The organism is Aureibaculum luteum, assembly GCF_003449015.1.
GTDB lineage: Bacteria > Bacteroidota > Bacteroidia > Flavobacteriales > Flavobacteriaceae > Aureibaculum > Aureibaculum luteum.
This window is the reverse complement of sequence record NZ_QRGD01000006.1, coordinates 57,672-115,342: the sequence shown is the minus strand read 5'-3', so window position 1 is coordinate 115,342 and position 57,671 is coordinate 57,672. Positions and strand designations below refer to the sequence as shown.

Sequence of the window (57,671 nt, the reverse complement as noted above, 5' to 3'; positions counted from 1 at the left end):
ATTAAGGTTTTAATTGTTTTAAATATAAAGAGAGTCCCATAATGTAATCGTCAAGAATCAAATCGTCAACGTAAAGTTTTCTAAGTCCTCTAATGCCTTCAAAAGCACTTATTAAATAAACAGCAACCGCTTTACTAGAAATAGTATTGTTAATTGAATTTTCCTTTTTTCCTCTTTCTATTAATGCTACAAGAGCATTTTTCCAGTTTTCAACGATACTTTTTAGTGCATTTTGATAGGCCAATTCATAATCGCCAATTTCATTAATAAAATTATTCATTGGACATCCGTGTTTCTTATCATAAAAAGGAAATGATTTTATTCTATTTAAAAAAGTTGATTCTATTATTTTAAAGGCATCTCCAGATTCACTTAAAGGGAATATCATACCATCATAAACTCTTTTTTGTATTTTCAACCCAATAACTTCTAGTCCTAATTCTTTTTTGTTTTTATAATGATGATAAAATGCACCTTTTGAAAGCGTTGTCGCTTTCATTATTTTTTCAATACTCGTCGTTTTAAAACCCTTTTCGTAAAATAGGTTAAAAGCTTTGTCTATTATTAATTGTTTGGTCAGCTCTGACTTTAAATCTTGTTGCATGATGCAAATGTACATTAAAACATACCTATACGAATGTTTTTAACTATTATTTAACTTTGATTAACTCTTATAATCACAAAATTAAAATTTATGCAATTTAATTATTTAACAAACAGGTTGTTAGGATTGTTTGGGTCTGGGCTCTATTTCATAGAAATTTCATCCATAAATACCCAAGCATCTCCTTTACGGATATGCCATTCAGGCAATTTCCCTCTGTTTTTCGCAGTAATTTTAACAAAAGAAACATTTTGTGCAGTAAATTTGGCTTCTATTCTTTTTATAATTGGAGCTCTGGACTTAATGGATATCAACGCTTGGTTAAAAACAGTTTCATAAGTAATACCATCTTCAGAAACAGCTATTGTTACCTCAGTTGGTAACATTACAGATGTAGCATCAATATGTTGAAAAAAGTTCAAACCAATATATGATAGGTTATTCGATTCGCCTAAATCGATGGTTACCTCAAAATCTTTTTTAGGAAGGCCCTGCCAATTAGGGTCATCGCCACGTGCGTTGGCAAATTTATTGTTAAATAAGGCCTGATCACCCCCGCCGTTGTAACTTTCATTATATGGGTTGGTGTAGGTAACTTTACATTTTTCACTGAAACCAGTTGAGAACATTTTTATCAATGGAAATCCAATAGGTTCATCTTTACGAAACGCTTGTGCATACAATTCAATAGGAGCAGAAAAACGAATTGGTTTTGAATAAATTTCTGTACTTGTTGTTGGAGCAATTCCATCTAAAGTATATTTTAAATCATAGATGCCCAATTCATTTTTTAATTCTAACACAAATTCCTTACTGGTTTTGTCATAAGTAACTTTATAATCTGGTGAAACGGCACTGCCTGCAAAATTATAATTTAATGCTGTGAGCCTATCAAAATGAATATCTATTCTCTTAATGAAATCTTGTTCATTTTTTTGATTCGGGTTAGTCCAAAGAGCTTCTGATAATGCAGCTATTCTTGGCAACATCATATATTCAATATGGCTTAAAGTTTTAATTTGTTCAGTCCAAAGATTGGCCTGTGCACCAAGGATATGATGCTTTTTATCTGCTGTAATATCTTCAGGTACAGGATAGAAATTATAAACACTAAGCAGATCGTTATAACCGCCCCACGAAGGTGGCTCATATTCACTTTTACCTTGGTTATGGTCAAAATACAACGGAAAACCTGGTGACATAACTACATCATGACCTGCATTGGCAGCTTCAATACCGCCTTCAAATCCTCTCCAAGACATTACAGTAGCTCTTTCAGGTAATCCGCCTTCTAGAATTTCATCCCATCCAATTAACTTTTTGCCTTGAGCATGTACAAATTTTTCCATACGTTTTACAAAATAGCTTTGTAATTCTTCGCCATCATGTAAGTTTTCGTTTTTCATTCTTTTTTTACATTTTTCGCAACTCAACCAAGTGTCTTTACCTACTTCATCACCACCAATATGTAAATATTCGTATGGGAAAAGCGGTACAACCTCGCTGATAATGTTTTGTAAAAATTCAAAAGATTTATCGTTTCCTGCACAATAAACGCCTGATGTTCCAAGACCATCACAACTCAATTCTGGATAACATTGTAATGCTGCTTCAGAATGCCCAGGCATTTCAATTTCAGGAATTATATCAATATAACGTTGGGCAGCATAGGCAACTATTTCTTTTATATCGTCTTTTGTATAGAACCCTCCATATACTTCACCTTCGCTATCTTTATAAGTAGTCTCAAAATTTTCCCATGGTGTACTATTTTCTTTAACTTTTCTCCATGCTCCCTTTTTGGTTAATTCTGGATACTTATCAATCTGAATTCTCCAACCAATACCATCTACCAAATGCCAATGAAACTTATTCATTTTATGCATTGCCAAAATATCAATTACTTTTTTAACGGAGTCTTTTCTTAAGAAATGACGAGAAACATCTAACATCATACCTCTCCAACCAAATTCTGGAGCATCTTTTATATTTACAAAATTTAGTGTAGGTTTTGTTATCAATGTTTTCGGAGTAAGCATCTGTTTTAAGGTTTGAAGACCATAAAACAAACCTTGGTAAGAGTTTCCTGTTATTACAATACCAGTTTTGGTTATATCTAATTGATATCCTTCTGTTTTGGTTTCTTTTCTAGTTACCAATAATTGGATAGCATTTGTTTGAGGTTCTGTTGAGGTTTTAAGATTTAGATGAAAGTTTTTAGCTAAAAAGGCATTCAGTTTTGAAGCAATTAATAGACTCTGTTTTGAGTTTTCTACTACAATTGTCGTTTTTTCTGCGATTGTAAAAGTCCCTTCTTGGTAGTTTATTTCGTTTGGTTGTGGAATTATTCCTGTTTTTTCGATAGGTTGCGTTTTACACGAAATTGCTATGACTAAAGTGCACAATATAAGTAGGTTGAGAAGTTTCATAGATTTGGAATTCGATTTTTTATTTTAGTTTACTACCAATTGTAAAATATATTATTGTTTCAATGAAGTTGAAAAGTAAAACTACAAATACCCAAACCACTTTTTCATTTTCATTAAACTTTCTTTTTGAAATATCTACCTAGAGTCAAATTTAAAAACAATATTTACCTTCCATATTTCTCATACAATTCTTTATAATTATTCATAGTATCAGCATCCACAGTAATTCCATTAGTATCAACTAAAAGCACATCATCCATGTTTTTCTTGATTACCGCCTTCGCTCCTTTATCTTCATTTAAGGAAACTAATTGTTTAACATGTTTACGACTAAAAATTGCAGGAACACCAATCGTAGTATCTTGCTTGGTAGCTATTATTTTAGTGCTGTTTTCTGTAAATTTACCAATCATTTTGTTGTAATGACTTGCCATTAATAACGGTTGATCTGCTAAAGTAATTAGAATACCGTCAAACTGAGTAGGGGAGTTGTTTATAAAATTCATAGCACAAGCAATGGATTTTCCCATACCTAATTCCCAACTCTCATTTTCTATAATTTCGATATTAAAATCTTTTATTTCTGGCCGAATTACTTCACTATTAGCTCCTAAAACGACATAAACGGTAATAACATTCGCTAATAAACCTTGTTGAATAGCATTGCCTAATAATGTAGTTTTTTTCCATGGTAATAGTTGCTTTATGCTTTTCATACGAGATGAAGCTCCGGCAGCCAAAATAACAATGGCTATATTTTGTGGTTTTACAATTGATTTCACGGTCTAAGATAGGTAATTATCAGTATGAATTCCTTGTTGTACATTTTTCAGTGAAGTTGGATTTGCACCGCGAGTTACGGCAAGTATTTCAGCACAAATAGATAATGCAATTTCTTGTGGTGTTATCGCTCCTATATTTAATCCTGCTGGGCTGTGAATTTTTTCGATAAATAGATCATCAACAAGAGGATTGTGTTCCATATAATCGTTAAGTAAAGTTTCTCTTCGTTTTACAGAACCTAATACACCAATATAATCAGGTATTATTTCTTTCATCGCCATTAAATATTGAAAATCTTTGGCGTAATTGTGAGTCATTAAAACAATCGCAGTTTGCTCTTTAATAATAGAGTTGTCAAACAAACCAGGAGCTTCATGAAGTATTTTGTGAGCACCAGGAAAATCTTCAATGGATTTTGGGTCAGTAGGGGAAGTGATAATAATGACATCCCAACCTAATGAAGAAGCAAAGATACAAAGTTCAACAGCATCATGTTCCGCACCAATAATGACCAATCTAAAACATGGTTTCAAGGTCTGATTAAAAAGATTGTTGGAGGGGTTTTCACTTTTATTTACAAATTGGTTAAAAGTAAACTCTAGAGAATCATCAAATAAAATTGTAGAACCGTAATTTTTATCAGCATCAATCTTTTTTGAAAAATAACTATTGACAGTAAAACTTTTGTGCTGATCTAAACTAGAATTAAATGCATCAATAAAACTAGGTTCGGGATTAAATAATTCTAGCAAAATATATAATGTACCTTCACATCCCAGTCTATAGCGACCATCGTATGTCATTACTTTCGGAGTTCCTGTTTTAAAAACAGAAAACGATTGTTTTAATATTTCCTTTTCCACACAACCACCGCTAACAGCACCAATCATAGTACCATTTTCGATAATGAGCATCCGTACACCCGGCTTTCTGTATGATGAGCCTTCCAAGGCTACAACAGTGGCAATAACGCATTGTAATCGACTTTCTATTGCTTTTTGAAAGCTTTTTATTATTTTTTTAAATTCGTGAGTCACTAAATTCAGTATTAAGGACGAAGGTTATCGAGACACCGCAGTACTAGCGTGGTAATCAAACTAACATTTCAATTTGTTTTTTCTCAACCAAAAATTTTTTCACTAGCATTAATAAAAGGCTGTTTCGTAATACGAATACCCGTTGCAGCTTTAATAGCATTTGCTACAGCTGCACTTGCTGGTGGTAAAGCAGGTTCGCCTAGACCCGTTGGTGCTATTTCATTTTTAATAAAATGAACTTCAACTTTCGGTGTTTCTTTCATTCTTACCAAACGATAATTATGAAAGTTTGTAGACTGCGGTACACCCTGTTTAAATTCTAAATTGCCATACATAGCGTGGCCAATTCCATCAAGTACACCACCTTCCACTTGGTTTCTTGCTCCTAATGGATTTACAACAATACCACAATCTAATACACAAGTAACTTTTTTTACTACAGGTACGCCAGCTTCCATAACCACATCAGCCACTTCGGCAACATGCGTATTATGGCAATAATATGCCGCAAATCCTTGATATGTGTTTTTGTCTACTTTTCCCCAATTTGATTTTTCTACAGCCTCGTTTATTACGGCTTCTAAACGTTCTGGCGAATATTCAATGCGTTCATCTGTTGTACCTTTTACATTTTGTAGTAAATCTAAACGTAATTGAATTTTATCAACATCCATAGTTTCAGCCAATTCATCAAAGAAACTTTGTTCTGCAAAGGCTAAGAAATTAGTATAAGGTGCTCGCCATGCTCCTGTAGTAATATTACTTTTATAATTAGCTATATCTACTTGGTAGTTTTCTATAGCACCTGCAGGAAAAAAGTTGGAAATTAATCCATACATATTACTATTTATAGCCGCTTCTTTTAAATGATATCCAGTAACTTTACTATCTTTTATGGCAGCACTTATGTTGTACTTAATGGCGGGTTTATAAATACCATCAGCCATATCATCTTCTCTTGAAAAAAGTACTTGTATAGGTTTTTTTGCAATATTTGATATTAAAGCCGCTTCTATGGCAAAATCACCATATAATCTTCTTCCAAATCCACCACCCATACGTGTCATTTCTAAAGAAACATCTTTAATATCTCTTTCTAATTCTTTAGCAATTCTATTGGCAGTACCTGCTGGAGTTTGAATGGGACCTACTAATTCCACTTTTTTATCTGTGACGTCAGCGAAAAAATTCATAGGTTCTAAACAATTATGAGGTAGGAATGGAGATTCATAAGTACGTTCCAAAACAGAATCTGCTTCCTTAAAAGCTTTATTAATATCACCATCTTTTCGGAGGGTTTCAAATGTGTTTCCCGCTAATAAATCAAACAATATTTTGTCATGATCTTCGGTGCTTTCTAGAGTTGTATCTTCTTTCCAAGTAGCTTTTAAATTTTTTTTGGCTTGCATGGCAATCCATGTACTAGTTGCTAAAACAGCTATTTTATCCCCAAATTGAAAAACGTCAACCACACCTTCTTTGGATTTAGCTTCGGCATCATCAAAAGAAACTAATTTTTGCCCAAATGCTGGTGGTCTCATTACCGAGGCATATAACATACCCTCACGTTTAAAATCGATTCCAAATAAAGATTTACCAGTTATAATTTCATCAACGTCAACATTTTGAACATCTTGACCGATGATTTTAAAGTCTTTAGGATTTTTTAATTTGACATCTTTGGGTACTTCTAATTTTGCAGCATCGAGCACTACTTCACCATATCCTAGTTTTTCGCCTTTTTTGTTAGAAATAACCCCGTTTTCCACACTACATTCCTTAGCGTCAACTCCCCATTTTGCAGCTGCCGCATTGACTAACATTTGCTTGGCGGTTGCTCCTGTTTGCCGTAACGGTTCCCAACCATGTCTAATGGATTGACTTCCGCCTGCTACTTGTCTTTGAAATACATCCATATCTAATCCACCTTGGACTACATGAACATTATCCCAAGAAACATCTAATTCCTCAGCAATTAACATTGGCATTGACGTTTTTACACCTTGTCCAATTTCAGGATTGGGTGCAAAAATGGTGACCATTCCATTGTCTGCTATTTTAATGAATCCATTAAAATCATTAAAATTAAGTTTAGATATATCAATTGCAGGTTTTACCTTAGGTTTACATGCATTGAATAAATTAAACCCAATGATCATTCCTCCTCCAGCAAGAGCTGATGTTCGTAAAAACGATCTTCTATCTATGTTTTTCTTTTGTGATTTCATCTATCTCGGAATTAACTATTAGCAGTGGCTGCTTTAGCAACAGCTTTTTCAATACGGTTATAAGAGGCACATCTACAAATATTACTATGCATGGCATCTCTAATTTCATCGCTATTTGGTTTAGGGTTTTTCTCTAAAAAAGCAGTGGCTGTCATAATTTGTCCCGCTTGGCAGTAACCACATTGTGGAACATCAATTTCTTTCCAAGCCAATTGAACAGGATGATCTCCAGCTTCAGAAATACCTTCAATAGTAGTTATGGAATTATCAACAACTGATGAAATTGGTAAAGAGCAACTTCTAACAGGTTCGCCATTTAGGTGGATGGTACACGCACCACATTGGCCAATACCACATCCGTATTTTGTACCTAATAGGTTTAGATGATCTCGTAACACCCATAAAATAGGAGTATCTTCACTTACCTCTATGTCGTAAGATTTATTATTTACTTGTAGTTTGAATTTTGCCATTTGAAGATTGTTTAGTTAAAATAAACCAATTACTTGTGATAAGTTATAGAATTCTAGCAAGTTAATAAAAAAATAAATGCGGTTTGATGAATTTAACAATCTGCGATAATATATTATGAACAAAAAAACGCAATAAGAAATACTTATTGCGTTTTTAAAATAGAATTGATTAATCTATTTAGTTCATTTTTTGTAACCAATGCTTAACGTCAACTTCCTTTTTGATAATTTCTCGTAAATCTTCAATTTTAACACGTTTTTGTTCCATTGTATCTCTATGTCGAATGGTTACTGTATTATTTTCAAGGGTCTCATGATCAACGGTAATACAAAAAGGTGTTCCGTTAGCATCTTGACGTCTATAACGCTTACCAACGGCATCTTTTTCATCATAAAACACGTTAAAATCCCATTTTAAATCTTCTACAATTTGTTTCGCAACTTCTGGTAAACCATCTCTTTTAAGTAATGGTAAAATAGCCGCTTTTGTAGGTGCCAATACTGCTGGTAACTTTAAAACGGTTCTTGTGGTATTGTTATCTAATTCTTCTTCTACTAAAGCATTTGAGAATACTGCTAAAAACATTCTATCTAAGCCTATAGACGTTTCTAAAACGTAAGGTGTGTAGCTTGCATTTTCTTCATGATCGAAATACTGAAGTTTTTTACCAGAAAACTCCTCATGTTGTTTTAAATCAAAATCTGTACGCGAGTGTATTCCTTCTAATTCTTTAAATCCGAAAGGGAATTTAAACTCTATATCGGTTGCAGCATCTGCATAATGTGCTAATTTTTCATGATCGTGAAAACGATAATTTTCTTCGCCCATACCCAATGATAGATGCCATTTTAAACGGGCTTCTTTCCAGTGTTTAAACCATTCTTTTTGAGTTCCTGGTTTAATAAAAAATTGCATTTCCATTTGTTCAAACTCACGCATTCTAAATATGAATTGACGTGCAACAATTTCATTTCTAAAGGCTTTACCTGTTTGAGCTATCCCAAAAGGAATTTTCATTCGTCCTGTTTTTTGGACATTTAAAAAATTGACAAAAATACCTTGAGCCGTTTCTGGACGTAAATATAAATCCATTGCAGAATCGGCAGAAGCCCCAAGTTTGGTGCCAAACATTAGGTTAAACTGTTTCACTTCAGTCCAATTTCGAGAGCCAGATAAAGGATCTGCAATTTCTAATTCTTCAATTAGAGCTTTGACGTCTACGAGGTCTTCTTTTTCTAAAGATTTCCCCATCCTAGTTAAGATACTATTAATTTTTTCTTGATAACCTACAACACGAGGATTGGTGCTTACAAACTCTTCTTTGTTAAATGAATCTCCAAAACGTTTTTCAGCTTTAGCTACTTCTTTATTTATTTTGCCTTCTATTTTAGCACAATAATCTTCTATCAAAACATCAGCTCTGTAACGTTTTTTAGAATCTTTGTTATCTATTAATGGATCATTAAAAGCATCAACGTGACCTGAAGCTTTCCATGTAGTAGGATGCATAAAGATAGAAGCATCTAAACCCACAATATTATCATTTAATTGCACCATGGCTTTCCACCAATAGTCGCGTATGTTTTTTTTAAGTTCAACTCCGTTCTGAGCATAATCGTAAACGGCACTTAAGCCATCGTAAATCTCACTACTTTGAAATACATAACCGTATTCTTTAGCATGAGAGATAACTTTTTTAAATTGATCTTCTGGTTTTATCATGTTGCAAAAATAGAAAATTATACATGAATTGATTTAAACTTTTTGCGTTTAAACTAAAAATATTATTTTTTTTTTCAATGGACAGCTTTTTTGAGGTCTAGAGTAGAATTTCAAGAGGAAATAAAGGCGAAAATGGAGTTCTATAATATCGTTTAGTCAAAGAGATAAAGTTTAAAAAACTAGTTTATGCTCTAAAATAAAAAAGTGTAACTAGTTTACCTAGTTACACTTTAATTTTTTATGTTAGAATTTAAAATCTTACAAACCTAAAAAGGCATCTTTTAATTCTAATTTAGCAGCACCTACAATGTTGCCTTCTACATATACTTTTACAGTATAATTACCTTTTACAAATTTTTGAGGAATCTTTTCTACAAACATTACGACATCTTTATCAAGATTTTTATAATCAACAACATCAGTGTCAGTATATGGCATTTCCTTACCATCATTGGCGGTAAAAGTTCCTTTTTCGCTTAAAACTTTACCACTTGGGTTTTGAATAACAATATATGCCGTTTTATCACCAGGTGTAGCAATTTCGTTTCCTTCAATTCTAAAAGTTACACGAATAGCTTCTGCCTTTTGAGCTTTAGTAGTTTCTGCATACTTACCATTACCTCTTAATCTCATAGCCATTGCAGCTACAGAGTTAACCCTTAATGCACCACCAATTTTTACTTTTTCAGATAAATTTACGTTTTGAGCCATCAAAGTGTCATTTGCATTGGTTTGCTCAATTAACTTACCTGTTATGCTATCTCTTTGAATGGTTAAATCATTATTTACTAAAAATAATGAATCAGCTACACTCATTAATCTTTCATTAGTTTTTTCTAAATCTGAAATTTTCCCTCGGTAACGTCTAATTAATGACCAGTTGGTACTTTTTAGATTTTGAACAGAATCTTTAAAAGCGATAATTCTATCTCTTTCAATAGTTAATTCTTCAGACATTGAATTGTTTTGAGCAATAGCAGTGTCGTATTTTTCTTCCATAGCAGTTAAGTTACCTAAGATTTGTTCTTTTTCTTGATTCAAGAATTCTTCAGAGGCTTTAAACTTAGAAGTAGTACGCATAGTGTAAACACCTAACCCGACAAGCAATGCTAATAATATACCTATTATAATTTTTTTGTTTGAAGATGATTTTTGTTCTTCCATAGTGAAAATAATTAAAGTTTTAATTTAGAGTTTGTTAAATACTTATGTAAGCAAAACGTAAATTTAGAAAAATATTGTATTCAGCGTTATCTTTTTTTGCATTTATATATAAAGGCAGGAGGTATATTTCTTATTTCAAATTCTAAATCAACATTGCTATATATTTTTTTAAATTTCTTATAATAGGTTAAGCTATATTGATATTGTAAGAAGCAGCCATCATCTTTTAGTTGAGCATAACTTTCGTCAAGAATTTTCTTTGTAACGTTGTCAGGAATGTTAGTGAGTGGTAAGCTAGAAACGAAATAATCAATATTTGAAATGTTTAATTTTTCGCAAACCGATTTTATATTTTCACATGACTCGTTTAAAACAGTTAATCTGGAATCTTTAAATGTTTTTAAATGTTCATAGAATTTTTCATTAATTTCAAAAGAGATCAATTTACTGTCTTTATTTAATTTTTTAAGAAGTTCTTTTGTGAAATTACCATTACCTGATCCATATTCAACAATCACATTTGTTTTTGTGAAATCAACTTCTTTTAGCATTTTATTTATTAAATATTTTGAACTAGGAGCCACAGTACCAGAAACTTTAATATTTTTAATGGCTTCTTTTATAAATGCTTTTTTTGTTTTCAATATCGTATCTTTAGTGAAATATCAGTTAAATTCACGGAATAATTGTCAAAGATGCGATTTTTTAGAGATATTTATCACTTATTTTTTCCTAAAATTTGTGTATGTTGTAAAGAACAATTGTTACAAAATGAAGAGACCTTATGTTTAAAATGTAGATTTGAGCTCCCAATAACAGATTTTATTACTGAAATTGATAATAAAGTAGAGAAAGCCTTCTTCGGTCGTTTGCCTATAGAATTTGGAGCATCATTGTTTTATTATAAAACGAAAGGCGTATCTCAACAACTTATCTATCAATTAAAATATAGAGGTCAGCAAGATATAGGTAGTCTATTAGGAAATTGGATGGGAGCTCAATTGAAAGAGAGTCAAAGGTTTCCAAAAGTTGATTATATAGTTCCCGTTCCATTACATGCAAAAAAACTTAAGAAAAGAGGATATAACCAATTGACTATTTTTGGATTGAGTTTGTCTGAAATCATAAAAACACCTTATTTAGAAGATGTTTTAGTGCGAAAATCAAAAACGGAAACACAAACGTTAAAACAACGTTTTGACCGATGGAAAAACGTACAAGAAATATTTGATGTAAGTACTTCTAACTTTTTCGATAATACGCATGTGTTATTAATAGATGATGTTATTACAACGGGAGCAACCTTAGAAGCATGTGCTAATCAAATATTAAAATCAAATAATGTAAAAATAAGTATTGTTACAATGGCTTATACCGAATAGATTATTTCTTTACTTTTGCAACAAATTAAAACAATGAGGAAACAACTTTCTGTACTTTTTGGACTTTTACTTTTGGTGCTTTTTTTAACGGATTGTGCTAAAAGGGGAAGACCTACTGGTGGAGATAAGGATGAGGATGCTCCATTATTGGAAAAATCTTTTCCAGCAAATTATTCTACAAATTTTAAAGGGAAAGAGTTAAAGCTAATATTTGATGAATATGTGAAGCTGAAAGATGTAAACACTCAATTAATTATATCACCTCCTTTAAAGAACAGTCCTTTAATTACTCCAATAGGTACGGCTAGCAAAACAATTACTATAAAAATTTTAGATACGTTAAAAGAAAATACAACGTATTCCTTTAATTTCGGACAGAGTGTAACCGATAATAACGAAGGTAATATTTTTAATAATTTTAAATTTGTTTTTTCAACAGGACCTATCATAGATTCTCTTATAATAAATGGTAATATAAAAGATGCCTTTAATAAGAAAACTGATGAGAATGTGACCGTAATGCTGTATGAAATAAATGAGGCTTTTAAAGATTCAGTTATTTATAAGGAAAAACCCTATTATGTAGGTAATACCTTAGATTCTACTGTTTGGGAAATTACCAATATAAAAGCAGGTGAATATTTGCTAATGGCGTTAGGTGATAAATCTAAAAATTATACTTTTGATCCTAAAGAGGATAAAATTGGTTTTGAACAAAAGAATATTACAATACCAACAGATTCGAGTTATAGTATTAAATTATTTAAAGAAATACTTCCTTTTAGGTTTACAAGACCTTTTGAAGTGAGCAAAGGGCATATACAGTTTGGATATGAAGGCCTAGCAGACAGCATAAAAATAGAGCCTTTAAGCGTTATTCCTGATTTTAAAAGTGTATCTAGTTTTGAAAAAGATAAAGATACATTGAATTATTTTTTTAAAGGAAGTGTGGCTGATTCTATTCAATTTAAAGTGTCTAATAGAAGAGTTATAGATACCGTAATTGTGAAATTGCGTTCAAAAAAAGTAGATACACTCCGATTAACAAAGTTGAACTCTAGTGAATTTCAGTTAAAAAATCAATTAAAAATTTTAAGTAATTTACCATTAGCATCAGTAGATACAACTAAAATTGATTTTTTCGATCAAGATACTATTTCAGTAAAGTATGACATGAAAATTTCAGAGGATAAATCAGAACTTATTTTCGACTTTGAGAAAAAATACGATCAAAAATATTCGATGGAGATTTTACCTAATTCTATTTTTAACTTTTTTGAACAAAGCAATGATACTCTAAAATATAAATTTAGCACGAAAAAAGTAGAAGATTACGGTAAGTTATTTGTCACTTTAAAAGGTGTTCAAAAGTTTCCAATTATTGTTCAGTTACTATCAAGTAAAGAAAAAATTGTTCAGGAAATCTATGCTATTGAAGAGCAACAATACGATTTTATTGATTTATTGCCTGGTAAATATTTTCTAAGAGTTATTTATGACGAAAACGAAAATAAAATATGGGACACGGGTAATTTTCTGCGTAAAGAACAACCAGAAAAAGTAATATACCTTGAGTTTACTAATGATGTAAGGGCGAATTGGGAAATGCCAGAGTCGTTTATTTTGGAATAGAATTTAAAACGAAAATTTTACATTTTAAATAGCTGTAGTTTTACAACTTATTTAAGTAACATTTGTTCCATTAAATTCTTTTAATATGTTAAGTCTAAAGCCTATCTTTGTATTTAGAATGAATATAAAGAAGTGAGAAAATTATAGCAAAATGAAATTTAGTAAAGAAGATATATACAATGCGTTAGATAGCATTACGGCACCTGGTGAAGGTAAAAGTTTAGTTGAGAGTAAATCTATTGGTAATATCGTAATTTTTGGCAATGAAGTTGTTGTTGATGTGGTTATTAGCAATCCTACTTTACAGGCTAAGAAAAAAGTGGAAGTGGAAATAATGAAGGCAATTCACGACCGTGTTTATCAGAAAATTGATGTGAAAGTCAATGTGAAAGTGAATGCCCCTGCTCCTGAAAAAAAGCCAAGTAATTTAATAAAGGGTAAAAAAATTGAAGGAATTCAAAACATAATTGCCATTGCTTCTGGTAAAGGAGGAGTTGGTAAATCAACTATTACTGCTAATTTGGCCATTACTTTATCAAAAATGGGATTTAAAGTTGGTGTTTTAGATGCCGATGTTTATGGACCATCAATGCCTATAATGTTTGATGTTGCTGATGAAAAACCAATTGCCATTACTGTTGATGGACGCTCTAAAATGAAGCCTATTGAAAGCTATGGTGTAAAGTTATTATCTCTTGGGTTTTTTACACAACCTGATCAAGCAGTTATTTGGAGAGGACCAATGGCGTCAAAAGCTTTAAACCAGCTTATTTTTGATGCAGAATGGGGAGAACTTGACTTTATGTTGATTGACTTGCCTCCAGGAACTGGTGATATTCATTTATCCATCGTTCAGGCAGTTCCAATTTCTGGAGCAGTAATAGTGAGTACACCGCAAAAGATTGCTTTGGCAGATGCAAAAAAAGGAGTAGCGATGTTTGAACAGAAAAACATTAGCGTTCCGGTGTTAGGAATTGTTGAAAATATGAGCTACTTTACACCAGCAGAATTGCCTGATAATAAGTATTATATCTTTGGAAAGGATGGAGCTAGAAATTTGGCGGATGATTTAAAAACAGCATTTTTAGGAGAGGTACCACTAGTACAGAGTATAAGAGAAGCAGGAGATGTAGGACATCCAGTTGCGTTACAAAATGACACACCTTTGGAGGAGGCTTTTATAAATATCACTAAAAATTTGGTAACCCAACTAGTAAAAAGAAATGACGATTTACCACCAACTGAAGTTGTTAAAATAACAACTATGGCAGGTTGTAGTGCCGTAAATAAATAAGAGAATGACAGCAGAAAAATTAAAAAACGAAGTAGAAAAAGCATTGGCAGAAATTAGGCCTTTTTTAGAGTCTGATGGTGGAGATATTTCTCTTGTTTCAATTGATAAAAATATCGTAAAAGTTCAGCTATTAGGAGCGTGTATTGGCTGTTCTGTTAATCAAATGACCTTAAAGAATGGTGTAGAAGCCACAATTAAAAAATACGCTCCACAAATTAAAGAGGTGGTTAGCGTTAAATAATTTTGGCTTCCTAAAATTTTAGGACTCAAACCATTAAAAAAATAATCACTATCTTTGAGTTTGAACAATTGTATATACAATGCAAACTTCTTTTACAGAATTATTAGTACTTCTTAAGCTTCTGATGAAGCGAAATCCTGAATGACGTTTACTTTTTCGTAAGTAAACTTTTTACAGAACTCATATTGACTTTTTTTTCCAATTGAAAATGAGTTTTTTAACTTAAAACATTTTTAATTATGCCTAGATATCATAAATTGGGTAAAATACCTCCTAAAAGACACACCATTTTTAAGAACGATTCAGGTGATTTCTATTACGAAGAACTTTTCGGAACAATTGGTTTTGATGGAATGTCATCTTTGTTGTACCATACACATAGACCAACGCAAGTTAAAGCAGTATTGAAATCTTATGATGTTTCTCCAAAAATAGCTGTGGAAAAAAATATGAAATCATTGAGTTTAAATGGTTTTAATGTTAAAGCAACAGCCGATTTTTTAGAGAGTCGAAAAATAATGTTAGCTAATAGTGATTGCTATATTGCATTAGCCGCTCCACAAAAATCAGTAAGAGATTATTTTTATAAAAATACCGATTCAGATGAAGTATTGTTTATTCATAAGGGGTCTGGAAAATTACGAACATTTCTTGGGAATATTGATTTTGAATATGGCGATTACCTGGTAATTCCAAGAGGAATGATTTACCAAATTGAATTTGATACTGAAGATAATAGATTGTTTATTGTGGAGTCTAAGCATCCTATTTATACACCAAAACGTTATCGAAACTGGTTTGGACAACATTTAGAGCATTCTCCTTTTTGTGAACGAGATATGCATCCACCAAGTGAACTGGAAACTTTTTCGGATAAAGGAGAGTTTATCCTCAAAGTGAAAAAACAAGATATGATACACGAATATGTGTATGTAGGTCATCCCTTTAGTGTTGTGGGTTGGGATGGTTATAATTATCCTTATAAATTGTCAATCCATGATTTTGAGCCAATTACTGGGCGAATTCATCAGCCGCCACCTGTTCACCAAACTTTTGAAACTAGTGCTTTTGTAATCTGTTCGTTTGTGCCTAGATTGTATGATTATCATCCTCAATCTATTCCAGCTCCTTATAATCATAGTAATATTGATTCTGATGAGGTGCTGTATTATGTTGATGGCGATTTTATGAGTAGAAATAATATTGGCATTGGTCAAATTACGTTGCATCCGTCAGGAATTCCTCATGGTCCGCACCCAGGAGCAATGGAACGTAGTGTTGGTCAAACCAAAACAGAAGAATTGGCAGTTATGGTTGATACTTTTAAACCGCTCATGGTTACAGAAGAAGCATTAAAAATTGATACAGGAGATTATCACACCTCTTGGCTAGATGAAAATCATTAAAAAGAAAACATGGCAGATATAAAGAATTTAAAAGATTTACAAAATACAGAATATGGTATCAAAAAAATATTTGAAGATGCCGAAGATTTTTTGCCTTTACTGGGTACCGATTATGTAGAATTATATGTGGGGAATGCCAAGCAATCGGCACACTTCTATAAAACAGCATTCGGGTTTCAATCAGAAGCTTATGCGGGATTAGAAACAGGTGTAAAAGACCGTGTTTCATATGTGCTAAAACAAGATAAGATCAGGTTGGTGTTAACTACTTCGTTGGTTAAGGGTGGCGTAATTAATGAACATATAAATGAGCATGGTGATGGTGTGAAAGTAGTAGCTCTTTGGGTTGATGATGCGACTAAAGCTTTTGATGAAACTACCAAAAGAGGAGCGAAGCCATTTTTGAAACCCACTAAAGAAGAAGATAAAGATGGAGTTGTAATTCGGTCAGGGATTTATACCTATGGTGAAACGGTTCATGTATTTGTAGAACGTAAAGATTACAAGGGTCTATTTTTACCTGGCTATAAAAAATGGGAATCACATTACAACCCAGAACCTGTAGGATTAAAATTTATTGACCACATGGTAGGTAATGTGGGATGGGGAGAAATGAAGCAATGGTGTGATTTTTATGCTAAAACCATGGGCTTTGCACAAATCATCTCCTTTACGGATGATGATATTTCAACTGAATATACGGCATTAATGAGTAAAGTAATGTCAAACGGTAATGGTAGAATAAAATTCCCCATAAATGAACCAGCCAAAGGTCAAAAGAAATCGCAAATTGAAGAATATTTAGATTTTTACAATGGACCGGGGGTTCAGCATATTGCCGTAGCAACTAATGATATTGTAAAAACAGTAGGAGCAATGCGAGATAGAGGTGTGGAGTTTCTATATGTACCAGATACCTATTATGATGATTTGCTGGAACGTGTTGGTGAAATTGATGAAGATGTAGAAGTGCTAAAAGAGCATGGAATTTTAATTGATAGAGATGAGGAAGGTTATTTATTACAATTGTTTACAAAACCAGTAGTGGATAGACCTACTATGTTTTTTGAAGTAATACAGCGTAAAGGAGCACAATCTTTTGGTGTTGGTAATTTTAAAGCTTTGTTTGAAGCGATTGAAAGAGAACAAGCCAATCGAGGAACTTTATAAAATCATTACTCCGAAAGAAAGAGTTCAAACTTTTAATTCCCCTCCTTTTCAAGTAGGGGTGCCCGCGGGGTGGGGTGGTTATTGTTGTCTATAAATCACTCAGATAATCAATTTAAGTATCTCAAGTTGAAGTGTATCTCTGGATTTTTATTTCCTAATTTGTAAACATTATCGACAACCTTTTTTATATATTCCAAGATTAGGATTGAAGATGTATCGCTTTTGAAAAAATGTAAATAAATTAAATTTAGTTTCCCTTTATATTCTGTCATTTCTAAATTTTCAGATAACTTGTAATTTTGGTAGTAGATGTTTTTGCTTAATTTATTCTTGTTAAAGAAAATGAAAACTACATAGCCATTTTTATAATTTCCGATATCGACATTGCCTCTTTCAATCCATATAGGAACATGTTTTAGACTATCGACAGTTAGAATAATTCTTTCGTTATAGTAAAGTTCCATTTGAAGATGCCTTAATTTAGCATCTTTAATGAATTTTTCAATAAATGCCTCTGGCATTTTTGGTTTGTATGGAAAAAATTTTTTAAAGAAAGACATCTATTTTTTGAATAAATTAATTCAATATCCTCTTCACCAACTTATCTTTAGCCTCTTGATCATCTCCACACAACCATTGTATTACATTATCTTCCCACATAGCGTCCTTTTCTGCTTCACTAATAATATTTCTATCAATAGCCAAGTCTAAAATTTTACCGGGATAAGAAGATTGTTTAACACTTTCCATTTCGCCTAAAGGATATGGGTCGTCTAGGCCAATTAAAACTTGTTTGGCTCCTTGATTTTCTATAAGTAATTTCAGAGAACCTGTATCATGCACTAGGGTGTCAAAAAAGATGTTTTTATGTCCAACAGCAGCTCTAGGATGGTAATCACCTTCAAATAAATCAGGTCTACCATCAAAACCTTGAATCCGTCTTCCTAGGTTGATTTGTGCTAACTGTCCACCATGAGCAAAGCAAGTTCGCATATTTGGAAATCGTTCTTGATACCCTTTTATAGTAAAAAAGTGATACGCATCAGCACATTGAGCTAGCATCCAAATGAGATGAAAACGCCAAGATGTATTTTCTAATTTAATGAATTTTTCACCATCATAGGGGTGGATTTCCACCGCTAAATTCAATTTACTAGCCAATTCAAAAATAGGCTCATTTTCTTCATCAAAAATACAACGCCAAGTGCCAATAGTATCCATATAATGTGTGGGTAAGCAAAGCAATTGCATGCCTTGTTCAACGCAACGTTCAATTTCCCAACAGGCACCTTTTACAAAACCTGGATGTACTACAAATCCGCAAGTAAATTTACTAGGATGTTCTTGTTGAATTTTAGCGTTAAAATCATTTTGAAAACGCAATGCTTTTTTCATTTCTTCAACACGTAGTCCATTTCCGTATAACTGTGACAAATTAAGTACCACGGCATGGTCTATTTTGAAACGCTCCATCCAAGCTAATTTTTCGTGTAAGAAGAAACTAGAATCGGTTACAGGTCTGCTCCAATCTTTTTGAAGCATAAATTTCCGGTCTTTATCTACCCAAAAAATACCCTTATCTTTCATGTATTGAGGTATTTCCTCTGGATAAGGTAGTAAGTGTGAATGTCCGTTAATACGTAATTTGCGTTTTTTTTCCATCATGTCATTCCCGTGAATTCGGGAATCTTATTAATGTTAGTTAAATTATTTTATTAATACTGTCATTGCGAGAAGCATAAACGAATTATATCTATAAGTTGTAATTATGGATGCGACGCGGCAATCTCATTAATGTTACCACTACTCTATTTTTACTTTTTTTGGTGGCTCCATAACTTCACCACAATTTGGACACGAACGTTTCTTTTTGTCCGTATAATAAGTGTCAAAAATTACAGGCATATCGGTTTCAATATTTTTTACGGTAAAGTCTTCTTCGTATAATTTGGTAGTACAATTTTCGCAAAACCAAAGTAAGGCATCTCGCATCCCTTCAGGACGTTTGTATTCAATTACCAAGCCTACAGTATTGGCACCACGTTGAGGAGAATGTGGCACTTTTGGTGGTAATAAATAAATATCACCTTCTTTGATGTGGACATCTTTTGGAGTGCCATTGTCTATAATTTTTAGTACAATATCACCTTCTACTTGATAGAAAAATTCTGGTGTTTCATTGTAATGATAATCTTTTCTATTGTTTGGACCTCCTACAACCATCACTATAAAATCACCATCTTTCCAGACTACTTTATTGCCCACAGGTGGTTTTAATAAATGTCTGTTTTCTTCAATCCATTCTTTAAAATTTAAAGGAGAAACTAATTTGCTCATGATAAAAGCCCCTCTTAATCTCCCCGAAGGGGAGAAACTCAATACGGGAAAATTGAGTTGTTATTAAACAATGTTTTTCAAGTATAAATGTACAAAATTTTCGCATCGAAATTTCCCTTCCCTTAGGGAAGGCTAGGATGGGATATTACAATGATTTCGTTCTGCCACCATCTACAGGTAAATTAATACCATTGATATAACTAGCAGCTTCCGTAGCTAAAAAAGCGACGGCATTTGCTATTTCTCCTGGTTGTGCAAAACGTTTGGCAGGAATACCATTCTTCATAGCTTTTGAAATTTCTTCAGGTTTTCTGCCTGTTTTAGTCGCTTTATTATTGATTATTTCAGTCAATCTGGTGGTGGCCGTTGCTCCAGGTAAAACATTATTTACGGTAATACCATATTCTCCCAATTCATTAGCTAAGGTCTTACTCCAATTGGCAACAGCACCTCTAATGGTATTACTCACGCCCAACCCATCCAACGGTTGTTTTACTGAGGTTGAAATAATGTTAATAATTCTACCAAAATCAGCTTCTTTCATTTTTGGAACTACTGTTTGAACCAATATATGATTCGCTTTTAAATGTTGTGTAAAAGCACTTTCAAATTCTGATAACTCTGCGGATAAGGCAGCTCCTCCAGCTGGCCCCCCAGTGTTGTTAACTAATATGTGATAAGTGTCAACTTCAGCGAGTTTTCGAGCTACTTTTTGCCCTAATTCTACAGGGTTTTGAAAATCAGCCACGATATACGAATGATTTTGATAGGTGTTTGGTAATTCTGCTACTACCTGTTTTAATTTTTCTTCATTTCTGGCCACTAAGGTAATATTAGCACCCAATTCTGCCAATGCCATGGCACAGGCTTTACCAATTCCTTGTGTGCTACCACAAACCAATGCATTTTTGTTTTCTAATTTTAAGTTCATTCCCATCCCAACCTTCCCAAGGGGAAGGAGTTTTATTTTAGATTAATAATTTGATTTTTAGTTTCACCCAAGTTCCTTCCCTTCGGGAAGACGGAAGATGGGCTAATATTTTATACACACATTCTTCGCTTCTGTGAAAAAGCGTAAGGCTTCAAATCCGCCTTCTCGTCCCATTCCCGAGGCTTTTATGCCGCCAAAAGGTGTTCGTAAATCACGTAACATCCACGTATTTACCCAAACTATTCCAGCTTCGAGCTGATTGGTCATTCGCATGGTTCTAGACAAATCATTTGTCCATAAAGTTGCAGATAGCCCGTATTTAACATTATTTGCCATTTGTAAAGCTTCATCGTCACTTTTAAAAGGCATAATAGTAATCACAGGGCCAAATACTTCTTCTTGATTTATCCGACAATCGTTTGTTGTAATTTCAATAACTGTGGGGTCCAAATAATATCCATTTTCATAATCGGTGACGGTTACCTTTTCTCCACCACATAAAACATTTCCGTTTTCTGATTTTGAAATGTTGATATAATCTAAAACTTTTTCAAGATGCTCTTTAGAAATCAATGCTCCAATATTCGTATCAGAATTGGAAGGGTGTCCCACTTTTAATGCTTTTACTTTATTTATAAAATCCGTCTTGAATTTTTCATAAATAGATGCTTCTACAAAAATGCGACTACCGCATAAACATATTTGTCCTTGATTGGCAAATGAAGAGCGTACGGTAGTTTCTAACATTTCCGTATAATTACAATCGGCAAAGATGATGTTTGGGTTTTTCCCTCCTAATTCTAACGATAATTTTTTAAACATAGGAGCGGCTATTTTTGCAATTTCTGCTCCTGTTTTGGTACCTCCTGTAAATGAAATGGCTTTAATTTTAGGATGTTCTACAATAGCTTGCCCAGTTGTTGTTCCTAATCCGTGAACTATATTTAAAACCCCTTTTGGGAGTCCAGCCTCATTTAGTATCTCTCCAAGTAAAAAAGCGGTCATTGGCGTGACTTCGCTTGGTTTGGCAATTACACAGTTACCAGCAGCTAAAGCAGGGGCAATTTTCCATGTAAATAAATAGAGTGGAAGGTTCCACGGACTGATACAACCCACAACGCCAATTGGTTGGCGTAAGGTATAATTGATGGCGTTTTGTCCAACACTCTCGTGACTCTCACTTGCAAACTGCGTAATGGCATTTCCAAAAAAACGAAAATTACTCGCCGCTCTTGGAATATCTACTGTTTTTGCCAATGAGATAGGTTTGCCATTATCCTTACTCTCTGCTTCTGCAAATCGATCTAAATTGACTTCTATTAATTCTGAAATTTTAATGAGAATTCTACTACGTTCGTCCAATGTAGTTTGCGACCAAGAATCAAAAGCTGTTTTCGCAGCTTCAACAGCATTGTCTATATCTGCTTGAGTTGAATTGGGAATTTGTCCATAAACTTCACCATTGGCGGGACAATAATTATCTAGCCATCTATCTTTAATGGGAGGCGAAAATTTTCCGTTGATGTAGTTTAGGATTTTGGTCATTATTAACTTATTTCTTTTTTAAACTCACGTTTTACACCCCTATGAGCTTCGCTCGGTAGCTTCAAAACAAAACACATTTTGTTTCTCACTAATCCTCAAGGGGACAATCCTACCAATTGTAATTATTTCAAATCTCAAATCTTTTTATAAGCCATTACCTTAATCTCCACCACTAAATCTGGATGTGGTAATTGATGTACAGCAACAGTTGTTCTGGTTGGTCCCGTTTCTTTGTTAAAAAATTCAGCATAGGCTTTATTATAACCTGCAAAGTCATTCATGTTGACTAAGAAAGTAGTAACATCAACAATATCTTTTAAAGTAGCACCTTCATTGGCTAAATTTCGTTCAATGTTTTTTAGTACTTCACGGGTTTGAACTTCAATGTTGAGGTGTTTTGTACCCATTTCGTCAATAATATCAACACCAGCAATGGTATTGTCTGGTCTTCTTGAACTGGTACCAGATACGAATATAAAATCACCTACACGCTTGGTATGTGGGTATGCTCCTCGAGGTGTTACTTTGTTATCCATATAAAATCCCATCCTAGCCTTCCCGAAGGGAAGGAACTCCTAACTGGGTGGTTAAGAATGTTTTTATTGTTGAATTAATATTTTAAACATAAATATAGGGAAATTTTGCGTTTAAATCCCCCTCCCTTTGGGAGGGTCGGGGTGGGATTTTACATGTTTTTTGCAATCCTGTCTTCTTCTAAAATGTTTTCTGTTTCAGTTTGTACCTTTTTTAAAATTATTGCTAACTCTTCTTTAGAGGTTTTTTCGGATATTGAAATGTCATGATCTGCAATCATATTTAACATCGCCTTATCTTGTGCTCTTCCTTGGGTCATCGCTTTATAATATCCGATATTTTCATTAAAAGTAACTAATGAATATTTTGAAGAATATTCAGTTGGAAAGTTTTTTTCTAAGGCCATTTCTAAATTACGCTTTTCTCTAAAGATAGCGTTGTTTACGTGACCTTTCATTTCATGAAAATTATCTATGGCTAAATCAGCAATGGCATCGGTATCTATTTTTCGCGATTTTTCAAAGGCTTTAAAAATACTTTCCCAATCTTGTGCATCATCAAGGTATTTATCAAATTCAACCACATCCTCAAAAGAAGCATTCATTCCTTGACCGTAAAACGGAACAATCGCATGAGCAGAATCTCCCATTAATAAGGTATTTCCTTTATAATGCCAAGGAGAACATTTTACCGTACCTAAAGGTGATGTAGGATTTTCAAAGAAATCATCAATGAGATTTGGCATCAATTCCAAGGCGTCTTTAAAGTATGTTGTAAAGAATTCTAGTACTTTCTCTTTAGTTGTTAAGTTGTTAAAATTGTATTCGCCTTCCGAGTAACTTAAAAATAAGGTTACCGTAAAACTACCATCTAAATTGGGTAATGCAATAAGCATAAAATCGCCTCTTCCCCAAATGTGTAAGGCATTTTTAAAAGCTTTGTAGCCACCATTTTTGGCAGGTAGAATACTTAATTCTTTATAGCCGTGCGTCAAATAATCTTGGCTAAAACTGAATAAGAATTTTTTACCTAAATAGTAACTTTTTCGTAAAGAAGAACCTGCACCGTCCGTTCCAAAAATGATATCTGCTTTTTTCGAAACCTCAGATTTTGTTTCATATTGGTAAAAATGAGCTATGGAATTTTCAAAATCAACCTCAGTAGATTTATGATTAAAATAGATGGTTACGTTAGGTAATGCTTCAGCTTCATCGAGTAACAAGGCATTTAAATCACCCCGAGAAATGGAATTGATATATTCATGTTCTCTACCGCTATAGGGTGCTAAAACAGTATTTCCTGCTACATCGTGCAACATTCTACCATTCATTGGGATGCATAGCGGTTTAACCTTTTCTTCTAAACCCACCAATTTCATTGCTTTTATACCTCTATCTGAAAAAGCAAGATTGATGGAGCGTCCTGCACTGATATCAACTTTACGTAAATCGGGTCGTTTTTCATAAACACTAATGTTATAGCCGCGTTGTCCTAAGCGTAAGGCGAGTAATGAACCACAAAGTCCAGCACCTACTATGAGTATGTTATTTTTTTTAGTCATTTAGTATCTCTTTCAATTTTTCAACCATAGTATATACATCTAGATATGTATTGTATAACGGAACGGGGGCACAGCGTATAACATCTGGCTCTCTCCAGTCACTTACAACACCACTCTCTGTGAGTTTATGATGCAATTTTTTGTCTACATTTAATACCTGAATGGATAGTTGACACCCGCGTTCATAGGGATCTTTTGGTGTTATAATTTTTATATTTGGATTGTTTAATTGTTCAATTAAAAATTCAAAATAGCCTGTTAGTTTTTTCGATTTTTCAACCAATCTATCCATTCCTACTTCGGCAAACATATCTAAAGAGGCTCTAATAGCTGCCATAGATAAAATGGGAGGATTGCTTAATTGCCAACCTTCAGCTCCAGGTAATTGATCAAATTCATCACGCATATTAAAACGTGTTTCTTTGTTATGGCTCCACCAGCCTGTAAAACGGTTTAACTCTCTATCATTGGCATGACGTTCGTGTACAAAACAGCCAGCGAGACTTCCCGGGCCTGAGTTTAAATATTTGTAAGTACACCAAACGGCAAAATCAGCACCAGAATCATGTAGGTTTAATTTTACATTACCAGCACCATGGGCACAGTCAAAACCAACCATGGAATCGTGAAAATGAGCTAAGGATGTAATTCTTTTTAAATCAAAATACTGTCCTGTATAATAATTAACGCCACCAATTAATGTCAAAGCTATTTCATCACCATATAGGTCGAAAATAGCTTCTAAATCTTCATACCTAGCCAATTCATTTCCTTTGCGTGGCTTCCATAAAATTATACCATCTTTTTCATCAAATCCGTGATGTCGCAATTGCGATTCTACGGCAAACTTATCAGAGGGAAAAGCATCTGCTTCAATTACTATTTTATATTTCGTTTTTGTGGGTTTATAAAAGGAAACCATCATAAAATGCAGATTTGCTGTTAACGTATTCATCACGATAACTTCTATGGGTTTTGCACCTACAATATTTGCCATATTTTCAGTTAAAAATTCATGGTAATGTAACCATGGATGCTTACCTTCAGTATGCCCTTCAACACCTAGTTCAGCCCATGCTTTAAGTTCTTCTTCAACATAAGACATGGTTGATTTTGGTTGTAATCCTAAAGAGTTCCCTGTAAAATAAATGAGGTCGTTTCCGTTTGTGTCTTTTGGAATGTGAAATTGATTTCGATACGCAGATAAATCATCTGACTGATCTTGCGTTTTAGCATATTCTAATCCTAATTGATAATCTGACAAGGTTGTAGTTTTATGATTTAAACAAAAATAAGAATTTATAAACTAATTAGGCTTTCTAGATATATTTTATATCTTCGTTTTATGAAAAAAATAGTACTCTTATTTTACTTGTTTGGTTTTGTTTTGATTGCTCAAGAATCTAGAACGACCTTGCTTAAGGTTGAAAAACAGTTTCAACAAACTTATGTGTCAGATGTTTTAAAAGTAGAACAGATTCCCAATAATCCTTTTATAGCTTTTTCTATTCGCGTTTCAGGTAATGCTATTTCTAAAGCCATTGAAGCTGTTTATTATAAGGATATTAATAATGAATGGCAGTTGTTTCCTGTTGATGAAAACAATTTTGAAGTCAATAAGTATCATGCCATGGCCTATCTGGATGTTAAGAGTGAGCAAACGCAAGTAAAAATAATTTTGAAGGAGCAGGCAACGCTAGATGATATAAAATTCAATTTTTATTATCCCTATGAAACAGCGTTTTTAGAAACGAAAGCACAAAAGAAAAGTGGTAATTTAAATACTGTCAAAACGAAAACATTGGCCTCTTGTAATTGTGCCGCTCCAACAGTAATAACAAGAGCTTCTTGGTGTCCCAATAATGATTGTCCACCAAATTCGAACCCAAGTTCTACAGATGTTAAGTTTTTAATAGTACATCATACGGCAGGAGCAAATACCTCTTCAGATTGGGCTGCAGTGGTACGTTCTATCTGGAATTATCATGTAAATACTAACGGTTGGTCAGATGTGGGATATAATTTTTTACTGGATAAAGAAGGGAATGTTTATGAAGGGAGAGAAGATGATACGACAGGAGCTCATTTTTCAGGGCATAATGGTGGAACTTCAGGGATGTCTTTGATGGGAACCTACACTACGGTTACCCCAGAAACCGCAATGATTAATAGTCTTAAAAATTTGTTGGTATGGAAAGCCTGTGTAAAAGGTATAGATCCTATCGCAACAAAGTATCATGCTTCGTCAGGATCGTATATACAAACAATCTCTGGGCACAGAGATGGTGGTAGTACAGAATGTCCTGGGCAAAAGGTTTATGATATGTTACCAACTATTAGAACGGAAGTTGATGGTATTCTTAGCGGTTGTGTGGCATTAGGTATAGATGATGAGCTACTTAACAAAGTGAAAGTCTATCCTAATCCTTTTTTAGATAAAATTGCAATTGAGACTTCTTTTTTGGATAATGAGGTGTTAGTAATAAAATGTTTTGACGTAACAGGTAGAATGGTTTTTGAAGATGGTAATGCCACTAAGAAATCAAAAGCAGAAATTGATTTATCATTTTTATCATCAGGAGTGTATTGGTTGCAACTAAATATTGATAATAAAACAGCCCGTTTTAAACTGATAAAAACTTAAATTTGAACCGTATTAAAATTTTAAATATGAAAAAACAAGTATTAGTATTCGCATTGATCTTAGCAACCTTAACAATGTATGCTCAAAAACCTAAAACTATTGAAGGAAAGACCAAAAATTTAAAAGGTATTACTTCATATAATTTAGAGTTTGATTATTCGGATGTACAGATTCCTAAATACGATTCGGAAGAAGAATTTTTAGAAGATAAAATGGCGAAAAGGGAAGAAAAAGAAGCTGGTACAGGTGAAAAATTTAAAGAGTCTTGGTTTGCAGACCGCGAAAATAGATATGAACCAAAGTTTAAAGAATCTTTTGATAAGAGGTTTGATGAAGGTGAGTTTAACGTAAGCAAAGACAATACTGAAGCTAAGTATACTATTAAAATTCACACCACTAAACTTTTTGCAGGATATAATGTTGGTGTTTGGAGGCAAAATGCAGAGATAGATGCGGTTTTAACAATTTATGAAACTGAAAATCCTTCTACTATTTTATGGTCTGGTAAATATTCTAAAGTTCAAGGAGCTGGAGCTATGGGTTTTGATTATGATTCTGGTTATAGAATTTCAGAATGTTATGCAAAACTGGCTAAGGAATTTGCTAAAATGTTAAAAAAGGTTTCGAAATAATTTTATCTCCGCCTATTAGGTAACAATGGTGGCGGTTCTCCGGTAAAGGGATTCCATCTACTAATGCTTTTGGCTTCCATACCACTTGCACTAACCACGGAACGGTCACCATAGCGTTCACGCATTTTATCTATGGCGGTACTTAAATTTATTAATTTCTCATCATCTTCAAATAAGTTGATTTGATGTCCGCCTTCAACCAAATGACTAAACTTAACACCAATTAATCGTACTAATAACCGTCTGTTATACAGTTTTTTAAATAAGTCTAATACCACGGGTAAAATAGAACTGTCTAAAGAACTATAAGAAATTCTTTTTTGTTGGGTGTAAGTTTGAAAATCAGAATAGCGTATCTTAAAAGTAACACAAGCCGTTAATTTATGACCCCGTCTTAGCTGATATGCCAAATTTTCAGTCATAGCAATAATAATACTTCTTAATTTTTCAACATCAGTAGTGTCTTTGTTAAAAGTACGTTCGGTAGAAATTGATTTCCGTTCGTGGTATTGTATCACAGGGCTGTTGTCAATACCATTGGCTTTTTTCCAAATACTCAAACCATTTTTACCCAATACTTTATGCATCAATTGCATGGGCATTTCTTGTACAGTTATAATACGTTTGATACCTAAGTCGCATAACGATTTGTAAGTAACTTCGCCTACCATGGGTATTTTTCTAATAGATAACGGGGCTAAAAAAGGTTTTTCGGTTCCCTTTATAATCTGAATTTGATTATCGGGTTTGGCTTCGCCCGTAGCAATTTTTGATACGGTTTTATTAATGGACAGTCCAAAAGAAATAGGCAACCCTGTTTCTTTCATAATGCGTTGTCTTAATTCACTTGCTAATTGATGACATCCAAAAAATTTGTCCATTCCCGTAAGGTCAATATAAAACTCATCAATAGAGCTTTTTTCATATAAAGGCACACTTTCTTTAATGACTTCGGTTACATTTTGCGAAAATTTAGTGTAAATACCAGAGTTACCTCTTAGTACAATTGCTTCAGGGCATAACTGTTTTGCCATACGCATAGGCATAGCAGAATGGATGCCAAATTTTCTAGCTTCGTAACTGCACGATGCTACAACCCCTCGGTCAGAAGTACCGCCAATTAATACGGGTTTACCTTTTAATCGATTATCTAATAAGCGTTCACAAGACACAAAAAAGGTGTCTAAATCCATATGTACAATAGCTCTGTCTCTTTGTGTCATGTTGTAATTGATTTCGGTTTGTCTGAATACCTCGGGTCTTCAATAATAGCTAGCCTATGCATAGAACTAACTTCTATATTTATGCAATCAAACTCTTCTAATACTTTGCCAATAATAGCATAAATACCTTTTCCCCTAAAGGGATATTTTATTGCTGCGGGCGGAAAATGTACGGTGTCTATAAAATCGCCATCACGATCTAAAAACGTACCAAAATACATCGTCTTGTTATTCGATGTTGCTGTACGTTTTGTAGTTACTAAATAGCCTTCAATCGCTATCGTTTTGTTTTTATAATGCGGTAAATGTATAGCCCTTGAATTATTATATTGAGGCTTTGTCAATAATTTAAAAGGATTACACAATGGGAAGCCTAACAATTCAAATTCGTCAAAGGCATTCTCTAACTCAGTACTTTTCAGTTCTGGAGTTTTATAAGAAATACGCTCTGTTTTAAATAAAGTAATACTATCTTCTTGTAATGGTACTTTACTTATTTTTAAATGTGCTTGCCATAGTAATTCGCGTTTATTTATTCCTGTAAATCGAAAAGCATTAATTTTTATTAAGATGGAAATTTGTTCTACTGAAATAGAAACACGTTCTATAAAGTCATTTAAGCTTTTAAATAATCCATTTTTTTCTCGTTCTAAAAGGATTTTTTTAATGGTATTAGATTCAAAAGATTGCAAAAAACCATATCCCAAATAAATGGTTTTATCACGTACAATTGTTTGATTATAACTGGTGTTAATACACGGAGCTTCGATAATAGCTCCGTGCATTCTGGCTTCATGTACATAGAGTTCTACACTATAAAATCCACCACCATTATTTAAGGTAGCTACCATATATTCAATAGGGTAGTACGCTTTTAAAAAGAGGCTTTGGTAACTTTCAACAGCATATGAAGCGGAATGTCCCTTAGCAAAAGCATAGCCAGCAAAACTTTCAATTTGTCGCCAGATTTCACTGGTTAAAGTTTCTGGTTTATTATCTTTTTTACAATTGTCAAAAAACAATTGTTTTACTTTTAAAAATTCATCTCGAGAGCGGAACTTACCTGACATTCCACGGCGTAACATATCTGCTTCGCTTAGGGTTAATCCGCCAAAATAATGGGCAACTTTAATTACATCTTCTTGATAGACCATTACACCATAAGTTTCGGGCATAATGTTTAAAAGTACCGGATGTGCTTCTTTTCTACGTTCTGGATACCGATATCGTAAAATGTATTCTCGCATCATACCCGATTTTGCTACACCAGGACGTATTACAGAACTTGCAGCTACCAAGCCTAAATAATTGTCAACTTGTAATTTCTTCAGTAACATTCGCATGGCTGGAGATTCTACATAAAAACAACCAATAGCTTTGGCATTTTTAAGCAGGTACTTAATCTGTCTGTCTTCTTTAAATCGTTTGATATCATGAATGTCTATGGCTTCTTTTTCAGGATAATTATGGTTAACAATTTCAACAGTATCTTTTATTTTACCCAACCCACGTTGACTTAAAATATCGAATTTATACAAGCCAATATCTTCGGCAACTACCATATCAAATTGCGTGGTGGAAAATCCTTTAGGAGGAAAAAAGGTAGCACAGTAATAATGAATCGGTTTTTCAGAAATTAAAATTCCTCCCGCATGTATGCCTAAATAGTTGGGAAATCCTTGAATATATTTGCTGTAGGTAATTACCAATTGTGATAATTTATCTAACGTATTAAAATTATATTTTCCTCTGGTTAATATATCCATTTCTGATTTCGGTAACCCAAAAACCTTACCCAGTTCTCGTACAGAAGCCCTGAATTTAAAAGTGTTGTAAACAGCTATTAATGCTGTGTTTTTAAAACGTTTAAAAATAAATTGAGTAATATCATCACGGTCTGTCCATGAAAAATCAATATCAAAATCAGGTGGGTTTTTACGATAAAGATTGATAAAACGCTCAAAATACAAGTCTAACTCCACAGGGTCAACATCTGTAATTCGTAAAAGGTATGCTACAATACTATTGGCACCACTACCACGGCCTACATAGAAATAGCCTTTGCTACGGGCATATTTGAGGATTTTCCAATTGATTAAAAAATAAGAGACAAAGCCTTTTTGTTTGACAATATCTAATTCTTTTTTTATCCGATTATAAATTGTTTCATCGGGGTTTTGATAGCGATAATTCAATCCTTGATAGGTGAGTTTTTCTAATAAGCGATAATCTAAACTTTCACTATTGGTATATGATTTTTGGTTGTTAGGAACCTTTTGAGAGAAGTCAAAATCAATTGTGCAATTGCCTAATAACTTTTTGGTATTTTTAATTAATTCAGGATAATCAGCATAAATAAGTTTTAGTGTACTGAGCGATAATAATAGATCTGTTTCAGCTCCTTGTTCGCTTGAAGGGAGCTTGCTTAATAAGGTATTGTTGTCAATAGCTCGTAAGAGTCGGTGTGTGTTAAAGTCTTTTTTATCCTGAAAAGAAACGGTCTGTAATACCACCATTTTTTCACGACTGTTATTCCATTTTGAAAACTTTAAATGGTTGAGGTCTTTGGGTTTAATGCCTAAATATTCATTTTCTTTTAAAATGTAATCTTTATCTTTTTCAAAAGGATAAATAACAAAAGTATCATTGATGTATTTAGGTTGCTCTGGAATTTTCAAGGTTTTATCATGTAAAAAAGTAGAGAGATAAGTGTTGATTTTTTGAAAACCAGCATTGTTTTTTGCCAAGACTATAAATTTTTGTTCTACTCCATCTCTGAAATCAACACCTAAAACAGGTTTAATTTTTTTTTCTAATGATAAACGCACAAGATCTAAACATGCCGAAGTGCTGTTAATATCCGTCAGGGCAATGGTATGCAAGTTGTTTTTAACTGCTAAATCCAATAAGTTTTCTGGACTTATAGTGCCGTAACGAAGGCTATAATATGTATGACAATTGAGGTACACGTTTATTCTTTATAATTTTTTTACAAATTTAGTTTCATTATGAAACAATTATTGTTTAATTTTGAAACATTATGAAATAAACTATCTAAAATTCTAATATAATGCTCAGATTTTAAATAGTGAATTCCATTTGACAGATAAAAAAAACATAAAATAACAGATGAATTATATTGCAACAAACATTCGTCACCTAAGGGAATTAAAGACTTTTTCGCAAGAGTTTTTTGCTGAAGAATTAGAATGGTCAAGAGCCATGATTGCTTCTTTTGAGTCGGGTAGAACAGAACCTTCAATTGATAAATTAATTGATTTGTCTAAGTATATAAAGATTCCGATAGATACCTTGATTAAAGTCGATTTAAGAAAAACGAAAGATTTATCATTTATAGATATTGGGAATAAAAGAGTATTATTTCCTATAAGTGTTAATGAACATAATGAAGAGCTTATAGAAGTAGTAACCATAGAGGCTTCCGCGGGTTATTTAAACGGCTATTCTGACCCTGAATATATAGAGCATTTACAGAAATTTAACTTGCCTTTTCTGCCTACAGGCACGCACAGAGCATTTCCTATAAAAGGAGATTCTATGTTGCCCGTAAAAGATGGTTCTTTTATCGTAGCAAAGTATGTCTCAGATATTGAAGATGTAAAAGATGGTAGAACCTATATAGTACTTACCAAAGACGATGGGTTAGTTTATAAACGTGTTTATAATAGAATTAAAGATCGGAAAAGTTTGCTGTTATATTCTGATAATAAAAGATACGCTCCTTACGAAGTGAAAATAGAAGAAGTATTAGAAGTATGGAAATTTACATGTTGTATCAATACTCAAGAGTATAGTAAAGAAGAGTTGAAACTGAGTAGCATTGTAAATATGTTTCAAGAGTTAAAAGTAGAACTAAGAGCGATTGATAAAACAGTTGCGTTGTAATGAATAGGATTCATGATATAAAAAAACAATAATTTTATATGGGGCAATGTCGTTTAGTTAAAGTAAATTATGGTCAGTTCAATCGGAGTCAAGAACTTATCTCGCGTATATATAGGTTTCGACTTCGCTCAACCTGATAACTGTAACAACTTTTACTCTTAATTAATGATTTTGGGGTTAAGGGAGGCTTTTCCCCATATCAATTAAATGGGCCATAGAGCTTACTGCTCTATCGTGTTTTTTTACAAAAGGATTGGTTTCATCCCAAACATAGCCCGCTAAAACAGCACAAATTTTTTCTTTAACTTCAGGGTTTTCAGGCCTGTGAAAAAATAATGTTTGTAGGTTTTCTGTATACCATTCTTTCACATACGTAGAAAATACATTTACACCTTTTTTAATATAATTGGTATATTCATTTTCCCAATCTACACTTTCGCCTTTTAATTGTCGCTCTACTAATTTAGCTGCCAATAAAGAAGACTCGGTAGCAAACGCCACACCAGATGAAAATACAGGATCTAAAAATTCAGAACTATTTCCTGTTAATACATAGCCATCTCCATACAATTGTTTAACTGACTTTGAGTAGTTTTTGATACAAATAGGATCAAATTCAAAATCTACATCCTTAAACCGATTATAATAATGTGTAGATAGTTTAAGCATTTCAGAAAACATTTCTGAAGTATTTCCTTTATAAGATTCTATAAATTCTGTGGGGCCTACGATACCTAAACTTGTTTTTCCATTTGAAAAGGGGATAACCCATAACCAAACCTGTGGCTTTACAATGTCAAAAGTAATGAGCGTGCCTTCAGTTCCCTTAGGTCTATTTGTATCAATTACATGTGTGAAAATAGAAGAATGCTTTGGTAGGGTAGAGGGTTTGTCTAAATCTAACAATCTAGGTAAAACTCTACCATAACCGCTAGAATCTATAACATGTTTGGCATTGATTATTTTTTCTTCACCGTTGTTATTTTTAATAATAGTTTTTGAACTTGAACCTTCAAACTCAATATCAGTAACCGCCCACTCAAAAGCAATAGGCACACCTTTTCTTACAATTTCATCCGCCAAGGCTTTGTCAAAATCTGCTCTAGGTGCTTGCCAAGTCCAGTCCCAACCCTCAGTATATTTTTTACTAAAATCAAAAAGGCAAACTTCTTCTCCACGTATAAAACGTGCACCTCGTTTTTTTTCAAAATTCATGGCGTCTAAACACTCAAAAAGACCAACTTCTTTAAAGTGTTCCATTGACTTTGGTAATAAACTTTCACCTATTACAAATCTTGGGAATTTAGATTTTTCAACCACTAGAACTGATAATCCTTTTTTATGTAAATAGGCAGCGGAAACACATCCGGAAGGACCTGCTCCAATAATTAAAACATCTACATTTTCTGTATTCATTACTAATTTTGACTAAGTTCTGTGTAAAAATATTAAATTTGTCGCTTCAATATATCAAAAAAGTGAATTATTTACCAATAAACCCTGTAGTGAATGCTTAACATTAAAGGAGAATTAGATTTAAAAGATTTTTACGAAGTAATTTTTAATAAAAGTAAAATTGAACTTGATAAGACCTTACTAACGAGGGTAGAAAAGAGTTTTAATTTCTTAAAAGAGTTCTCCGAAAACAAAGTGATTTATGGTGTAAATACCGGATTTGGGCCCATGGCTCAATATAAAATCAAAGATGAAGATAGAATTCAACTTCAATATAACTTAATTAGAAGTCATGCCTCTGGTGTTGGTAATCCAATCCCTGAAATGTATGTAAAAGCAGCAATGTTAGCTAGGTTAAATACCTTAAGTTTAGGAAATTCTGGTGTACACCCATCGGTTGTTAAATTGATGAAAGAATTTATAAATAGAGATATTACACCTTTAATTTATGAGCATGGTGGTGTAGGAGCGAGTGGTGATTTAGTACAATTGGCACATTTAGCTTTGGTATTGATAGGTGAAGGAGAAGTTTTTTATAAAGGAGATCGTGTATCAACTGCTGAAGTTTTTAAAATTGAAGGATTAAAACCAATTACTGTTGAACTACGTGAGGGGTTAGGGTTAATTAACGGTACTTCAGTAATGACAGGTATTGGTATTGTAAATGTAATTTATACCAAACGATTATTAAACTGGGTTTTAAAATGTTCATCTGCTATTAATGAAGTGGTAGAGGCGTATAGTGATCATTTATCAGAAGAGTTAAACAGCACTAAAAAACATAAAGGGCAGCAAGAAGTTGCCAAAAGAATGCGAGAGCATTTAAAAGACAGCTCATTAATAAGAAATAGAGAAGAATATTTATACAATGCTAATGAAAATAGCACTGTATTTAAAGAGAAGGTACAAGAGTATTATTCGTTACGTTGTGTACCGCAAATATTAGGTCCTGTTTTAGACACTTTAAAAAGTGTACAAAAAGTATTAATTGAAGAGGTTAATTCAGCTAATGATAATCCTATAGTTGATGTTAACAAACAACAAGTATATCATGGTGGTAATTTCCATGGTGATTATGTTTCTCTAGAAATGGACAAATTAAAAATTGTTACTACAAAAATGACCATGTTGGCAGAACGTCAATTGAATTATTTATTAAATTCTAAATTGAACGATATTCTACCTCCATTTGTTAATTTAGGACAATTGGGATTAAATTTCGGAATGCAAGGTGTGCAATTCACAGCAACTTCTACAACAGCAGAAAGTCAAACCTTGTCTAATCCGATGTACGTGCATAGTATTCCAAATAATAACGACAATCAAGATATTGTCAGTATGGGGACAAATGCCGCACTAATGACTAAAAAAGTAATTGAAAATGGGTTTGAAGTAGTTGCAATTGAAATGATTACAATTATACAAGCTATTGAATATTTAGAATTTCAAGATAAAGTTTCGTCAACAACCAAAACGTTATTCGATGCGGTTAGAAACCTTGTACCTGCCTTTAAAGAAGATATAGTGATGTATCCATATGTTGGAGCTGTCAAAAAATACTTGATGGAAACAAAGAGTAACTAAATTTTTAGTAAATTGAACTCATTAAGTGGAGTTCTTTGCCAGTTGTAACGAATTTCATACAGGTTATACATAAAAAGCAGAATTATTCAATTTAATTTCTATTTTTGAAATAAACTCTAATCATTATGAAAAAAATACTATTTATTTTAGTTGTGGCTCTTATAAGTCAATCCGTTATTGCTCAAAAAGCGGCTTTAGTTGTTCAAAAAAAGAAAGTTGGATTTATTAAACCAGATGGTTCTTGGATAATTGAACCTACCCTTAAAGATGCTGGTAATTTTGCAGATGGGTTAGCACCTTTTAAAGAAGGTAAAGAATGGGGGTATATCAATGGAGAAGGAGAGGTCGTAATAAAACCAACATATGCAAAAGTTAAGAGCTTTAATAGTGGTTTAGCCATCGTGTTGTTGAACAAGGAATGGATGTATATTAATAAGAAAGGTGAAAAAGTTGAAATGCCCGACTCTAAAGAGCTTTATAGTTTTGAAGACGGAGTAGCATACATTAAGCAAAATGATCTTGTAGGTTTAATTAATCCAGAAGGAGAGATCCTTTTAGAGCCTACTTATGATAAAATTTATGCCTTTGAAAATGGGCATGCCAAAGTAAAAAAAGGCGAATCATATGGCTTAATAAATACGATGGGTAAAATTGTTTTACCTGCAGAATATGAAGGTTTAGGAGTTTGGTCTGAAGGAAATCTTACTGCTAAGAAAGATGGTGTAAGTGGAATGATCGTCGATGGTAAATTTACAAAAGTTGAAGGTGTGTTAAAAATTTGGGACTTTCGTGATGGTGAAGAATTAACGTATGCCAATGATGCCTTAAAATTAGTTGGTTTTATTAATAGAAAAGGAGAATGGGTAATCAAACCTAACTATAAAAAAGTAAGAGGGTTTTATAATGGTTTGGCTCCCGTAATGACGGTAGATAAATGGGGGTATATTAATACGAAAGGAGAAATGGTAATTCCTGAAACGTTTAGAGATGCTGAGATATTTAGTGAAGACGGTTTGGCACCTGTAAAAATGGATAAGCTATGGGGGTTTATTGATACATCAGGAAAACTAGTTGTTGACTATGACTATGAAATTTCTAATCGTGGATTACTTGCTGTAGGACTAATCTTTGGAAAAGGCAATGAGAAAGGTTTTTATAACGGCTTAGCAAGAGTTAGTAAGAAAAAGAAATGGGGTTTTATCGATACTAAGGGTAATGTATTAAATAATACTTGGTTTGATAGAGTTGAATCATTTACAGATATAAATAAATAGTTAATGAAGTGTGCATTAGTAACAGGAGGTTCTAGAGGAATTGGAAAAGCAATTTGTAAAAAGTTGGCAGAAGATTCTGATTACCATATCTTAATCAATTACAATTCAAATAAAGAAGCGGCATTAGATACTTTAAAGCAGGTGCGAGAGCTGGGTAATACTGGTGAAATTATTCAGTTTGATGTAGCAAATGCCGATGCTGTAAAAAACGCTCTAGATACTTGGATTGATGCAAACGAAGGTTCAATTATTGAGGTGTTAGTAAACAACGCAGGAATTACCAAAGACGGTTTGTTTATGTGGATGCCTGCTGAAGATTGGCACAGTGTTATCAATACAAGTTTAAATGGTTTTTATAATGTTACCAATCATTTAATTCAAAAAATGTTAAGTAATCGCTACGGTAGAATTATTAATATGGTTTCTGTTTCGGGTGTAAAAGGTACACCAGGACAAACCAATTATTCTGCAGCAAAAGGAGCAATTGTAGCCGCTACAAAAGCTTTAGCTCAAGAAGTAGCTAAACGAAAAATAACAGTTAACGCGGTAGCTCCTGGGTTTATTAATTCAGATATGACCGCCGAGTTAGATGAAAAAGAATTGAAAAGAATGATTCCTGTAAACAGATTCGGTGAGGCCGAAGAAGTAGCTGATTTGGTTTCGTTTTTAGCTTCTAAAAAATCTTCTTATATTACTGGTGAGGTAATTAATATAAATGGTGGAATTTATTCATAATTGCTGAAAGAAAAATGAATAGAGTTGTTATAACAGGAATGGGTATTTACTCTTGCATAGGGAGTAATTTAGACGAAGTAAAAGAATCTTTATATAAAGGGAAATCTGGAATTGTATTTGATGCCGAACGTAAAGAGTTTGGTTACCGTTCTGCACTAACCGGAATGGTTGCAGAACCCGATTTAAAAAAGTTACTTTCAAGAAGACAACGCATTAGCATGGGCGAAGAAGCTCAATTTGCATACATATCAACCGTTGAAGCCTTAAAAAATGCTGGAATTTCTCAAGATTTTTTAGATATTAATGAAGTTGGTATTTTATTTGGCAATGATAGTACGGCACGGTCAGTTATTGAATCTATAGATATCGTAAGAGAAAAAAAAGACACTACTTTAGTGGGGTCAGGAGCTATTTTTAAAGCGATGAATTCTACCGTAAACATGAATCTATCTACTATTTTCAAGTTAAAAGGAGTGAATTTTACGATTAGTGCTGCTTGTGCTAGTGGTTCGCATGCTATTGGTGTTGGCTATCATTTAATAAAAAGTGGGTTACAAGACACTATAATTTGTGGTGGAGCTCAAGAAATAAATAAACTAGCCATGGCTAGTTTTGATGGTTTAGGTGTGTTTTCAATAAAGGAAGAAAATCCTGCAGAAGCATCAAAACCTTTTGATGTTGAAAGAGATGGCTTAGTTCCAAGCGGTGGTGCAGCTACAGTAATTTTAGAGAGTTATGATTCAGCAATAAAAAGAGGAGCTCCTATTTTGGGTGAAATTATTGGTTATGGATTCTCATCAAATGGCGATCATATTTCAACTCCCAATGCTGATGGTCCTACCAGAGCCATGCAAAAAGCAATAGACGAAGCTAAAATAGATAAAAAAACTATTGATTATGTTAATGCTCACGCCACTTCTACACCAGTAGGTGATGCTAATGAGGCGAAAGCAATTTATAATATATTTGGTGATAATTGTCCTTATATAAGTTCTACAAAATCTATGACAGGTCATGAGTGTTGGATGGCAGGTGCAAGTGAAGTCGTTTATTCAATGTTAATGATGCAACATTCATTTGTAGCCCCTAATATTAATTTGAAAACACCAGACGAAGATGCTGCAAAATTAAACATTGCTAGAGAGACTGTAGATAAAAAAATTGATGTATTTTTGTCCAATTCTTTTGGGTTTGGCGGAACAAACTCGGCATTAATTATTAAAAAGATTTAATTATTACGGTTATGAATAAAGAAGACATCATTAGTAAAATTAATGATTTCCTTATAGATGAATTTGAAGTTGAAGAGGATGCAATTAGCCCTGAGGCTAACTTAAAAGAAACATTAGAGCTAGATAGTTTAGATTTTGTTGATCTGGTCGTTGCGGTAGAATCTAATTTCGGAGTAAAACTGATTGGTGAAGATTTTGTAAACGTGATTAAACTTCATGATTTTTATAATTTAATAGAGCGGAAGTTAGCTTAATATAATCTGTTATGGCACAATGGGAAGGTAAATCCAGAGGTACCGTTTTAGGTTATAGAATATTTATTTTTTTTATGAAAAAGCTGGGCTTACGTTCGGCTTATTTTATTTTGTACTTCGTTGCTTTTTATTTCTTGATATTTTCTCCCAAAGGCACAAAAGCTTCCTATAATTATTTTAGAAAAAGGTTAAAATATTCCTCAATAAAAAGTGTCTTCAATGTTTATAAAAGTTATTATAAATTTGGACAAACCATAATTGATAAAGTAGCCATTAGATCGGGATTACGAAATAAATTCACTTACGATTTTGATGGTATTGATAATTTAAAACAACTCATTGCTAATAAAAATGGCGGAATATTAATCAGTGCTCATGTTGGTAATTTTGAAATAGCAGAGTTCTTTTTTAAAGAAATTGATTTCAACTCACAAATCAATATTGTTACAACTGATCAAGAGCATAGTGATATAAAGGAATATTTAGAGTCGGTATCAGAAAAATCAAGCATTAAATTAATATTGATAAAGGAAGATTTATCTCATATCTTTGAAATCAATTCAGCATTAGCAAATAATGAATTAATTTGTTTTACTGGAGATAGATACTTTGAAGGAACTCGTTTTTTAGAAGAGCATTTATTTGGAAAGGAAGCGAAGTTTCCAGCAGGCCCTTTTTTATTGGCTTCTCGCTTAAAAGTACCCGTAGCGTTTGTTTATGTAATGAAAGAGACAAACAAGCACTATCATTTATATACCCGATTGGCAACAGCAAAAAAAAGAGATGCACAGGGGTTGTTACAGAACTATACAGAAAGTATAGAGTGGATTTTAAAACAATACCCGTTACAATGGTTTAATTATTTCGATTTTTGGGAAGATAATAAATAATATGAAAAACGTTTTAGTAATATATTACACACAGTCTGGGCAGTTGCTAGAAATTGCTCAAAATGTAGTACAGGAACTGGAAAATTCAAATAATGTTTCCGTTTCATATCATCAAATAAAACCAGTTGAAGAATTTGGTTTTCCATGGAAAGCAGATAAGTTTTATGATGTTTTTCCTGAATCATTTTTACAAATTCCATGTAAATTGGAAGAACCAAATCCTGAAATATTTACGAAGAAATACGATTTAGTTATACTTGCATATCAAGTTTGGTACCTCACACCTTCTGTACCTATAAACTCATTTTTAAAATCGGAATCTGCTAAAAAAATAGTAAAAGATACACCCGTTATAACACTTATAGCGTGTCGTAATATGTGGATAAAGGCTCAAGAAAAAATGAAGCATTTATTAATTGAAAACCAAGCGAATTTAGTTGGTAATATTGCGTTGGTAGATAGAAACATAAATCATGTTAGTGTTATCACTATAGAAAAATGGATGATGAATGGTAAAAAGGAAAAGTACTTAGGTGTTTTTCCAAAACCAGGGGTTTCTCAAAAAGATATTGATGAATCTGTTAAGTTTGGCAAACCAATATTGGAAAGCTTAAACAAAAATGACTATACATATTTACAAGATAACTTATTAAAAATTGGAGCAGTAGTGGTAAAGCCATTTTTAATTACAATGGACAAAAGAGCCAATGTTATTTTTGATAAATGGTCTAATTTTATCATCAAAAAAGGCAAGCCTGGAGAACCAAAAAGATTAAAATGGGTTCGGGTTTTTGATAAATACTTAAAATTTGCAATTTGGTTCTTCGGACCAGTACTTTTTATTGTATTTTTGCTGACCTATTTACCTTTTATAGGTAAAATTAAAAAAGATAAAAAATATTATGCTTCTGTTAAACTAAAGGGTATATCTAATACTTAATTTAATAGTAGTTTCCTTAAAAAATATTACTTTTAAAGAATGAATGACGTCTACATAACTAGAATTGCAAAATTTTTACCTAACAACCCTGTTCCTAATGATCAAATGGAACAAAAATTAGGTATTCTAAATGGAAAATCTTCCAAAGCTAAGGGTATAGTTTTACGAAATAATAAGATTAAAACGAGGTATTATGCCATTGATGAAAATGGTGAAATTACTCACAATAATGCACAACTAACTAAGGAAGCTGTAGAGCTTCTTTGTGATGAAGATTTTACGACAAAAGATATTGAATTATTATCTTGTGGTACCTCTAGTCCTGATCAAATATTACCATCGCATACCGCAATGGTTCATGGCTTTTTAAAGAATAGAAATTTAGAAATAAATTCACCTTCAGGTGCATGTTGTTCAGGAATGAATGCATTAAAATATGGATTCTTATCTGTTAAAGCTCATCAAGTTAATAATGCCGTTTGTGCGGGTTCTGAACGTACTTCTTCTTGGATGATGGCGAATACTTTTGAAGAAGAGGTGAACCATTTAAAATCGTTAGAAGAGCAGCCTATAATTGCTTTTAATAAAGAATTTTTACGTTGGATGCTTTCCGATGGTGCAGGTGCTGTTTTATTAGAAAGTGAACCAAAAGGGAAACAACCATTAAAAATTGAATGGATTGAAGGATATTCATATGCTCATGAGCTAGATACATGTATGTACGCTGGTGGAGATAAATTGGAAAATGGCCAGTTAAAGCCTTGGAGTGAGTTTCCAGCTCATGATTGGAGTGAACAATCTTTGTTCGCCATGAAACAAGATGTGAAATTATTAAGTGAAAATATTTTAGTAAAAGGCGTTGATAGTTTAAAACATGCTTTAGACAAGCATAATGTGAAACCTGAAGATTTAACCTACTACTTACCACATATTTCATCTTTTTATTTTAAGGATAAATTGTATGAAGAAATGGTAAAACAAGATTTTGTAGTACCATTGGATAAATGGTTTATGAATTTAGAAAAAGTAGGAAATGTAGGAGCAGCCTCTATTTACATTATGTTAGAAGAATTAGTAGATTCTGGAAAATTAAACAAAGGCGATACCATTTTATTGCATGTTCCAGAAAGTGCAAGATTTGCTTATAATTATGCACTTTTAACTGTTTGTTAATTTGAATAATGATTCCTTAAACATACCGGTAACTAATTTAATTCCGCAAAAAGCACCGTTTGTAATGGTTGATAAATTATTACACTATACGGATAGCGAGGTTACTTCTTGTTTAACAATTTCAGATGCCAATATTTTTACTAAAAATAATACGTTTACAGAACCTGGTTTAATTGAGCATATGGCTCAAACAGTTGCACTGCACACCGGGTATAAATACCATTTACTAGATAAACCTTCTCCTACTGGATATATTGGATCTATTAAAAGCGTAGAAATTCTTATCTTGCCCCAATTAAATGATACGTTAGAAACAACGGCTTTTATTTTACACGAAGTAATGGGGGTAACTTTAGTTGCCATTAATGTTAAACTAAATGGTAAATCAATAGCTACTAGCGAAATGAAAACAGTAGTTGCAAAATAATTGGATAGCACTTCAAGTCATATTGATATTAAAAACTTTCTACCACATAGAGTTCCTATGTTAATGGTAGATACTTTATTGTCTATTGATGATGAGAGTGTTAAGACTAGTTTTTCAATAACGTCTGATTGTATTTTTGTGGATGAAAATGACCTTTCGGAGTCGGGTTTAATAGAAAATGCAGCTCAAACATGTTCGGCCATAGTAGGTAAAAGTTATTTTGATGAGGAAGATGTTGAAGGAAAAAACACAAAGCTTGTAGGTTTTATAAGTGGTGTTAAGTCGTTTAATATCATTAAATTGCCGCAATTAAACGAGACAATTGTTACCACTGCAAATCTTATTTCAAGATTTGATGCTGATGGATATAGTATTTGTGCATTGAATTGTATCATTGAAAATACAGAAATTGTTTTAGCTAAATGTGTAATGAACTTATTTATTAAAGAAGTAAAATAAGCTATGAAAAAGAGCGAAGTTCCACAAGACAAAAGTAATTTAGAGTCCGCTAATTTTCGTGAACTCTGTTATGCCGTTGATGAAAATGGTGAATATACTACAGAAAACAGTACAGGTTGGGATCCGAAAACCATCGCTTTAAATAATGCCATACAAGATATTAAAGAACGAATTGACGCTGCAAAAAAGAGAGTAGTAGCAAATGAGTCTAGTCCAATTGATTATTACATGGAAGTTAATAAAATGGATTTACCTATTTTGGCAAGTTATGTAGGACTCTGGCAATGGCGTGTTAAAAGACATTTTAAGCCTCAGGTTTTTAAAAAATTAAATACTAAAATATTACAGAAATACGCAGATGTTTTTGATATTACCATCGAGCAATTGCAGGATATTGATAAAAACATATGAAGATAGACTTTACACATCATCAATCTGCACATTGTGAAAATGGGGTGGTTTCAAACTTACTTAAACATAAAGGATATCAAATTAGCGAACCAATGGTATTTGGTATTGGTTCTGGTCTTTTCTTTGTATACATTCCCTTTTTAAAAGTGAATCACGCTCCTGTGGTGAGTTTTAGACCCATGCCAGGTATCATTTTTAAACGCTTTGCTCAACGGGTAGGGATAAAAGTGAAACGCTTTAAATTTAGAAACGAAAGTAGTGCGGAAAAGGCTTTAGAAGCGGAATTGCAACGTAATAATCCTGTTGGTTTACAAGTTGGCGTTTATCATTTGTCTTATTTTCCAGACGAATATCGTTTTCATTTTAATGCTCATAACCTGGTTGTTTATGGTAAAGAAGAGGATACTTATTTAATTAGTGATCCTGTTATGGAAACGACAACCACATTAACCAAAAAAGAATTAAATAGAGTACGTTTTGCCAAAGGAGCCATGGCTCCTAAAGGCCATATGTATTATCCTGTTCACTTCCCAAAAGAATTGCAATTGGAAAGTGCCATAAAAAAAGGAATTAAAACGGTTTGTCGTGATATGCTAGCACCTGTTCCCTATGTTGGAGTCAGAGGTATGCGAACCATAGCTAAATTGATTCGAAAATGGCCAGAAAAGAAAGGTGTAAAAGTAGCCAATCATTATTTGGGGCAATTGGTTAGAATGCAAGAAGAAATTGGGACTGGCGGTGGCGGATTCCGTTTTATTTACGGTGCTTTTTTACAAGAAGCAGCGGTAATATTAAAAAATCCTAAATTAAAAGAATTGTCTTTAGAAATTACTGAAATAGGCGATTCTTGGCGTGATTTTGCTATTGATGCTTCACGAATTTATAAAAATAGAAGCTCTGAATTAGATGCTTATAATAAAGTAGCCGATCAATTAGTAGCCCTTTCCAATAGGGAAGAGGTATTCTTTAAAAAATTAAAGAAAGCGATATAAAATGACTGACGCTGTTATTCAAATCGATACGGTTTCCAAAAAATATAAAGGAGCGGATAATTACTCCATCCATCACTTGGATTTAGACATTGAAAAAGGTGAAATTTATGGTTTATTAGGTCCGAATGGAGCTGGTAAAACCACGTTGATTTCTATGTTGTGTGGTTTGCTGAAACCAACGGCTGGAAAGATCAAGATTAACGGACTCTCATTTAAAGAAAATGCCAAAAATATTAAGCAGGCTATTGGTGTTGTTCCTCAAGAATATGCCTTGTACCCAACATTATCCGCCTATGAAAATTTGATGTATTTCGGAGCGATGTATGGATTATCTGGTACTACTTTAAAAACAAAAGTTATTGAAAGTTTAGATCATTTAGGACTCTCAAAATTTAAGAATAAAAAAGTGAGTACTTTTTCTGGAGGTATGAAAAGACGTGTAAATCTTATTGCAGGTATTTTACATAAACCAGAAATATTATTTTTAGACGAGCCCACAGTAGGCGTAGATGTACAATCTAAGAATGTAATTATTGAGCATTTAAAAATGTTAAATGCTAATGGAACTACAATCGTTTATACATCACATCATTTAAATGAAGCAGAGACATTTTGTACGCAAGTATCAATAATTGATAGTGGTACAATTGTTGCCTCAGGGACTCCAAAAGAGCTTATCGACAACACAAATGATGCTCAGAATTTAGAAGATGTATTTATTCAATTAACAGGTGAGGCTTTAAGAGATTATGCGTAAACTGATCAGTTCTACATATAAAGAAATGTTACTCTTATCAAGAGATTTGGGTGGTTTGGTTATTCTTTTTGTCATGCCTTTGGTGTTGATAATCACCATTACTTTAATTCAAGACAGTTCGTTTAAAACGATAAATGACGCTAAAATTCCCATTCTTTTTGTAGATCAAGATAATGGAGCAATTTCTGCTACCATTTTAGAAAATCTGAACAAAAGTGATGCCTTTGAAATTGTAACCAAACAAGCAGGAAATAATTTCACAGAAGAAGCAGCAAAGACAGCTGTGTTGAAAGGAAAATACCAACTCGCCGTAATTATTCCACAACATTTAAGTGCCGACTTAGATAAAAAAGTAAATCAAAATGTAGCCAAAATTCTCAGTGAATTTGGCGTAGATGATGAGCCTAAAGTTGCCGATGAGGTTATCTTAAATAAAGAAATTAAATTATATTTTGATCCTGCTGTTCAAAAATCGTTTAAAAATGCAGTAATGAGCAACATAGATAAAATGATTTCTAGAATAGAATCGAAATCTATTTATGAAGCTTTTCAAGCGGAATTAAGTGAGGGAGAACCCAACGAAGAAAATCCATTATTGACTGAAAATAATTTCGTTTCATTTAAAGAAATAAATCCCAAAGAGGGGCGAGGGGTAACCTTACCCAATTCTACACAACACAATGTACCTGCGTGGACGCTCTTTGCCATATTTTTTATTGTCATTCCATTATCTATAAATATTGTAAAAGAAAAAAATCAAGGAACGTTTGTTCGGTTACGGACAAATCCAGTTTCCTATTTAACAGTGCTGGGTGGAAAATCGATTACCTATTTAATAGTCTGTTTAGTTCAGTTTTTATTAATGTTAGCAGTAGGTGTTTATGTATTACCAATGTTAGGTTTGCATGCTCTTGAAGTTGGTTCTAACTTTTTCACCTTGTTTGTAGTTGCTTTATTTTCAGGATTGGCAGCGATTGGTTTTGGTATTTTATTAGGCACATTATCAACCACACCAGAACAGTCAGCTCCGCTAGGAGCTACTATGGTTGTTATTTTGGCCGCTATTGGCGGTGTTTGGGTACCTGTATTTTTAATGCCTAATTTTATGCAAATCATATCAAATATTTCACCAATGAATTGGGGATTAAATGCGTTTTATGATGTTCTACTTCGTAATGGTGGAATTTTAGAAATCTTACCAGATATTGGACTGTTATTATTGTTTTTTATTATAACAGTTGGGATTTCAGTATGGTATGATAAAAGGAAACGGGCGGTTTGATTTTAGTAAAATAAATATTACTAACAATATGATTGATAGAATGATTAAGAGATTTTCCTTTGTTATATTAATACTGACTTCATTCGCTAGCTTTGGGCAAAAATCATTTAGTTTTGAGAGTAAAATAAACTCTGAAAAGACTTACAATCAGACCATGATAATGACTTCAGTAGACACAATGAAGTATTTTAATGAAGGCACTTTATTAGAAGATAAAACTACGGAAAGGCGGAGTTCAACAGAAGTCTCACGGACTTTAACTACAAAAAAAGTCAATGAAAAAGATGAAATTCCTGCCACAATTGAACTTGGTAAAATAATTTCAATCGTAAATGGAAATAAAACTGAAAATGTACTTTCAGGAACTTTAGTAAAAGGTATTTATAAATTTAGAAATAAATTTAAGGTTGATGAAGTAATTTCTGACAAGATAAATGATAAAATAAAAGAGAGTATAAAATATGCTTTAGAAAATGTAAAACCTGATATTGATTTTCCAAAAGAACCATTGAAAATTGGTGATAGCTTTGAACATAAAATGCCAATGACTTTTCAAGTTAATGATGGGGCCAGTTTGGTTGTGTTTGAAAATATTAAAATTTATACTCTAAGAAGTGTGATTATGGATATTGCCATTTTTGATTTAAAAGAAAAATTTCAGATTAGTACTGAAATTGAGCAAGTTAATTTTGATGGAGAAGGAAAAGGTAGTGGAATTGTAGAATTTAATATCGAGGAAAATCAAATTATTAAAGATAATTCAAGCTTCATTCTAGAGTTTAATATGAAAGTTAATAATAGTGTTACTATGTATTCAAAATTGAATACAAATTCAGAGAAAATCATGATTATTAATTAATTACGAATCTATTAAATATTTTGATTTAAAATAGGAAGTATTTTTATTTCTATAAAAAAACAATCTTATGAACGAAAAAATGAAAGAAAATGCCGTAGCGTTTTACAAAATGGCATACGAAGGGAATCCAAGAAAAGCTATAGAATTATATGTAGGAGCAGCATACATTCAACATAATCCTGATGTAGCAAATGGCACGGAAGGTTTTATAGAATATTTTGAACGCATGCAAAGAGAATATCCTAAGAAATCAATTGAATTTGTCCGCGTAATCTCTGAAAATGATTTGGTTGCATTACATACGCACCAAATATGGCCTGATAATGATGAGTACGTTACGATGGATTTTTTCAGATTTGATGCCAACGCAAAAATTGTTGAACATTGGGATGCGATTCAGCAAATACCAAAAACTTCAGCAAACGAAAATAAAATGTATTAAATTTACTACAATCCATAAGCTAATGAAAAGTATCACTTACACGTCAGAAATACGCATTCGTTTTAATGAAACAGATCCGCTTGGTATTGTATGGCATGGTAATTATATTACCTATTTTGAAGACGGTAGAGAGGCGTTCGGAAGGTCACATGGAATTTCTTATTTAGATGTAAAAGCAAATGGTTTTGCAACCCCGATAGTGAAATCTTCTTGTGAGCATAAATTACCGTTAAAATATGGTGATATTGCTACCATAGAAACCACTTTTGTAGATTCACCAGCGGCAAAAATGATATTCACCTATAAAATATTTAATCCCGAAGGTAAAATTGTGTGTACGGGTGAAACCATTCAGGTTTTTACAGATGATAATGGTGACTTGGCTTTAACGGCTCCTAAATTCTTTGAAGATTGGAAGCGTAAAGTTGGTTTGTAAAGTACTAAATGGCTCCTCCCTTCAGACGAAGGGAGGTGACTTCAGACGATTTCAGTCAGAAGTCGGAGGGATTGAAAAAGCTTAAATTATATATATCTTTAATATATTTCGAAAAGACATCAATTGCAACGTATTATTGTCAGGTTGAGTGGAGTCGAAACCTAAACCATTCTACCATCCAATAAATTAATAATTCGTGAACCATATTCAGCATTTTTTTCTGAATGGGTTACTTGGATTATAGTTACTCCTTCTTTATTTAATTGCTTAAAAATTTCCATAATTTCTTCACCTTGTTTGGAGTTTAAATTTCCTGTAGGTTCATCAGCCAATATTAATTTAGGATTCCCAATTAATGCACGGGCAACACCAACCAATTGTTGTTGACCTCCACTTAACTGCATAGGGAATAATTTTTGTTTACCCACAATATTAAATCGGTCTAGCATATCTGCAACAAGAGCTTTTCGCTCAGAACCACTTATTTTTTTATACAATAAAGGCATTTCTAAGTTTTCATAAACCGTCAATTCATCAATTAAATGATAGGCCTGAAAAACAAAACCAATGTATTGTTTGTATAAGTTCGCACGATGCTTTTCCTTTAAGGTATGAACAGATTCATCCATAAAGTTGTATTCACCTTCATCAAAACCATCTAACATGCCTATAATGTTAAGCAAGGTTGATTTACCCGAACCCGAAGGTCCCATTATAGAAATAAACTCTCCTTCCTCAACTTCTAAGTTGAAATCTTTTAACAAGTAGACCCGTTGTCCACCCGAATTTACCCATTTAAAAATTTTGTTTAATTGTAGTAACATTTTTTATCTTTTTTTGTAATCTCGTGGTACGAGAGATCTGTTTAATTTTTTCTAAAATTTACTCATCTTTTAAAGCTTCCACCGGATTTGCCACTGCTGCTCTAAAACTTTGCCAACTTACGGTTAGTAAAGCAATCAATAATGCTGAAACACCCGCTAAGGCAAATATCCACCAGCTGATGGTTGTTTTAAAAGCAAAACCTTCCAACCATTTGTTCATGGCGTAATACGAAATTGGTACGGCGATTATAAATGCAATTCCAACCCATTTTACAAAATCTTGATTTAATAATTTTAGTATTTGACCAATAGTTGCACCATTTACTTTACGGATGCCTATTTCTTTTTTACGCTGTATACACGTATAGGAAGTTAATCCAAAAAGCCCCATGGAAGCAATTAAGATAGCAAGAATAGTGAAAATTTGAAATGCAGAGCTGAACTTTTTGTCTTCATTATATTGTGCCTCAAACTTTTTGTCTAAAAAAGTATAATTAAAAGTGCTTTGCGGAAAAACTTGTTTCCATTTATTTTCAATATCGGTGATAGCTGCCGTATATCCTGAATTAGAAGACACCTTGTTATTAAATTTTACTAATAAATTATTACTGCTTGTATCGTGAATTATAATCATAGGTAATACAGAACTTTTCAATCCAAAATGATGATAATTTTCTACCACACCAGAAATTGTCCAATTGATGCCAAAGAATGTGGCAACCTTTCCAATAGCATCACTTGGAGCTGCAATTTCCATTTCTCGCATTGCGGATTCATTAATAATGATTGACCTACTTTGACCAGCTGCATTGTTGGTGAAAGTACTTCCGCCAAGAAACTTGATATCTAATAAATCAAAATATTCAGGTTGTGTGGCATAGCCGTAATAGGTTTTTCTGCTGTCTTCAGTTCCATTAGGGTAGGTAAGACCAACGAAAGAATTTAATTCGTCAAAACCTCCACCAGGATAGGTTTGCGTTCTGGCAACAGCAGTTACGAATGGAAATGCTTTTAATTCATTTTCAAGTGTTTTGTATTTGTCTCTGACCAACGAGTCTGATAGTTGAGAAAGAAATTCGCCTTGAAAACTAATGGTTTCATTCAAATTAGCTCCAATGGGTTGCTTTTGTAAAAAATCAATTTGTTTGGTTACGACAATGGTACCAATTAACAATATAATGGTGGCCATAAATTGTAGAATAATTAATCCTTTACGGATATTTAAACCGCTTGCCGATGTTCTTACTTTGCCTTTTAAAGCCTTAGAAGGGGAGTAGCCACTTAATAAAATTGCGGGATATAGTCCAGCAAGTAGTATACCCAATACAAGAATTCCGATAATAGGTAAAAACTGAGTAATCATTGAAGATTGTAAGACTAATTGGCTACCCGTTATACTATTGTAAACAGAAAGCATAAAAACCGTCAATATAACAGCTAGTACAATTGCAATAAAATTTAGAATAATCGATTCCGATAACGATTGAAAAATGAGTTGTATTCTTTGTGCACCTGCAACTTTACGAATACCTACCTCTTTTGCTCTTTCTAACGATTTTGTAGTAGAAAGGTTAACATAATTAAGCCATGATAAAATGAGAATTATAAATGCAATTGCTGTCAAAAATTTAATTCTGCTGAGACTACCATTTGCTTCCGCTTCATATGGTTTATCTGAATATAAATGAATGCTTTCCAAAGGTTCTATATTGTACCTTTCGTCGGGGTCATCTTCAAAGTCAGAGGCAATTACCTTATTTTTAAGTAAGCTGTAGTTCGCTTTCTTATCTACATTTAAATAGGTAAAAAAATTGCAATGTCCCCAATTTGGTGCTACCTGATCATCTGACGCCCACCAATTTGCAAAAGTCTCCATAGAGATTAAAAAATTGGTTTTCATATGGGTATTATCGGGTATGTTTTTTAAAATACCTTTAACTGTTAATAAAGCTTCTTCTCCATTGTAAAAGGCAGAAATGGTTTTATCAATAGGGTCTTCATTACCAAATATTTTTTTTGAGAAATCTTTGGTTAACACGATCGTATTGGGAGTTGCTAAGGCAGTTTCTTTTGCCCCTTTTAATAAAGGATAGTTAAAGATTTTAAAATAGGTAGCATCTGCCAATGCTCCTTTGTTCGATTCAAATACTTTTTCATCTCTTTTAAAAGTAATCTTTTCAAAACGATACAATCGAACTTGCTCTTTAACTTCAGGGAATTCCCGTTTTAAAGTTGGGCCAATAAGATTTGCAGTTTGAGCATCTGAAGGCTCGAAGGTCTCACCTTCTTTGGCATCCATAAAGACACGATATACATTCTCTGACCCCTCAAACTTATCATAACTCATTTCGTAATTTACGTAAAGCATAATCAGAATAAAAGAGGCAATACCAATAGCTAAGCCAGTAATGTTTATAAACGAATAGAGCTTATTTTTAAGTAAATATCTTAGTGCAATTTTAAAGTATAGTTTGTACATAATATTTTTTTATTCTGTTTTTAAACTTTCTACAGGATTACTATTAGCAGCTGATAAGGTTTTAATACTCATGATGAGGATAGCAACTAAAATCATAATGAATCCACTTATTAAAAATACCCACCAACTCATACTTGTTTTATAAGTAAAGCCTTCTAGCCAGTTGTGTAAACCATACCAGGCAACCGGTGCAGCAATTGCAAATGCTATAATTACAAGGAGTATAAATTCTTTACATAATAAAAAGTTCAATTGGGTTAGTGATGCTCCCAATACTTTTCTTATACCTATTTCTTTGGTTCTTCGTTGTGTAGTATGAATTACTAAACCTAATAAACCTAGACAACTTATTAAAATAGATAATCCGGTTGCCCAGTTAAGTAAAACGGATGTTTTCTGTTCTTGTTTGTAAAAACGCTTTATGGTTTCATCCATAAAAGTCAATTTGAATTCCGAATCGGGATATATGGATTTCCAAGCACTTTCTATTTGTGAAATACTTCGTGACCATTTATCAGAATTTTTAGTCAGAAAGGAAAAATGAATGGTGTTAAAACGTGACACATTTGCTCCTAAAAATGCCATTGGTTCTATTCCCGTTTTTAATGATCGTTGATTAAAATCTTTCATTACGCCAACAATCAGATGCGATTCATCTCCAGTTTTTACAGATTTATTTAAAGCGTCTTGTGGATTCTCAAATCCCAACTTTTTCATATACGCTTCATTAATTACATACTCACTTATACTGTCATTTAATTGGTTTCTACCAGCTAAAATTTCAATGTCATATAATTTTAAATAATTTTGATCGCCATATAATAATTGCAAGGGTGTTCTAATTTCATTGTCTCCATTAGTAAATGTGGCATTGGTTGAACTTGTGCTGAATGAAGCCGGTGTATTACCACTTAAACTTACAGCTTGTATGATTGGTAGAGCCTTAATTTTACTCGTTAACAACATGCGTTTTTCTATCTCAGGACTTTCCCATGGAGTTCTGATAGAAGCAACTGCTTCTGTTTTAAAACCCATATCTTTTGATGCTAAAAAGTGAATTTGTTTACTTACGAGGAGGGTAGCAATAATGAAAATTTGTGCAATAACAAACTGAAATACAGTTAAGTATTTTCGTAGTGAAGCATTATCACCTTTATGTGAAATTTGACTTTTTAAAACGGCTATAGGTTTGAATTGTGATAGGACTAAAGCAGGGTAGAAGCCCGATAAAATAGTGATTACAACTAGTAGTAGTAGCATAAAAGTTATTACCAATGGGTCTGAAAATAATTCAAAACTGATCCCTTTGGGTATAAAGTCAGAAAATACTTGTAACAGCCAAAATGATAGGAATAATGAAACCAAAGCCGCAAAAATTGTAAGTAAAAAAGTCTCACTTAAAAATTGAATTATTAATTGTTTTTTAGAACTCCCTAAGGTTTTTCGTATTCCAATTTCCTTTGCCCGTTGTGTTGCTTGGGCAGTATTTAAATTGATAAAATTAATACAAGCTAGTAAAAGTAAAAATAAAGCGATGTAAGCTAAATTTATCAAAACAGACTTACTTGCTTGTCCTTCACTAAAATCAAAAGTGTAATAATTTGAATTAAAATGCAAGTCGCTTAACGGTTGTAAATGAAATGTTCTTTCTTGTCCAAAAGCAGCTTCATCTGGATCTTTATGTTCAACTGCAAGTTGGTTTAATACTAATTGGACATTGCTAAGTTTAGTGTTTTTTGATAGTTTTATAAACAATTGCGATGCGGAGTTTGTGTTGTTCCAGTTACTATCTTTTATTGAACTGGTCATGTCAGATTGATTCGCTGTTTTCAGAGAAATAAATTCTTCAAAAACGATATCGGTACGTTCCTCAAAATTAGCAACTATGCCTGTTAATTTAACGGGAATAGTATCATTATAGATAAGGTCTTTACCTATAATTTCATTCAATTCTGTATTCGGAAAATATTTTCTTGCCCTATTTTCCGTCAACACTACTTCATTTGGGTTTTCTAATACACTAACTTGAGAACCTGCGAGCCACTTATAGTTGAATAATTTAAAATAACTGCCATCAGTGTATATTACAAATTTTGGATTTTTAAATAATTTATCTGCACTGCTGTTTTTAATGTGAAGAGGATAGGTTGTAAAGATTGGAGCAACAACATCTAAACCGGGTGTGTTTTCATTTAAAGTGGTACCTAATGGAACCGCTACACCTGGATTGTAAAACACTCCATCAGAGGAAGAAAAGTCGCTTGTAATGCGATAAATACGATCGCCATCTACATGAAATTTATCAAAAGTGAAATCGTAAAAAATGATGGCTCCAATTACAAAAGAAGCACTTAGGCCAATAGCCAATCCAACAATGTTAATTGCCGCAAAGAGCTTGTGTTTTTGCAAACTCCTCCATGCTATTTTTAAATAATTTTTAAACATAATTGTTTTTTTATGTCATTTCCGCGAAGGCGGGAATCTGTTTAAATTTAGTACTACATTTTTAACTTTATCGGGCTTTATTTTATTCTGTTTTTAAACTTTTTAAGGGTTTTATCAGAGCGGCTCCGATGGATTGATAACTAATAGTCAAAATTGCAATGAGTAAGGCAATAACACCTGCTCCTAAAAATAGTTCCCAACCAATATCTATTTTATATACAAAATCTTCAAGCCATTTACTCATCATATACCATCCAATGGGTATAGCAATAAGTATGGCAATGAAAATCAATTTTAAAAAATCTAATGTTAAAAGTTTATATATACTTTTAAAAGGTGCACCCAAGACCAATCTGATACTGATTTCTTTTTTACGTTGTTCAATCATAAAAGCAGAGAGTCCGAACAATCCTAGACAGGCTACTAAAATAGCAAATAGAGCAAAACTGTTAAATATTTTCCCCATACGCTTAACGTCTTCATGCATCTGTGCGAATTTTTGATCTAAAAAACTATAGTTAAAGGTTTGGTTAGGTACATTTTTGGTCCAAACAGAACTAATAGAACTTATGGCTTCAGAAATATTTCCTGAATTCAATTTAACTGAAAATGCACCGATGTCATTGCCAATAACAAGAGCTAAAGGTTCAATGTTATCCTTCAAAGATCTAAAATGAAAGTCGTCCACTACTCCTACAATAGTCCAATCTGAACCATTAGAAATTTGTTTTCCAAGTGGGGTATCTAAACCAAGTGCACTCGCCATCTTTTTATTTATAATAATTGAGTTTATTGAATCTGAAGAAAATTCTTTTGAAAAATCACGCCCATCAATAACTTTAATTCCTAGTGTTTTAATATAGTCATAATCTACCCGCCAAATTTGCGAAGGGACTCCCTGTTGTTCATTACCTACTCCAGATTTTCTAAATGAATTACCATTTCTTTTGGTTCCTGCAATTGGTAAATAGTTACTTTTAGTTACTAATTTTACCGATGGTAATTGCAAAAGCTGTTCTTTAAAATTTTCCGCTTTACTATCTAGTACAGAAGTACCTTCTATTACTAAAACTTGTTCTTTTTCATAGCCTAATTCTTTGGTTAATACAAAATCCATTTGTTTGTAAATAACAAGTGTTCCAATGATCAAAATTACAGAAGTAGCAAACTGAAATACGACTAGACTGCTGCGTAGTCTCACGCTTTTACCGCCAATACTCATATTTCCTTTTAAAACTAAAGCAGGTTTAAATGAAGATAAATAAAAGGCAGGATAGAGTCCTGCGATTAATCCTACTAATAGGGCAGAAGTCAGTATTGTTGGGATAAACCACCAAGCATTCCAAGGCATTTCTATAGTTTTAACAGCTATTGAATTGAATATGGGTAATAATAACCAGGCGAGAAACACACCGATTACAAATGATATTAAACTAAATAAAATTGATTCTGATAGAAATTGGGATACCAAACTATTTCTGAAAGCACCAACGGTTTTACGTAAACCAACTTCCTTAGCTCTATTGGCTGATTTAGCCGTTGATAAATTGATAAAATTGATACATGCTAATAGTAATATAAATCCTGCAATAGCAGCAAACAACCATACAAATCTTATATCACCATGACTAAGATGATCAAATAATTCAGAATCAGTTTTTAAATGGATGTCTGCTACGGGTTGTAATAAAAACTTGGCTTTTTCTAATGATTCCAAATGAGTATTATACCCTCGTTTTTTTAATGCAGGTACCATATGATTGGTTATTATGGAATACATTTTATTCTCAAGGGTAGTTATATCCGTATTTTTTGAAGTTTTGATGTAAGTGAGATAATTGTTATTGATCCAATTCATCTGGTTATCATCAATAGTCATTAGAAAATCGTAATGAAAATGTGATTTAAAACTACGCTTGGCCATTACACCAGTAATTTTGTATGGATTTTTAGTGTTACCGTCTAATATAATTGTTTGACCAAGAGCATTTCCATTTGGAAAGTACTTTAAGGCCTTTTCATTAGAAATTACCAAACTACTAGGTTGTGTTAAGGCATCTTTTACTTCTCCTTGTGAAAAAGCTATTTCTAATACTTCTAATAACCCTTGACTTGCGAAAATAAAACCGTCATCATTATAATTTTGAGATTCATCTTGTAGTTGTATGGTTTTTTTACCAGCACCAAATAGTTCTCCTGCATTGTATTTTCCGGCAAGTTCTATTTCAGGATAATCACTTTGTAATTGTTCTGCAAATGGTAATTGAAAATGAACACTTTTTAGTAGCTCTCCTTCGTGAGGAAACGCTACGAGTACTCTATATATTTGATCTTTACTTTTATAATGTTTATCATAGCTTTGCTCATCTATTATAAAGAGTGAAATAAGCAAACAGGCAGCAATCCCAACTGCAAAACCTCCTATTTTTATAGAGGCAAAAAGTTTGTCTTTTTTAATACCTCTCCATGCTATTTTTAAATAATTTTTAAACATTTTTTTTAGTCTTTATGCCATTTCTGAGAAAGTGGATTTTTTTCAATTTTATAATCATTTTTTTTTCTCGAATTGACTTCTCTATTCCGTTCGTAAACTTTTAACAGGATTCGCTTTTGCTGCTTTTATAGCTTGAAAACTTACCGTTAGTATAGTAACCAATAATGCACCTAGTATTGCCAATACGAAAATCCACCATTTTAAAGCTACACGGTACGGATAGGCTTCTAACCATCCGTTCATTACATAATATGCTATGGGTATTGCAATAAAACAGGAAATTATAACCAACTTTAAAAAGTCTTTAGACAGCATATTCCAAACATTAAATATGGTTGCACCCAATACTTTACGAACACCTATTTCTTTAGTGCGTTGTTCCGCCACAAATGATGTTAAACCGAAAAGTCCCAAACAACTGATAAGAATAGCTAGCCCTGTAAAGACTCCTGATAACGTGCCAATACGTTCTTCAGAAGCAAATTTTTCACCATATTCTGCATCTACAAAATCATATTGAAAAGGAATGTCAGGAAAATGTGCTTTGAAGACTTTTTCTATTGTGACTAAATTTTTACTGGCACTTTGTTTCGGGTTTAATCTTAAATTGTAATAACTAGAATTACCGTGCTTGTCAAAAACATATACACCTTGCTTAACAGGTTCATAAGGCGACTGTGTAATCATGTCTTCTACCACACCGATTATTTTCAATGGTGGATTTGGGTTTTCGTCACTATCATCTCTGAGAAATTTACCTACCGGATTTGTAAGTCCCAAATATTTTACAGCGGTTTGATTAATCAAAACAGCATTAGAATCGGTAGCAAACTCACGTGCAAAATCACGTCCCTCTATAATTTTTAGATTAATCGATTTAGCATATTCATAGGTAACTTCTGTGTAAGCAAGATCTTCTTGAAACCCCTCAGGTTTGCCATCCCAAGT

At 32.9% G+C, this 57,671-nt stretch carries 52 protein-coding genes (1 of these 52 only partly in view); 26 read left to right on the top strand and 26 right to left on the bottom strand.

Annotated elements, in window-relative coordinates:
- Position 1: 1 nt before the first annotated feature.
- From D3P13_RS14355 to D3P13_RS14310, 10 genes are all read right to left on the bottom strand, one after another.
- Positions 2 to 604, bottom strand: coding sequence for a TetR/AcrR family transcriptional regulator (locus D3P13_RS14355; RefSeq protein WP_117883567.1), 603 nt, complete (start codon positions 602 to 604; stop codon positions 2 to 4).
- A 143-nt stretch (positions 605 to 747) separates the two neighbouring features.
- Positions 748 to 3,033 (bottom strand): beta-N-acetylhexosaminidase, encoded by a 2,286-nt coding sequence (locus D3P13_RS14350; RefSeq protein WP_117883566.1) that lies wholly within the window; start codon positions 3,031 to 3,033, stop codon positions 748 to 750.
- Between the two features lie 19 nt (positions 3,034 to 3,052).
- Positions 3,053 to 3,166, bottom strand: coding sequence for a PLDc N-terminal domain-containing protein (locus D3P13_RS22450; RefSeq protein ID WP_117883565.1), 114 nt, complete (start codon positions 3,164 to 3,166; stop codon positions 3,053 to 3,055).
- A gap of 31 nt (positions 3,167 to 3,197) precedes the next feature.
- Positions 3,198 to 3,815 (bottom strand): nucleotidyltransferase family protein, encoded by a 618-nt coding sequence (locus tag D3P13_RS14340; protein WP_117883564.1) that lies wholly within the window; start codon positions 3,813 to 3,815, stop codon positions 3,198 to 3,200.
- A gap of 3 nt (positions 3,816 to 3,818) precedes the next feature.
- Positions 3,819 to 4,853 carry an XdhC family protein gene (locus tag D3P13_RS14335; protein WP_117883563.1) on the bottom strand — a complete coding sequence of 345 codons (1,035 nt, stop codon included), beginning with the start codon at positions 4,851 to 4,853 and terminating at the stop codon, positions 3,819 to 3,821.
- Between the two features lie 83 nt (positions 4,854 to 4,936).
- Positions 4,937 to 7,081: a xanthine dehydrogenase family protein molybdopterin-binding subunit gene (locus D3P13_RS14330; protein WP_117883562.1), complete on the bottom strand. Its 2,145-nt coding sequence runs from the start codon at positions 7,079 to 7,081 to the stop codon at positions 4,937 to 4,939.
- Positions 7,082 to 7,092: 11 nt separating this feature from the next.
- On the bottom strand, positions 7,093 to 7,554 hold the full coding sequence (locus D3P13_RS14325; RefSeq protein ID WP_117883561.1) for a (2Fe-2S)-binding protein: 462 nt from the start codon (positions 7,552 to 7,554) through the stop codon (positions 7,093 to 7,095).
- Between the two features lie 178 nt (positions 7,555 to 7,732).
- A complete protein-coding gene (locus D3P13_RS14320; protein ID WP_117883560.1) occupies positions 7,733 to 9,277 on the bottom strand; it encodes a glycine--tRNA ligase in 1,545 nt (514 codons plus the stop codon).
- Positions 9,278 to 9,535: 258 nt separating this feature from the next.
- The gene (locus D3P13_RS14315) at positions 9,536 to 10,441 is read right to left on the bottom strand and encodes a hypothetical protein (protein WP_117883559.1); all 906 of its coding nucleotides are present in this window, start codon (positions 10,439 to 10,441) and stop codon (positions 9,536 to 9,538) included.
- Positions 10,442 to 10,527: 86 nt separating this feature from the next.
- Positions 10,528 to 11,085: a class I SAM-dependent methyltransferase gene (locus tag D3P13_RS14310; RefSeq protein ID WP_117883558.1), complete on the bottom strand. Its 558-nt coding sequence runs from the start codon at positions 11,083 to 11,085 to the stop codon at positions 10,528 to 10,530.
- 51 nt (positions 11,086 to 11,136) lie between these two features.
- Between D3P13_RS14310 and D3P13_RS14305 the strand changes: the two genes are divergently transcribed.
- The 6 genes from D3P13_RS14305 (at position 11,137) to hppD (ending at position 17,566) form a co-directional block, all read left to right on the top strand.
- The gene (locus tag D3P13_RS14305) at positions 11,137 to 11,823 is read left to right on the top strand and encodes a ComF family protein (protein WP_117883557.1); all 687 of its coding nucleotides are present in this window, start codon (positions 11,137 to 11,139) and stop codon (positions 11,821 to 11,823) included.
- Between the two features lie 33 nt (positions 11,824 to 11,856).
- Positions 11,857 to 13,455, top strand: coding sequence for an Ig-like domain-containing protein (locus D3P13_RS14300; RefSeq protein ID WP_117883556.1), 1,599 nt, complete (start codon positions 11,857 to 11,859; stop codon positions 13,453 to 13,455).
- Between the two features lie 151 nt (positions 13,456 to 13,606).
- Positions 13,607 to 14,749, top strand: coding sequence for an Mrp/NBP35 family ATP-binding protein (locus D3P13_RS14295; RefSeq protein ID WP_117883555.1), 1,143 nt, complete (start codon positions 13,607 to 13,609; stop codon positions 14,747 to 14,749).
- Positions 14,750 to 14,753: 4 nt separating this feature from the next.
- On the top strand, positions 14,754 to 14,990 hold the full coding sequence (locus tag D3P13_RS14290; RefSeq protein WP_117883554.1) for a NifU family protein: 237 nt from the start codon (positions 14,754 to 14,756) through the stop codon (positions 14,988 to 14,990).
- A gap of 239 nt (positions 14,991 to 15,229) precedes the next feature.
- On the top strand, positions 15,230 to 16,396 hold the full coding sequence (locus tag D3P13_RS14285) for a homogentisate 1,2-dioxygenase (RefSeq protein ID WP_117883553.1): 1,167 nt from the start codon (positions 15,230 to 15,232) through the stop codon (positions 16,394 to 16,396).
- 9 nt (positions 16,397 to 16,405) lie between these two features.
- The gene (gene hppD, locus D3P13_RS14280) at positions 16,406 to 17,566 is read left to right on the top strand and encodes a 4-hydroxyphenylpyruvate dioxygenase (protein WP_117883552.1); all 1,161 of its coding nucleotides are present in this window, start codon (positions 16,406 to 16,408) and stop codon (positions 17,564 to 17,566) included.
- 107 nt (positions 17,567 to 17,673) lie between these two features.
- Here hppD and D3P13_RS14275 read toward each other — a convergent pair whose 3' ends face one another.
- The 8 genes from D3P13_RS14275 to kynU form a co-directional block, all read right to left on the bottom strand.
- Complete coding sequence (locus D3P13_RS14275; protein WP_117883551.1) at positions 17,674 to 18,126, bottom strand: hypothetical protein; 453 nt, start codon at positions 18,124 to 18,126, stop codon at positions 17,674 to 17,676.
- Positions 18,127 to 18,142: 16 nt separating this feature from the next.
- Positions 18,143 to 19,228, bottom strand: a complete 1,086-nt coding sequence (locus D3P13_RS14270) for an amidohydrolase family protein (RefSeq protein ID WP_117883550.1) — start codon at positions 19,226 to 19,228, stop codon at positions 18,143 to 18,145.
- A 141-nt stretch (positions 19,229 to 19,369) separates the two neighbouring features.
- Positions 19,370 to 19,903: a 3-hydroxyanthranilate 3,4-dioxygenase gene (locus D3P13_RS14265; protein ID WP_117883549.1), complete on the bottom strand. Its 534-nt coding sequence runs from the start codon at positions 19,901 to 19,903 to the stop codon at positions 19,370 to 19,372.
- A 145-nt stretch (positions 19,904 to 20,048) separates the two neighbouring features.
- Positions 20,049 to 20,834 carry an SDR family oxidoreductase gene (locus tag D3P13_RS14260; protein WP_117883721.1) on the bottom strand — a complete coding sequence of 262 codons (786 nt, stop codon included), beginning with the start codon at positions 20,832 to 20,834 and terminating at the stop codon, positions 20,049 to 20,051.
- A 102-nt stretch (positions 20,835 to 20,936) separates the two neighbouring features.
- On the bottom strand, positions 20,937 to 22,379 hold the full coding sequence (locus D3P13_RS14255; protein ID WP_117883548.1) for an aldehyde dehydrogenase: 1,443 nt from the start codon (positions 22,377 to 22,379) through the stop codon (positions 20,937 to 20,939).
- 134 nt (positions 22,380 to 22,513) lie between these two features.
- The gene (locus tag D3P13_RS14250) at positions 22,514 to 22,915 is read right to left on the bottom strand and encodes a RidA family protein (protein ID WP_117883720.1); all 402 of its coding nucleotides are present in this window, start codon (positions 22,913 to 22,915) and stop codon (positions 22,514 to 22,516) included.
- Positions 22,916 to 23,064: 149 nt separating this feature from the next.
- Complete coding sequence (locus D3P13_RS14245; RefSeq protein ID WP_117883547.1) at positions 23,065 to 24,474, bottom strand: FAD-dependent oxidoreductase; 1,410 nt, start codon at positions 24,472 to 24,474, stop codon at positions 23,065 to 23,067.
- On the bottom strand, positions 24,467 to 25,738 hold the full coding sequence (gene kynU / locus D3P13_RS14240; protein WP_117883546.1) for a kynureninase: 1,272 nt from the start codon (positions 25,736 to 25,738) through the stop codon (positions 24,467 to 24,469). Before kynU ends, D3P13_RS14245 begins: the two co-directional genes overlap by 8 nt.
- Positions 25,739 to 25,819: 81 nt before the next feature.
- On the opposite strand from kynU, the gene D3P13_RS14235 reads away from it, so the two are divergent.
- Positions 25,820 to 27,118, top strand: a complete 1,299-nt coding sequence (locus D3P13_RS14235) for an N-acetylmuramoyl-L-alanine amidase (RefSeq protein WP_117883545.1) — start codon at positions 25,820 to 25,822, stop codon at positions 27,116 to 27,118.
- A gap of 26 nt (positions 27,119 to 27,144) precedes the next feature.
- Positions 27,145 to 27,750 (top strand): hypothetical protein, encoded by a 606-nt coding sequence (locus D3P13_RS14230; RefSeq protein WP_117883544.1) that lies wholly within the window; start codon positions 27,145 to 27,147, stop codon positions 27,748 to 27,750.
- Positions 27,751 to 27,752: 2 nt separating this feature from the next.
- On the opposite strand, the gene dinB is transcribed toward D3P13_RS14230, so the two are convergent.
- Both dinB and D3P13_RS14220 read right to left on the bottom strand, forming a co-directional pair.
- Positions 27,753 to 28,973: a DNA polymerase IV gene (dinB, locus tag D3P13_RS14225; protein WP_117883543.1), complete on the bottom strand. Its 1,221-nt coding sequence runs from the start codon at positions 28,971 to 28,973 to the stop codon at positions 27,753 to 27,755.
- A complete protein-coding gene (locus tag D3P13_RS14220; RefSeq protein ID WP_117883542.1) occupies positions 28,970 to 31,942 on the bottom strand; it encodes a DNA polymerase III subunit alpha in 2,973 nt (990 codons plus the stop codon). The genes dinB and D3P13_RS14220 overlap by 4 nt, the downstream gene beginning before the upstream one ends.
- Positions 31,943 to 32,102: 160 nt before the next feature.
- Here D3P13_RS14220 and D3P13_RS14215 point away from each other — a divergent pair, with 160 nt between their 5' ends.
- The gene (locus D3P13_RS14215) at positions 32,103 to 32,879 is read left to right on the top strand and encodes an XRE family transcriptional regulator (RefSeq protein ID WP_117883541.1); all 777 of its coding nucleotides are present in this window, start codon (positions 32,103 to 32,105) and stop codon (positions 32,877 to 32,879) included.
- A gap of 177 nt (positions 32,880 to 33,056) precedes the next feature.
- On the opposite strand, the gene D3P13_RS14210 is transcribed toward D3P13_RS14215, so the two are convergent.
- Entirely contained in the window at positions 33,057 to 34,295 is a 1,239-nt protein-coding gene (locus D3P13_RS14210) for an NAD(P)/FAD-dependent oxidoreductase (RefSeq protein ID WP_117883540.1), read from the bottom strand.
- Between the two features lie 93 nt (positions 34,296 to 34,388).
- On the opposite strand from D3P13_RS14210, the gene D3P13_RS14205 reads away from it, so the two are divergent.
- From D3P13_RS14205 to D3P13_RS14125, 17 genes are all read left to right on the top strand, one after another.
- Complete coding sequence (locus tag D3P13_RS14205) at positions 34,389 to 35,918, top strand: HAL/PAL/TAL family ammonia-lyase (protein ID WP_117883539.1); 1,530 nt, start codon at positions 34,389 to 34,391, stop codon at positions 35,916 to 35,918.
- 125 nt (positions 35,919 to 36,043) lie between these two features.
- On the top strand, positions 36,044 to 37,192 hold the full coding sequence (locus tag D3P13_RS14200; RefSeq protein WP_117883538.1) for a WG repeat-containing protein: 1,149 nt from the start codon (positions 36,044 to 36,046) through the stop codon (positions 37,190 to 37,192).
- A 3-nt stretch (positions 37,193 to 37,195) separates the two neighbouring features.
- Positions 37,196 to 37,927: a 3-oxoacyl-ACP reductase FabG gene (gene fabG / locus D3P13_RS14195; protein ID WP_117883537.1), complete on the top strand. Its 732-nt coding sequence runs from the start codon at positions 37,196 to 37,198 to the stop codon at positions 37,925 to 37,927.
- Between the two features lie 14 nt (positions 37,928 to 37,941).
- Positions 37,942 to 39,159, top strand: a complete 1,218-nt coding sequence (locus D3P13_RS14190; RefSeq protein ID WP_117883536.1) for a beta-ketoacyl-[acyl-carrier-protein] synthase family protein — start codon at positions 37,942 to 37,944, stop codon at positions 39,157 to 39,159.
- Positions 39,160 to 39,170: 11 nt separating this feature from the next.
- On the top strand, positions 39,171 to 39,413 hold the full coding sequence (locus D3P13_RS14185) for a phosphopantetheine-binding protein (protein ID WP_117883535.1): 243 nt from the start codon (positions 39,171 to 39,173) through the stop codon (positions 39,411 to 39,413).
- 11 nt (positions 39,414 to 39,424) lie between these two features.
- Positions 39,425 to 40,303: an LpxL/LpxP family acyltransferase gene (locus D3P13_RS14180; protein ID WP_117883534.1), complete on the top strand. Its 879-nt coding sequence runs from the start codon at positions 39,425 to 39,427 to the stop codon at positions 40,301 to 40,303.
- Position 40,304: 1 nt separating this feature from the next.
- On the top strand, positions 40,305 to 41,243 hold the full coding sequence (locus D3P13_RS14175; RefSeq protein WP_117883533.1) for a dialkylrecorsinol condensing enzyme DarA: 939 nt from the start codon (positions 40,305 to 40,307) through the stop codon (positions 41,241 to 41,243).
- 39 nt (positions 41,244 to 41,282) lie between these two features.
- On the top strand, positions 41,283 to 42,416 hold the full coding sequence (locus D3P13_RS14170) for a beta-ketoacyl-ACP synthase III (RefSeq protein ID WP_117883532.1): 1,134 nt from the start codon (positions 41,283 to 41,285) through the stop codon (positions 42,414 to 42,416).
- A gap of 1 nt (position 42,417) precedes the next feature.
- Positions 42,418 to 42,843, top strand: a complete 426-nt coding sequence (locus D3P13_RS14165) for a hypothetical protein (protein WP_117883531.1) — start codon at positions 42,418 to 42,420, stop codon at positions 42,841 to 42,843.
- Positions 42,844 to 43,302, top strand: a complete 459-nt coding sequence (locus D3P13_RS14160) for an ABC transporter permease (RefSeq protein WP_232829202.1) — start codon at positions 42,844 to 42,846, stop codon at positions 43,300 to 43,302. It begins immediately after the preceding gene.
- A gap of 3 nt (positions 43,303 to 43,305) precedes the next feature.
- Positions 43,306 to 43,713, top strand: a complete 408-nt coding sequence (locus D3P13_RS14155; protein ID WP_117883530.1) for a hypothetical protein — start codon at positions 43,306 to 43,308, stop codon at positions 43,711 to 43,713.
- Entirely contained in the window at positions 43,710 to 44,705 is a 996-nt protein-coding gene (locus D3P13_RS14150) for a BtrH N-terminal domain-containing protein (RefSeq protein ID WP_117883529.1), read from the top strand. Before D3P13_RS14155 ends, D3P13_RS14150 begins: the two co-directional genes overlap by 4 nt.
- A gap of 1 nt (position 44,706) precedes the next feature.
- Positions 44,707 to 45,462 carry an ABC transporter ATP-binding protein gene (locus tag D3P13_RS14145; RefSeq protein WP_117883528.1) on the top strand — a complete coding sequence of 252 codons (756 nt, stop codon included), beginning with the start codon at positions 44,707 to 44,709 and terminating at the stop codon, positions 45,460 to 45,462.
- A complete protein-coding gene (locus D3P13_RS14140; RefSeq protein ID WP_117883527.1) occupies positions 45,455 to 46,744 on the top strand; it encodes an ABC transporter permease in 1,290 nt (429 codons plus the stop codon). The genes D3P13_RS14145 and D3P13_RS14140 overlap by 8 nt, the downstream gene beginning before the upstream one ends.
- 40 nt (positions 46,745 to 46,784) lie before the next feature.
- A complete protein-coding gene (locus tag D3P13_RS14135; protein WP_157972924.1) occupies positions 46,785 to 47,603 on the top strand; it encodes a hypothetical protein in 819 nt (272 codons plus the stop codon).
- Positions 47,604 to 47,670: 67 nt separating this feature from the next.
- Positions 47,671 to 48,045, top strand: coding sequence for a nuclear transport factor 2 family protein (locus D3P13_RS14130; protein ID WP_117883525.1), 375 nt, complete (start codon positions 47,671 to 47,673; stop codon positions 48,043 to 48,045).
- 22 nt (positions 48,046 to 48,067) lie between these two features.
- Entirely contained in the window at positions 48,068 to 48,481 is a 414-nt protein-coding gene (locus D3P13_RS14125) for an acyl-CoA thioesterase (RefSeq protein WP_117883524.1), read from the top strand.
- Positions 48,482 to 48,642: 161 nt separating this feature from the next.
- On the opposite strand, the gene D3P13_RS14120 is transcribed toward D3P13_RS14125, so the two are convergent.
- The 5 genes from D3P13_RS14120 to D3P13_RS14100 form a co-directional block, all read right to left on the bottom strand.
- Positions 48,643 to 49,305: an ABC transporter ATP-binding protein gene (locus D3P13_RS14120; protein ID WP_117883523.1), complete on the bottom strand. Its 663-nt coding sequence runs from the start codon at positions 49,303 to 49,305 to the stop codon at positions 48,643 to 48,645.
- Positions 49,306 to 49,363: 58 nt separating this feature from the next.
- Positions 49,364 to 51,784, bottom strand: coding sequence for an ABC transporter permease (locus D3P13_RS14115; protein WP_117883522.1), 2,421 nt, complete (start codon positions 51,782 to 51,784; stop codon positions 49,364 to 49,366).
- A 9-nt stretch (positions 51,785 to 51,793) separates the two neighbouring features.
- Positions 51,794 to 54,229: an ABC transporter permease gene (locus D3P13_RS14110; protein WP_117883521.1), complete on the bottom strand. Its 2,436-nt coding sequence runs from the start codon at positions 54,227 to 54,229 to the stop codon at positions 51,794 to 51,796.
- An 82-nt stretch (positions 54,230 to 54,311) separates the two neighbouring features.
- Positions 54,312 to 56,723 (bottom strand): ABC transporter permease, encoded by a 2,412-nt coding sequence (locus tag D3P13_RS14105; RefSeq protein WP_117883520.1) that lies wholly within the window; start codon positions 56,721 to 56,723, stop codon positions 54,312 to 54,314.
- Positions 56,724 to 56,804: 81 nt separating this feature from the next.
- Positions 56,805 to 57,671: the 3' portion of an ABC transporter permease gene (locus D3P13_RS14100; RefSeq protein WP_117883519.1), read on the bottom strand. It continues 1,536 nt past the right edge of the window; the window shows 867 of its 2,403 coding nt (coding positions 1,537-2,403); its start codon lies beyond the right edge, outside the window; its stop codon occupies positions 56,805 to 56,807.

Coding starts and splice junctions, on each gene's coding strand:
- D3P13_RS14150 (WP_117883529.1), top strand. CDS start 43,710: ATGAAGATAGACTTTACACATCATCAATCTGCACATTGTGAAAATGGG.
- D3P13_RS14190 (WP_117883536.1), top strand. CDS start 37,942: ATGAATAGAGTTGTTATAACAGGAATGGGTATTTACTCTTGCATAGGG.
- hppD (WP_117883552.1), top strand. CDS start 16,406: ATGGCAGATATAAAGAATTTAAAAGATTTACAAAATACAGAATATGGT.
- D3P13_RS14120 (WP_117883523.1), bottom strand. CDS start 49,305: ATGTTACTACAATTAAACAAAATTTTTAAATGGGTAAATTCGGGTGGA.
- D3P13_RS14315 (WP_117883559.1), bottom strand. CDS start 10,441: ATGGAAGAACAAAAATCATCTTCAAACAAAAAAATTATAATAGGTATA.
- D3P13_RS14135 (WP_157972924.1), top strand. CDS start 46,785: ATGATTAAGAGATTTTCCTTTGTTATATTAATACTGACTTCATTCGCT.
- D3P13_RS14205 (WP_117883539.1), top strand. CDS start 34,389: ATGCTTAACATTAAAGGAGAATTAGATTTAAAAGATTTTTACGAAGTA.
- D3P13_RS14250 (WP_117883720.1), bottom strand. CDS start 22,915: ATGGATAACAAAGTAACACCTCGAGGAGCATACCCACATACCAAGCGT.
- dinB (WP_117883543.1), bottom strand. CDS start 28,973: ATGACACAAAGAGACAGAGCTATTGTACATATGGATTTAGACACCTTT.
- D3P13_RS14275 (WP_117883551.1), bottom strand. CDS start 18,126: ATGTCTTTCTTTAAAAAATTTTTTCCATACAAACCAAAAATGCCAGAG.
- D3P13_RS14210 (WP_117883540.1), bottom strand. CDS start 34,295: ATGAATACAGAAAATGTAGATGTTTTAATTATTGGAGCAGGTCCTTCC.
- D3P13_RS14185 (WP_117883535.1), top strand. CDS start 39,171: ATGAATAAAGAAGACATCATTAGTAAAATTAATGATTTCCTTATAGAT.
- D3P13_RS14200 (WP_117883538.1), top strand. CDS start 36,044: ATGAAAAAAATACTATTTATTTTAGTTGTGGCTCTTATAAGTCAATCC.
- D3P13_RS14245 (WP_117883547.1), bottom strand. CDS start 24,474: ATGACTAAAAAAAATAACATACTCATAGTAGGTGCTGGACTTTGTGGT.
- D3P13_RS14290 (WP_117883554.1), top strand. CDS start 14,754: ATGACAGCAGAAAAATTAAAAAACGAAGTAGAAAAAGCATTGGCAGAA.
- D3P13_RS14235 (WP_117883545.1), top strand. CDS start 25,820: ATGAAAAAAATAGTACTCTTATTTTACTTGTTTGGTTTTGTTTTGATT.
- D3P13_RS14355 (WP_117883567.1), bottom strand. CDS start 604: ATGCAACAAGATTTAAAGTCAGAGCTGACCAAACAATTAATAATAGAC.
- D3P13_RS14115 (WP_117883522.1), bottom strand. CDS start 51,784: ATGTACAAACTATACTTTAAAATTGCACTAAGATATTTACTTAAAAAT.
- D3P13_RS14265 (WP_117883549.1), bottom strand. CDS start 19,903: ATGAGCAAATTAGTTTCTCCTTTAAATTTTAAAGAATGGATTGAAGAA.
- D3P13_RS14255 (WP_117883548.1), bottom strand. CDS start 22,379: ATGACCAAAATCCTAAACTACATCAACGGAAAATTTTCGCCTCCCATT.
- D3P13_RS14230 (WP_117883544.1), top strand. CDS start 27,145: ATGAAAAAACAAGTATTAGTATTCGCATTGATCTTAGCAACCTTAACA.
- D3P13_RS14215 (WP_117883541.1), top strand. CDS start 32,103: ATGAATTATATTGCAACAAACATTCGTCACCTAAGGGAATTAAAGACT.
- D3P13_RS14295 (WP_117883555.1), top strand. CDS start 13,607: ATGAAATTTAGTAAAGAAGATATATACAATGCGTTAGATAGCATTACG.
- D3P13_RS14170 (WP_117883532.1), top strand. CDS start 41,283: ATGAATGACGTCTACATAACTAGAATTGCAAAATTTTTACCTAACAAC.
- D3P13_RS14270 (WP_117883550.1), bottom strand. CDS start 19,228: ATGGAAAAAAAACGCAAATTACGTATTAACGGACATTCACACTTACTA.
- D3P13_RS14260 (WP_117883721.1), bottom strand. CDS start 20,834: ATGAACTTAAAATTAGAAAACAAAAATGCATTGGTTTGTGGTAGCACA.
- D3P13_RS14330 (WP_117883562.1), bottom strand. CDS start 7,081: ATGAAATCACAAAAGAAAAACATAGATAGAAGATCGTTTTTACGAACA.
- D3P13_RS14140 (WP_117883527.1), top strand. CDS start 45,455: ATGCGTAAACTGATCAGTTCTACATATAAAGAAATGTTACTCTTATCA.
- D3P13_RS14155 (WP_117883530.1), top strand. CDS start 43,306: ATGAAAAAGAGCGAAGTTCCACAAGACAAAAGTAATTTAGAGTCCGCT.
- D3P13_RS14305 (WP_117883557.1), top strand. CDS start 11,137: ATGCGATTTTTTAGAGATATTTATCACTTATTTTTTCCTAAAATTTGT.
- D3P13_RS14105 (WP_117883520.1), bottom strand. CDS start 56,723: ATGTTTAAAAATTATTTAAAAATAGCATGGAGAGGTATTAAAAAAGAC.
- fabG (WP_117883537.1), top strand. CDS start 37,196: ATGAAGTGTGCATTAGTAACAGGAGGTTCTAGAGGAATTGGAAAAGCA.
- D3P13_RS14350 (WP_117883566.1), bottom strand. CDS start 3,033: ATGAAACTTCTCAACCTACTTATATTGTGCACTTTAGTCATAGCAATT.
- D3P13_RS14130 (WP_117883525.1), top strand. CDS start 47,671: ATGAACGAAAAAATGAAAGAAAATGCCGTAGCGTTTTACAAAATGGCA.
- D3P13_RS14325 (WP_117883561.1), bottom strand. CDS start 7,554: ATGGCAAAATTCAAACTACAAGTAAATAATAAATCTTACGACATAGAG.
- D3P13_RS14180 (WP_117883534.1), top strand. CDS start 39,425: ATGGCACAATGGGAAGGTAAATCCAGAGGTACCGTTTTAGGTTATAGA.
- D3P13_RS14175 (WP_117883533.1), top strand. CDS start 40,305: ATGAAAAACGTTTTAGTAATATATTACACACAGTCTGGGCAGTTGCTA.
- D3P13_RS14300 (WP_117883556.1), top strand. CDS start 11,857: ATGAGGAAACAACTTTCTGTACTTTTTGGACTTTTACTTTTGGTGCTT.
- D3P13_RS14110 (WP_117883521.1), bottom strand. CDS start 54,229: ATGTTTAAAAATTATTTAAAAATAGCATGGAGGAGTTTGCAAAAACAC.
- D3P13_RS14145 (WP_117883528.1), top strand. CDS start 44,707: ATGACTGACGCTGTTATTCAAATCGATACGGTTTCCAAAAAATATAAA.
- D3P13_RS14285 (WP_117883553.1), top strand. CDS start 15,230: ATGCCTAGATATCATAAATTGGGTAAAATACCTCCTAAAAGACACACC.
- D3P13_RS14125 (WP_117883524.1), top strand. CDS start 48,068: ATGAAAAGTATCACTTACACGTCAGAAATACGCATTCGTTTTAATGAA.
- D3P13_RS14320 (WP_117883560.1), bottom strand. CDS start 9,277: ATGATAAAACCAGAAGATCAATTTAAAAAAGTTATCTCTCATGCTAAA.